Origin of the sequence: Limimaricola sp. G21655-S1, assembly GCF_027213785.1 — a bacterium.
GTDB lineage: Bacteria > Pseudomonadota > Alphaproteobacteria > Rhodobacterales > Rhodobacteraceae > Limimaricola.
On sequence record NZ_JAPWGO010000005.1, the window covers coordinates 1 to 57,020 of the forward strand.

Genomic DNA, 57,020 nt, shown 5'->3' on the forward strand with positions numbered 1-57,020 from the left:
TTCCTTCGTCGCCGCAGGCAGTTGGTCGAAATGCGGAAAGCCGAAAAGGTGCGTCGCCACAGCGCCGGCCAGCCAGCGATCCTGCGCGAGATCGAAACGATGATCGCGCTGCTCGACCGCCGCATTGTCACCATGGATCGCAAGATCGCCGCTCTGATCGAAGACAGCCCCGAACTTATCGAGCAGGCGGAGTTGCTTCGCGCCGTGCCCGGGATCGGACCGACGGTGCTGGCGACGCTTCTCGGCGAACTGCCCGAACTCGGCACGCTCTGCCGGCGTCGGATCGCCTCTCTCGCCGGGCTCGCTCCGCATGCCCGCGAGAGCGGCACATGGCGCGGCACGCGACGCATATGGGGAGGACGGCGCAAGGTCCGTGAAGCCCTCTACATCGCGGCCCTGAGCGCCTCTCGCCGCGTGCCGCCCTTGATCGCCATGCGAGATCGAATGAAGGCTGCCGGCAAAGCCCCCAAAACAGTCCTCATTGCCGTTGCCCGTCAGCTCCTCGTCATCCTCAATGCCATGATCCGGAACAAACAGCCCATTCGCCTTTGAAAAACTACACAGTTGCCCCCAGGGATAGGGCAGGTTCGATAGCAGCACGCCGGCTGTGCCAAAACGCTCGGCTTGCAGATGGTCAGTCAAGGCGACCCGAGTTCAGTCGTTCGCCTGCCACGCATGGCCTCGGTTTCGAGGGCAGGGCAGCACGCCACACAGGGGCTTCAGTTTTCTCCCACGCAAGCGGGAGCGCTACGCACAATGGCCGCACATCCTTTAATGGAACATTGCCCCCCGGGCTGTGTGTTTTCCTCATAGGAACCGCGATTAGGAGGAGCCTATGATCCCCAAGAGCGCAGTTTTTCGCACCACGGCCGTCGCCACCACTCTGGCCGGCGCGATGGTCGTGGGCGGTGTCGCTGCGGACACCCGTTGCGGGGTGTCCTACACGATCCAGCCGGACGATACGCTCTACAGCGTGGCACAACAGTGTCGTGTCGCACTGGCCACTATCATGCATTTCAATCCGAATTTGGATGTCGATGCGATCCCGGTGGGCGCGCGCATTCGGCTGGCCAAGGGGCCGGGCAGCGACGGCGAGATGCGCACTGAGGCCCCGGGCAGCGAAGCGGAGGGCAGCTACCGCGTCAAAGCGAACGACACCGCCTACTCCATCGCCGCGACGCTGGATCTGAGCCTGCAGGAACTGATGGCCGAGAACCCCGACCTCGACCCGTTGTCGTTGGCCATCGGCGAGGTGCTGAACCTGCCACGGGGCAACCGCAGCGCCACCGTGAATCTGTCGTCGCAAAGCGGACCACCGGGCAGCGAGGTTACCGTCATGGCGCGCGATTTGCGGCCTGACGACTGGGTGACCATTGGGGCCGGACGGCAGTCCAGCGAATGGCAGCGCATCCGCGAGGTGCAAGTGGCTGGGGATGGCGAGGTCCGCGCCGAGGTTGAGGTGCCCGGCTGGGCCGGTCCTGAGGACGTGCTGACCTTCGTCGTCGATACAGATCGCGGTATGACCTACAAATCCGGTGATTTCGAGGTCACGGCTCGCGGCGGTGAGGATCGCGAGGATGGCGACGACATGGCCTTGGAAGGCCACGTGAATGAGGGGGTCGAATGCTATACGCTGATCACTCCAGATGGCGACCGCTATGCGCTAGTTAGCGACGATGTCGAGTTCACCCCTGGGGAATATGTCGAGATCGAAGGCGACCAAGCCGACGTGTCCATCTGCATGCAGGGACAGGCGACGGTCGATGTCACCGAGATCCGTGAAGTGCGCGCACCGAGCGACTGATCGCCGCGTGGCATCTGCGAACAATGGGCCTTCGCGGAGGCCCGTCTTCGTTTCCGCTTTATGCGGCGGGAGGACCCCAGACAAAGAAAACAAGAAATCGTCCTTGCCCGCAAAGCAGTCAGCGGCGCCTCTATCTTTCCAACGAAAGCGATTGCACCCTCAGATTTTGGTGAACTGATGGAGCCAGAGGCGGATCGACGTGAGACCGATAAAGCCGAAAAAGCTTCCGGCGCTATTGTCATAGCGGGTTAAGACACGCTTGGCGTTCTTATGCTTATTGCAGCAGCGCTCAACCAATTTGCGTAAGCGACAAAGTTCGCGATCTTCGCCGATACGCTTCTTATGAGACTTGCGCATCGGGATCACCGACAGCGTGTTTTGTGCTTCCGTAGGCGTTCTGATACTGTCCCCGTCATAGCCGTGATCCGTTGGGAATACGCTTGGCTGGGGCAGTTGCTCGCCATAATCAGATCGAAACCGTAGTAATTGGATGTCTGGCCTCACGTTCTCTGCCCTCGGGTAAGCCATGCGCAGGGGCTAGGAAGTGGATATTGGTCGTGAAGTCATCTCTAGAACTGTCATGACTACGTGACGCCCCCCCTTTGAGCCAGAGGCTTGATAGTGGGCGCGGATGACGGTGCTGTCGATCATTTGCAATGCATCGGGCACGGTCCCGCTCTGGTTCAGATTGCCGTTTACTTCGCCATCCCTTTTGGCTTCGTCACGACTAACTGCCCCTTCGCCTACACGAGCAGACGCGACCAGGTGCCGTAGGAATGCCGGATCGGACCGCGTGGGACGCTTGCGGCGATCAGCACCAGCCCGGCCAGGATGTCGGCGCCCTTCTGCAGCCAGTTTCCGTCCATGACCAGCGCCGCGATCACCAGCGCCGCGCCGAGGCAGATGTTGAGAAACCGAACCGGCCGCGCGCTTTCGGCCATCGCGGTCACCGCCACGGTCAGGGCGAGCGCGCCGATCAGGTGATCGGTATCGGCGAGGCCCCCTTCGGTGGCGAGCGTCAGCCGCGTGAACATCAGCCACAGCCCCACCGCCGCGCTTACGGCAAGGCCCGGGGTCACGCCGATCCCGCCGCCCAGCATCTCGCCGATCACCGCGCCGGGCGGACGCTCAAAGCTTTCGACCCGCTGCCCGTCATCCGCGCCCTCATCCGTGTCACCGGTCAGGAACACTCGCAGCATTGGCCGGCCGGCGCGCTTGCGCCGGACCAGGAACTGGCAGGTCGCGATCAGCTCATCGACCGAATAGGGGATCTGGATCAGCATCGCGGCCGCGGTGATCAGGCACAGGCTGCACCAGGTGCCGAGCAGGATCGGCTGGATGATGATGAAGGTGATCGACACCACGCCGAGCGGCACGATCATGATGCCGAACACCAGCACCAGCCAGGGCATGGTACGCCAGCGGCTGGCCGATCCGATCAGGCCGATCAGGATCTCGAGCTGGTAGGTCAGCGCGCCGAGGCCCGCATCCGGCACCGGCCAGGCCCGCGAGACATCCGAAGTGATGATCTCCTCGGTGCCGTTCTTCGGATCCTCGGAGGCGCCGGCGAAGAACGGCTCCCAAACGCTGTCGACATGGCCCAGCTGATAGGCCGCAAGGTAGCGCGACACCAGGTAGCCGAAGATGGCGAGGGCGATGATCGGGATCCTCTGCGTCCAGTCCGACGGCGAGTAATCCCAGCCCTTGGGCACCGCCGGCCCGCGGCTCGCGGCGATCCGCCCGACGCCGGGCGGGGGGCGCACGCAGACCGCGAGGGCGAAGACGATCATGCCCGAGAGCGATCCGTTGAGATAGGCAGCCGCGCTTTCGCTCCAGAACAGCAGCGGCGCCGCCATCACCCACAGGCCCACCGCTGCCACCGCCCAGCGGATCAGCGCGAGGCGCCAGGAGAGCACGAGAAGGCTGCCCGCCATCACGAGAAGCCCCGAGACGATGTCGCTGATCGTCATGCCAAGCCCGCCATAGCCGACCACCAGCGGCGAGGCCGCGAGCCACGCTCCCATGCCGGCATTGAGGAAGTGGGCCCAAAGGTTGCGGGCGTGCGCGGCGCGGAACCGCGCCTCGTGACGCGCCCGGAGCTCTTCGGCGTCGTGGCCTTCCTCGGCCACGGCCTGCAGCCAGTGCGGCGGGGTCAGCCCGTTCGCCTCGTACCAGCGGGCCGGGTCGGATTTGAGGTGTTCGACCATCCTGGGCAGCGTTTCGCGCAGGGCATGGCGCGGTTTCCAGTCCAAGAGCGCCTTGGCGCGCGAGATATCGAGCTCGTAATGGTCATCGGCCATCCGCACCATGAACGGCTTGATGAAGGGCGCCTCGCCCTGGTCGATGTCGTCCGGGATGACCGGCTCGGCCTTGGTCTCGAGCCAGGCGCCCGCCGCGGCGAGTGGCTTGGGCACCGAGAGCGTGGTCCAGTCCTCTTCGCCATGGATCAGCCGGGCGAGGATGTGCTGCAACTCGTCATAGGGCACCGCCTCGGGCTCGCCGACGAGGATCACCGCATCGTCGGGCAGCTCGCCGCGCCGATTCACGGCGCGGGCGAAGGCGTCGAGCATATCCTCGCGGTGCAGGAACGACTGCCCGGTGTGCAGATCGCCCGAATAAGCGTGCGATTTCGGATCCCGCTCGTAGATCCGGCGGATCTGTTCGGCCAGTGTCGGGACCGCCGTCTTCTCGTCGTAGAGCCCGGCGAGGTGCAGCAGCAGATAGGGCATTTCGCCATGCCGCTCCCGGATCACCTCCTCGGTCCGGGCCTTGGAGATCGGATAGGCCCATTTCGGATCGATGGCAGTCGCCTCGTTGATCGGCAGGCCCGGGGCGCCGGGACGGTGCACCAGCATCGTCCCGGAGTAGATGAACCGCTCCACTTCGTAGTCCTGCAACGCGTCGAGCAGCTTTGCCGTGCCCTCGACATTGACCTCGTCGTAGAGCGGGTTGTCCTCGCCGGAGAAATCGAAATAGGCCGCAAGATGGATCACGGCCGCGAAGCGCCGCCCGTGCCGGTCGGCAATCCGGTCCAGGGCCCGCTCAATCGAGGCGCTGTCGGTGATGTCGAAGGCGAAGACGCCCGGGCCATCCTCGCGGTCGAGCCCGATCACCTCGTAGTCCACGAGACGCTCGCGCAGCGCCGATCCGATGCTGCCGGCTGCTCCGGTGATGAGTACGCGGGGCTTCTCGGTCATAAGGCCTCCCGTCGCGCAACGTGTGCTGACTCAACGCGGTTCCACCGAGGCCCGCAGCGCTGCCCCGGGGCGGGCCTTGCGTTGCGCGCCGCAGGATATCCCGGGATCACCCCGGGGAGCTCGAAGGCGTGGGCCATATCCCACCCGCTGCGCCCTCGGGAGGGTCCGCGGGGAACTTGCAGCCGCAGGGTCAGGTTGCGCCTGAAGGGAGCAATCTGCCGGAGACGTTGGTGATCGGCAATCACGCCATGCTTGCGGATATCACCTCGAGAATGGGGAGGCATTTGCCGGGAGGTGAAAACGGTCTCGTCCGATCGGTAGCCCCTCCGCCAAACAGGGTCATCTGCTGATGGGTGTTCTCGAAGGGCTGCCGCTGGCCGCGAACCTGGCCGTCTTCATCGTCGCGGCGATCATCGTCTGGATCGCGGGCACGCGGCTGTCCATCTACGCCGATGCCATCGCGCGCCGAACCGGTATTGGGCAGGCGGCCCTGGGCGTGCTCCTTCTCGGGGGCGTCACCTCATTGCCGGAGATCGCGGTGGCCGGCAGCGCCGCCATCTCCGGGGCGGGTGCGCTCGCGGTCAACAACCTCCTGGGCGGTTTCACCATGCAGGTCGCGATCCTGGCTGTCGCCGATGCCGTCTATCGCCGCGGCGCGCTGACCACCGCCGTGCCGGACCCGACGGTGATCCTGCAAGGCACCTTGGGCATCGTATTGATGGCGTTCGTGATCATCGGCATTGCCGTGGGCGACGTGCCGGTGCTCGGCGCTGGGATGTGGTCCTGGATCATCTTCGGCAGCTTTCTCTACGCCCTGCGCCTTGTGACGCAGGCCGAGGGCAATCTCGACTGGGAGGTGGTGGGCCAGCCTCCGGCGGAAGAGCTGCCGGATGTAGAGCACCCTGACATGTCGTCGCGCCGCCTCACCTTGATGACCGTCGTGGTTGCCCTGGCGATCTTCGTGGCCGGCTGGGCGCTGTCTTCCGCTTCCGAGGCGCTGGCCGAGCAGACCGGGCTGGGACAGAGCTTCTTCGGGGCGATCTTCGTCGCCATCGCGACCTCGCTTCCGGAAATCTCGACAGTGCTCGCGGCGATGCGGCTCAAGCGCTTCGTCATGGCGGTCTCGGACATCTTTGGCACCAACCTTTTCGACATCGCGCTGATCCTGCTGGTGGACCTGACCTATTTCGGCCCGCCGGTGCTGGGCGAGGCCGGCAGCTTTTCGATCGTGGCCGGGGCCCTGGGCATCCTAGTGACGGCGATCTACATGGCCGGCCTTCTCGAGCGCCGTGATCCGGCGGTGGGGGGCATCGGCCTCGACTCCATCGCGGTCGCCGTCTGCTATCTAGGTGGGGTCGCCTTGCTGTTCGGATTGCGCTGAGAACGCAGCCAGCAGTGTCCGGGGCACGGAGCCAGCGCAGCTGTCCTCCGAAAGACAAGAAAGGCGCGAAGCGATCGACTTGTCTTCACGTTTTCCCTCCGGATGATGGGCAACCTTTATGGGCCTGCACGTTTCTGATAGCCTGTCTCTATTAGTTGTTCGCTTGCTGAGCCGCCACGACGCAAGGGGCTTCCCCTGCAGGAGTTGGAGGCAGAAAGCATTGGAAGATCTCACCGGAAATCGGCTGCTCGACGGGCTTCCCCCTGCCGTTCTCGCAGCCCTCAAGCCTTCGCTCGAAGCGGTGGACCTGCCCTCCGAGTCGATGCTCGAGTGCCGCGGGCAAAGGACCACACATGTCTATTTTCCGGCCGCAGGCATCGCCTCCGTGGTGGTGAGCGGTGACGGCCTTCCCAAGGCGGAAGCGGGCATGGCCGGGCGCGAGGGAATGACCGGCACCTCGCTGATCCTGGAAGACGGTCTCAGCCTGCATGATGTCGTCGTGCAGATCTCGGGGCATGGGTGGCGCATAGACGTCGACGCGTTCCGTACTGCAATGAAGATACCGGCTTTCCGCCGGCGGCAATTGCGGTTCCTGCAAGCGCAGATGGCCCAGACCTACTCCACCACCCTGGCCTTTAGTCATGCCAAGCTCGAGATCCGTCTGGCCCGCTGGATTCTGATGTGCCGGGATCGTCTCTCGGGGCAAGCGTTCCATGTGACCCACGGCGCCATTGCGCTGATGCTTGGAGTTCGTCGGGCTGGCGTAACGGTCGCCCTGCACGAACTTGAAAGCCGCGGCTTCATTCGTTCGACCCGCTGCCTTCTTGAGGTCCGTGACCGAGTAGGTTTGGAAGCCTCGACCGAGGGGTATTACGGCGCCTCGGAAGCCGAGTACGACCGGCTCTTGGGAGCGGACACCCGCGCATGGTAAACGCGAGGTCCAGATGCATATTCCTCCAGCTAGCGGCCATCTCGCCCTATGAGCTACGCCCTCTATATCGGGTCTGACCTCTGCGCCTCGGGCCATGGCTGGCTTGCGGGCTACGGCGATGAGCCCTCCGGCCATTGGCTGGAGGTGGTGCCCTGCCGCAGCCACGCCACGGACAGCACGATCACGGTCGGCGTCACGGCCGAGGCCGCCCTGCCCGGTCAGCTGAGCACGATCCCGCAGGTGCCCCGGACGGCGCGCTACATGGGCGTGAACTACAGCCATTATCTCGGTGCGCCGCCACCACTCATCAATGGCGGCGTGAACCAGCACGGCGTCGCGGTGCGCGATGTCTGGTCTCCCTCCCGGCCTGAGCTCCTGGCGATGACCCCGCCGGATCAGAAGGGGCCGAACTACTCGGATCTCTCGAAGATCGTGCTGGAGCGCGCCCGCACCGCGCGGGAGGGCGTCGAGATCATCGGCGCGCTGATCGCCACGCATGGTCACAGCAGCTATGGCGGCAACTCGCACCTGATCGCCGATGCCTGCGAAGGCTGGGTGGTGATCGAGTTCGCCGGGGGTCTGGGGCTTTGGGTGGCCGAACGGCTCGGACCCCGGAGCATTCGCGCCCTGCGACCGGGCTGGATCGGCCACATCCCGCAGGAGGCAGGCAATGACGTGCTGTTCCCTGAGCACTTCCTCGAGACCGCTCAGAGGCTCGGGTGGCACATGGCGGGCGACGCCTTCGACGTGAACCGGGTCTTCGGCGATGGACGAGGACGGCGTCCCGGCGTGGCGTGGATCGAGGACGAGATGGCAAGGCGTGCGGCCCGCCCCGGCGGGCTGGGGCTCGAAGACATGATCTGGGCCGTGTCGACCCCGCGGCTGACCGGCGACAGCGCCGGGTATGGACAGATCGTGCCCCTCACCGCCGAGACGCCCGAGATGCTGCGCATGATGTGGCATGCCCCGGTCGGCCCCGTCACCGCGCCCCTGGTGCCGGTGTTCCTGGGCATCGAGCGCGTGCCTCTCGAATACGGCCGTCATCGTTATCTCGGTCGTGGTGAGAGCGCCCGCTTCATCGATCGCGTGCACGAGGTGACGGGGCCTGACGCCATCTCCGACATCCCGCAGGGCGCCGCCTCCACCCGCTCGGCGGTCGCGGTCTTCAAGCGGCTGATGCATCTGGCCTTCCAAGGGGGCGATGCATGGGTGACGGAGGTTTCGACGCATTGGCGGGCCGTGGAGCGCGGCCTGGCCGCGGAACTGGCGGATGTGCAGCGCAGCGCCGCAATACTCGCCGACGCCGGGGCGCCCGAACTGGCGCGGCGCCTGCTGACCGAACATGTGGAGACCCGGCTGCTGCGTGTATTGGCGGAGGCAGAAACGCTGGCCGCCGGCTACGAGGCACGGCTGCGCGCCGGGGCCGGCCTCAACATGAGTGGCGTGCCCCGCCTACCCGACCAGATCTGGTAAGCAGGCACGGTCCACGTCGTGGTTGCAGAAAGTTCTCTCCGCGAGACGCTTGTTAGTTGGCAAAATCAGCATGAGTTGGATAAGTTGGCCAACTGAAATACCCGCGGCTAGCTCTGTTACGAAACCTCCAGACGCAAACACTCCAAAGCGTCCTTGATCAAAGCCTGATCCGAGTCATGAGAGTATACGGCGTACATCGGATAGGAGAAGCGGGGCATGTTAGGCACGAGATGCAGCTTGCCCGCGTCAAGGAACCTCTGGGCCGTTCGCAGCCGGCCGTAGGCCGCGCCATTACTCGATAGGACATACTGAAGGGCCACAGGTCCGGCATCGAACTCCACTGCTGCCTTTCTGAGATCCCCAAAATGCAATCTGAAATCCTGATTAAACTGCTCTCCCCAGTCAACATATACGAAACGGGGATCTTCGACCGATTTGAGGGCAGGATCGGCCGCTACCATCACCAAAGTGTCCTCAAAGATTGCCTCGCGCTTCGTCCCAGCGAGCATAGGGGGAAGGTGCATTACCGCAAGATCCAAGGCGCCACAACTTACCTGTTCAGCGAGCAATTCAGATCGATCCCTTATTATTTGCACGGCGATTTCAGGGTGGTCTCTACGGAATCTCCAAGCCCACCGTCCTAGATAGGATTCCGGTAGATTGACCTCACCTCCCATCGTCAGTTGAGCAGAGTTGCCCGCGGGGACGCTCATGAGCCGTTTAAGGCGCTCACCGCTTTGAATGAATGCGGGAGCACCTTGCAAAAATTTCTCTCCAGCAGGTGTCAACTCTATTCGGGTTTTCCGCCTGTATAAAAGGGTCTCCCCCAACTTCTCCTCGAGAGTTTTCATACGCGCACTTACAGTAGTTTGCGCTACATTCAGACGAGAAGCAGCGTGGGAGAAGCTGCCGGTTGATACGATCTCGAGGAATGTTCGGACCAGTTCAGTATCCACAATCGCGCTCCCTTAGTCATGATGTGTGGGTTGCATCAAAGTTCTTGCTAGTTCCGCTCAGAAATACTGGTTTGCAATTCCTGGCCCCGAAAGGGTACCCCCTACTGTAGCCAAGATAGCTATATTGACGTTCTGGATCCGTCTCTTGGCAGCCAACGATGAGAGTAGACATGGGTTCCGCAGACCGGCATTTAGATGATAGCACGCTAACCCCGGTGCGATGGCAAAACGCTATGACAGAGTGCGGGTCTTGTCGCCGCATGAACATGTTTTCTGGGAGTGAAGGGGGTAATGATTCTCCAAGTAATTTTGAGGTTTCACGACGAAGATCTGGCCCTCGGCATTACCTGGAACTCTCCATCCAGATTGCTGATATTCTCGCCAGTCAAGAAGTCAATCACCGCAATATGAACGATGCAAGCAGACCTGACTGGGTCATGATATCAGTTTCCTCGGTTGCCGCGATAATTTGGCTATGGGTTGCCAAATATTTAATTATCGTCCTGCTTTGACATCGTGCCCCAGTAGTCAAGGCGTACTGGCCGTCAGATTTTTTGGAAAATAGCCATGAAAACCTTCCCTGAGAGATTGGCGGAAATATTCGTTGACTTGAGCGCAGAGGACTTCAGGCGTTTCTGGTCTTACGTAGACATGAAATCCCAAAGCAACCCACGTGATATTGAAGATCAGTGGCGTGAATACGGAAAAGAAATGAGTCGTCGTGATTGCTTGGTGGTGTCCAAAATGCGATCGGCCTTAATTTCTGGGTGTCGTGAAGCGCGCAGGACTGAACCCGCGCAGGCAAGGAAGTTGCGGTGGGAATAAGGCTTCCATGATCGATTAACATTGCTGCATGCCCAGCAAGAGACTTCACCTCAACCGCGGCGGTGAGAGCTCGGAGATGGGATAAGAATTCGCTCTTTCCTTCCTGGCAATGATGTTAAGCGACAGCGCATTGCAAGGCAAAGGTGCATCGCAGTTGATATGAAGCCATCTCGATTTATCCGCGCCATTGGGGATGCGCCACGCCCCAACATAAATAATTACTCCTAGCCCACCATTAAGTCTGCCGCAAATCTAATACCTCGCCCTTCGTAGAAGTCGTCCCACTTTTCCAGAACGATTGGCCCAGATGGCGCATGGTCCGCAGGACCTCGTTGCGCGCGACGGCGGCAAGATAGATTTCCATTCAATCACGACCATTTCGGTACGACATCGTCGTCCCCTCGATCGATGATCTCACCATGGCAGCGGTGCGTATCCTTAGCGCCGTCAACGTCGACCGTGCCAATCACTGCTTCTGAGGCGACCTGCGCCAGCAGCTCCGGTATCTTGGAGTTTCCGCCTGGCATGACCCTTTCATGTCATAGGGTGCCTCCTGTCTATAGGGTGTCCTTACCAGCCGGTGTTGCTTTGAGGGGGTCAGTTCGGCCTATCAGGCCAGCGCCAGCTTGTGATCTCGGTCAGATCGATGCCGGTCTTGCGGACATGCGCCTCATGCGCGGCCAGCCGATCGTGGCAATACCGTTCCAGCCGCCGAGCTGCCTCGTCCTTCCGGCCGCTCCAGCGAAGAGCGGCCAGCGCAAGGTGAAACCGGTCGAGTTCGTTGCGCACCAGCATGTCGAAAGGTGTCGTGGTGGTGCCGCTCTCGCGGTAGCCGTGAACATGGATGTTGGCATGGTTGCGCCGCTTGTAGGTCAGCTCGTGCACGAGGCCCGGGTAGCCGTGAAAGGCGAAGACGACCGGCCGGTCGGTGGTGAACAGCGCGTCGAAACGCTCGTCTTCTAGGCCCTGGGGGTTGCCTGGAGGTGGCTGCAACGCCATCAGGTTGACCACGTTCACCACCCGAAGTCCGAGATCGGGGAGCTGCGCGCGCAGCAGCGCAACGGCGGCGAGGGTCTCCTGCGTCGGCACGTCACCTGCACAGACCATGACCACATCTGGTTCGCCCGTGTCCGAGGCCCAGTCCCAAGCCCCGACCCCTGCCGCGCAATGCGCCTTTGCGGCCTCGGGCGACAACCACTGGCTCTCCTCGTGCTTGCCCGAAACGATGACGTTCACCCGGTCGCGGCTCTTGAAGCAATCGCGGGCTACCTGCAGCAAGGTGTTGGCGTCGGGCGGCAGCCAGATCCGCGCGACCTCGGCGCCCTTCGAGGCGACATGATCGAGAAAGCCGGGGTCCTGGTGGCTGAAGCCGTTATGATCCTGCCGCCAGACATGCGAGGTCAGCAGGTAGTTCAGCGCCGCCACCGGCGCGCGCCATTCCAGGTCGCGGCTCACCCGCAACCACTTGGCATGCTGGTTGAACATCGAGCCGGCGATATGAATGAAGGCCTCGTAGCTGTTGAACAGCCCGTGCCGGCCGGTGAGCAGGTAGCCTTCGAGCCAGCCTTGGCACAGATGCTCCGACAGCACTTCCATCACTCGGCCGTCGGCGGCGAGATCGACGTCGCCCTCCCGTATCATGCCAGTGGCCTTGCGCGCGCTCACCTCGAACACGGCGTCGAGCTTGTTGCTCTCCGTCTCATCGGGTCCGAACAGGCGGAAATTGTCGGGGTTGTCGCGCATCAGCTCGCGCAACCAGAGCCCGAGCGCGCGGTTGGCGCTGGCCTGCACGGCGCCGGGCGTCGGAACCTCGATCTCGGCCATCGACAGCTCGGGCAGATCGAGCGGGCGCAGCAGCTTGCCGCCATTGGCCGCCGGGTTTGCCCCCATGCGCCGCGTGCCCTCGGGCGAAAGTGCCCTGACCTCTGCGTTCGGCACGCCGTCAGCGAACAGCTCCTCGGGGCGGTAGCTGCGGAGCCAGGCTTCGAGTTGACGCAGATGGTCCTCGTTCTCGCGCACGCCGGGCAGCGGAACCTGGTGCGCCCGGTGTGTGCCTTCGACCGGCGCGCCATCTACCTCTTTCGGCCCGGTCCAGCCCTTGGGGCTGCGCAGCAGGATCAGCGGCCAGCGCGGCGTCGCCGCCGGGTCGGCCTCTCCCGTTCGTGCCGCGCGCTGAATGGCCGCGATCTCGTCGAACGCCGCATCCAGCGCGGCGGCCATCTCGCGATGCATCCGCGCCGGGTCGTCGCCCGAAACGAGGATCGGCGCGTAGCCATGACCACGAAACAGAGCTTCGAGGGCGTCGTCCGGCATGCGTCCCATCACCGTCGGTCCGGCGATCCGATAGCCGTTGAGATGCAGGATCGGCAGCACCGCGCCGTCGCGCGCCGCATCGACAAAGCGGATCGAGGTCCAGCTTGCCGCCAATGGCCCGGTCTCGGCTTCGCCGTCCCCGATCACGCAGGCCACGTGCAGGTCCGGGTTGTCGAAGGCCGCACCATGGGCGTGCATCAGGCTGTAGCCCAGCTCACCCCCCTCGTGGATCGAGCCCGGTGTCTCGGGCGCGGCATGGCTTGGCACCCCGCCCGGAAAGGAGAACTGCCGCACGAAGCGGCGTAGGCCCTTCTCCCCAAAGCCAGCGTCGGGGTAGATTTCTCCGTAACTGCCTTCAAGCCAGGTATTGGCCAGAACCGCCGGGCCGCCATGACCGGGTCCGGCGATGAAAATCATGTCGAGATCGCGTGATCGGATCACCCGGTTGAGATGGGCGTAGACGAAGTTCAGCCCCGGCGACGTGCCCCAGTGCCCCAGAAGCCGAGGCTTGATGTGCTCCGGGCGCAGCGGCTCGACCAGCAACGGGTTGTCGAGCAGGTAGATCTGCGCCGCCGACAGGTAGTTGGCCGCCCGCCACCAGGCATCGACACGGTCCAGCTCGTCGCTCATCTTTCGCTCCCTTCCAGATATCCATCGACGGCGCGGGCAATCTCGGCCTCCTCCTCGGCCGGCAGCACCCAGACCTCGACACGGCTGTTCGGCGTTGACACCAGCGCGCTGCTGCGGGCATTGGCGGCCGGGTCGAGCTCGAGGCCAAGCCAGCCCAACCGGCCGCAGACACGCGACCGAATCTCCGGCTGCCCCTGCCCCGCACCCCCGGTGAAGACCAGCGCCTCCAGCCCGCCGAGGCTGGAGGCCATCGCGCCGACATGGCGGGTGAGCAAGTGGCAGTAGAGGTCGATCGCCTGTGCGGCCTTCACCTCCCCCGAGGCGAAGAGGTCGCGCAGATCGGCGCTGATCCCCGAGACGCCCATCAGGCCGGATTGGCGGCAGAGCATCTCTTCCATCTCCTCGGGTGCCAGAGCGTCCCGTTTCATCAGGTAGAGCAGCGCGCCCGGATCGAGCGCGCCCGAACGCGTGCCCATCATCATCCCGTCAAGCGGCGTCAGCCCCATCGTGGTATCGACGCTCTCCCCGTCCCGCATGGCGCAAAGGCTTGCGCCGCCTGCCAGATGCACCGCGACCACGCATCTCGCCTTCGAGAGCCGCGCCATCTGCCGTGCGATCGAGGCATAGGACAACCCGTGAAAGCCGTGCCGCCGCAGCCCTTTCGCAAGGTCGTCGGGCAGTGGCAGGCGGCGCGCGACCTCCGGCATCCCGGCGTGGAAGGCATCGTCGAACACGGCGAGCTGCGGAAGGTCGGGGAACCGCTCCCGCAGCCAGACGACCGGGTCGAGATTTGCCGTCTGGTGCAGCGGCGCTAGCGGCGCGAAGCCGCGCAGTTCCACCTCCGCCTGCTTGTCGAGCGCCACCGGCGCCACGAAGCGCCCGCCACTATGCACCACCCTATGCCCCACCACGAGAGGACCGGGCAGCTCGTTCCGGACCCGTTCGGCAAGGACCAGAACGAGGGCACGGCGTTCCGGCCGCCTTGACAGAGCCAGTGAGGGTAGGTCGCGGCCATGGCTGTCACGCAGCACGACGCCTTCATCCGAGTTCTCGTCGAAGCTTCCCGTCAGGATAGGCTTCGGACCGCCCGACCGCCGGGCGAAAGCGGCAAATTTCAGGCTCGACGACCCGACGTTCAGAACAAGAATGCTTGCCGTCATCCAGGCCACCCTGCGGTTCGGAACGCGCGAGCATACCGTCTGTACCAGAGAAGAAGGCGACGTCCCGCCGCAGCACTGGCGGGGCGCCTGACGCGAAACCATGCCGCTGCCATCGGCCTCTTTCCCGGCGAGATTTGAACCCGCAGCCCCGAGAGGCGACGTAGCTGCGCATCATCTCGCGCGGGCGCCGCAGAGTGGGCAAGCGTGGCGCGGCGTTCCATGGTCGTCATTTCCTGTCCATGACGTTGCACCAACGACAACCGGCGGCAGCTGTTCCGTGATCGTGGTCGGAGCGGTGGGTCCATTCCCGCTGAACCTTCCTGATGCCAGTGAGAGAGGCAATGCGTGGAGCGGATGTCGGCCCACCGCGACGCTCTGAGCTTGATCTGGAACGTCGCGTTGCTGGTCATGGATCGTCTCTATCTCGACATTTTCCTTGTCAGCTGGTTTCGTCAGCGCCGACCTATCATTCTGGTCCCCATAGCGCAGAGACGAGTCCATCAGCGCGCTGCAGCGCTTCCAGTCTCGGGCTGGAGCCGATTTCCGGTGTGGTTTCGCGGATGACGCTGGCCGGGGCCGGGCTGCGCTCAACGTGACCAGTCTCACCCGGTTCACCGATGGGACGCTCGAGAAGCCCAACAGGCGATGATCAGGGGACCATGCGCATGAGAGACCGTTCCAGCAATGGGCAATTCACCGCGCTTGGTCAGAGTAGTCGCCGTTTGAACGTAGCCGCGCCTGATCTGCACGCGCGTCATCTCGCGCGCCCTGTTCGCTGTCCGCGGGTCGAGTGCATTTTCGAGCTTGTGGGCGGATGATGGAGATGTCGTTCTCCGAACAGCCGGCTCACATGTCGCGACGGTCGGCGCTCCATCAGCTCCGCGGCTAAGACCGATTTCTTGCCTAAAGCAACCTTCGGTATAGTTGCTGAATTACGGAGCCGTGGTGGGAGGTTCGGCGAAGGCTCGCCCTCCGTTTCGGTCTCAGCCCGCGCAAGGGCATTTCGCAGGTATCGCCATCGGGACCGGGGAGGCGAGGACATGACAGGTTTCACCAGGCGCCGCATCGTGCAATCCATGCTGTTCGGGGGCACGGCGCTGGTGCTGCCGTCCGGTCTCATCGCCGCCGAATACGGCCGCGGCGAAGGCATGCCGTGGTCGCCCTTCAAGGGCGAACCCCCCTATCACGGCACCCATGCCGACAGCTTCTTCACGCCCGCGGAACGCGAGGCCGTGGCTGCGATCTGCGCCCGCCTGATACCTAGTGACGATGACGGGCCGGGCGCGACCGAAGCCGACGTGGTCACTTTCCTCGACCGGCAGATGGCGGGGTTCTACGGACGCGGCCAGCACTGGTACATGCGGGGACCCTTCGCCGAAGGTACCGCGACGCAGGGCTACCAAAGCCGCTTCCCACCCGCCATGCTCTACCGCAACGCTCTGGCAGAGCTCGACGCTTACTGTCGTACCCGGCACGACGCGGTCTTCGCCGGTCTTACCGAAGAGCTGCAGGACGAGGTGCTGACCGGGCTGGACGAGGAGACGCTCACCTTCGAGAGCGTCTCGGCCAAGACCTTCTTCGACCTGATCCTCAAGAACACCATCGAAGGGTTTTTCGCGGATCCGATCTACGGCGGCAACCGCGACATGGTTGCCTGGCGCTACATCGGCTTTCCGGGGACCCGTTACGATTACCGCGATTTCGTGGGGCATGACGGCGCCCCGATACAGCTGGCGACGGTAAGCCTGACCGGGCGGCCGGGCTGGAGCGCACCCTGAAGGCGAGGAGCACGATGACCAGAGAATTGCCGGGCGTGGACGTGGTGCTGGTCGGCTTTGGCTGGACCGGTGCGATCTTCGCCGAGAAGCTGACCGCCGCCGGGCTGGATGTGCTGGCACTGGAGCGCGGCCCGTGGCGCGACACGGCGAAGGATTTCGCCACCACCTTTGCCCAGGACGAGCTTCGCTATTACTGGCGCCACGGCATGTTCCAGGAAACCTCGCAGTCGACCCTCACCTTTCGCAACAACAGCGCGCAGACCGCCCTGCCGATGCGGCACTGGGGTTCCTTCCTGCCCGGCAACGGCGTGGGCGGGGCCGGCGTCCACTGGAACGGCCAGACCTACCGCTTCCTGCCCTCCGATTTCGTGGCCCGCAGCCACAACGAGGAGCGTTATGGCCGGCTCCCCGAGGGGATGACGGTGCAGGATTACGGGGTGACCTACGAGGAGCTGGAGCCGCATTTCGACTATTTCGAGAAGATCTGCGGCATCTGTGGCAAGGCCGGCAACCTGGGGGGCAGCACGGTGGAGGGGGGCAACCCCTTCGAGGGCCCGCGCAGCGACGAATATCCCAACCCGCCGATGGAGATGACCTTCTCGCAGGATCGCTTTGCCGCGGCCGCGCGCGAGTTGGGGCTCAGCCCCTTTCCGGTCCCCTCGGCCAACATGTCGCGCGCCTATGTCAATCCGCTGGGCCTGCAGCTGGCACCCTGCACCTATTGCGGCTTTTGCGAGAAGTACGGCTGCGGCAACTATTCGAAATCCTCACCCCAGACCACCATCATCCCGGTCCTCATGCAGCGGGAGAACTTCACCCTGCGAACCGAGACGGAGGTGCTGTCGATCGAGACCGCGGCCGACGGCTCCCGCGCTTCGGGCGTAACCTATGTCGACACCAGCGGCGAGACGGTCTTCCAGCCTGCCGAGATCGTGGTGATGTGCGCCTATCCCCTCGAGAACACGCGGCTGATGCTGCTGTCGGGGATCGGCACGCCCTATGACCCGCGCAGCGGCGAGGGCGTGGTCGGAAAGAACTACTGCTACCAGGTGATGTCCTCGGCGACGGTGTTCTTCGAGGAGGAGTTCACCAACGGCTTCGTCGGCGCCGGTGCCCTGGGCATGACCGTCGACGACTACAACGGCGACAATTTCGACCATTCCAAGCTGGGCTTCATCGGCGGCGGCTATATCGCCTGCCATACCACCAACGCGCGTCCGATCGAGAGCCATCCCGTCCCGGAGGGCGTGCCGGGCTGGGGCAGCGAATGGAAACGCGCCATGCGCGAGAACTTCCTCAAGACGACCACGGTCGGCGTCCACGGCGCCTCCATGGCGCATCGCAGCAACTATCTCGACCTCGACCCGACCTACACCGATGCGCATGGCCGGCCGCTGCTGCGGATGACCTACGACTTCACCCTGAACGACCGGCGGCTGACCGATCACATCACGCCGATCGCTGAGGAGATCGCGCGCGGGATGGGCGGCCGGGAGGTCAAGGTCAACGCCCTGAACGGCTCGTACGATTCCACGCCCTACCAGACGACGCACAACACGGGCGGCACGATCATGGGGAGCAGCCCCGCGGACAGCGTGGTCAACCGCTACTGCCAGAGCTGGGACCTGCCGAACCTGTTCGTCGCGGGCGCCGGGCTGTTTCCACAGAACGCCGGCTACAACCCGACCGGCACGGTCGGCGCGCTGGCCTACTGGGCGGCCGAGGCCATCACGGAGCAGTACATGCGCCAGCCCGGTCCCTTGGTGCAGGCATGAGCGGCCGCCCCGCATCGCGCCTCGCGCTGGCGATCGCCGCCGGTCTCGGCGCGCTGGCGGCGGCAACGGGCCCCGCCACCGCGCAGGAGCTGGCCCATTCGCAGGTGGAGCGGGGCCGCTATCTCGCCATCGCCGGCGATTGCGAGGCCTGCCATACCGACTTCGAGAATGGCGGCGCGCCCTTTGCCGGCGGCCGGGCGCTGAGCACGCCCTTCGGCACCATCTATTCGCCCAACCTCACCCCCGATGACGAGACCGGCCTCGGCCGCTGGACACGCGAGGAGTTCCACCGGGCGCTCGACGAGGGTCGTGACGACGAGGGACGCCATCTCTACCCGGCGATGCCCTACCCGTACTACACCCTGATGACGCGGCAGGACACCGACGCCATCTTCGCCTATCTGCGGTCGCTAGAGCCGGTCGCGGCGGAGACGCCGGAGAACGATCTTCCCTTTCCCCTCAACATCCGCCGCGCCGTGGCGGGGTGGAAGCTGCTCTATTTCGAGAACGAGACATTCGACAGCGTGCCGGACCAGTCGGAGGAGTGGAATCGCGGCCGCTTCCTCGTCGACGGGCCACTGCATTGCGGCGGCTGCCATACCGGCAAGAACTGGCTCGGCGCCGATATCGACGACGAGTATCTGCGCGGCGGCCTGCTCGAGAACTGGTTCGCGCCGAACATCCGCGGCGGCGAGAATGGCGGCATCGCCCATTGGGAGGTCGAGGACATCGTCGAGTTCCTCGGCACCGGGCGCGGTCGGCACACGGTGCCGATGCAGCGCATGGGCGAGGTGGTGGCGATCTCGACCCAGAACCTGCGCGAGGAGGACCTGCGGGCGGTGGCGGTATATCTCAAGAGCCTCGACGACGCGGTCCGGGAGGAGCACGACGCGCCCGAGGCCGCGCGGCTGGAAACAGGAGCGGGGCTCTACTTCGACAATTGCGCTGCCTGTCACGCCGCGGACCGCAGCGGCGTGCCCTACTTCTTCGCGCCGCTGGACCGTTCCAACAAGGTGCTCGCCGAGAATCCCGCATCGGCCATCCGGATCATCCTCGGCGGCGCCCGAACCCAGCCGACCGAGGCGGCGCCCAGCATGCTCGCCATGCCCCCCTTTGCCTGGAAGCTGAGCGACGCGCAGATCGCCGACCTGCTGACCTATCTCCGCGGCTCCGGCGACAGGAGGGCGGCGCCGGTCTCGGCGGCCCAGGTCGCCGAGATGCGCGAGTATCTTGCCCAGGAACACTAGAAGGTACCGTCATGCGACCTCTCCTCCCGTCCACGCTGGTCCTGGTCCTCGGCTTGGCGCAGACCGCCTCGGGCGCGCCGCTCTATGTCGGACCCCAGGAGTTCGACACCTCGGATCGCGCGCTGATGGCCGAACTCGTGCAACGCTGCGCCGCCCTGCTGGAGGAGAGCACCGCGCGCGAGCGGCCGCCGGCGGAGGGCGCGGCCGAGGATCCGTCCGGTAACACGGTCTCCCCACCCGACCCGGGTGTCAGGACCTCCGCTGCCCGGGCCGTTCTCGTCATCGATGTCGACACGCTGGCCTCGGGGGATGAAGCAACTCCCCCTGCCGGCGAAGGGGTCGGGATAAGCGCCTCCCGCGATGACAGCGATAGCCAGCCGCGCCCGGACCTTTCGAGGGTTTCGTTGCTGCACTGTCAGGAGGCTGGCCTTGCGTTCTGACGCTCCCGCGTCTTCGCATTGCCGCCCACCCTATCGATGCCTTCCAGCCCGGGCCCTTGCGCGCTGGCCGCTCGCGCATGGTTTCGGGTTCGACTGCGGCCAGGGCATAACGGGAAGTGAAAATAGCCGTCGCATAGCCGCCGAGCTTAAGGATCATGAGCTGGGCATCACCTCCGATAGCTTATCGGCATGCCCGACGGTTCGTATGCAATTTGCCAAAACGAGATCCCCACTCAAGGCCGCAAGCAGGTCCGCCGGGACTGCCCCGGCGACAGACACCGCCGGCCTTTCCAAACGGGCGCGGTGCCATGGCGGCTTTCCCTGAAGAAACCCGACGAACTCGGGACGGGTTGCAATTCTGCAAACTCCGGTCCTTGCCAGCAGCCCAGGCAACGGGCCGGTCAGCCGCCCAGATGCTCTCGCAGCGTGCTTTCAGAGGCCGTGCCCAGGATGAGGGGCTTCGACCAGCCGCGCTGGGTATCGGGCGGACCGAAGCCTTCGAACGAGGTCCACCGCTCATCCTGCTGCTCCAGCACGGTGCCCCCGACCAGGGGCAGCAGCGCCAGCCCCGCGGCCACGTCCCAGATATTCGGTGCCTCGAACCGGGCGGCTTCAAGCAGCCCGGCAGCGACGAAGGCGCATTCGATCGCGGCAGAACCGGTTTTGCGGGCATCCCAGGGGCCTGTCGCGGCCGCGGGCGCCGGCAGACCGACCAGCCTGCGGCGAACCGCGCTGTTGCCGGACCGCTTCAGCGTTTCGCCCTCGAACATGAGATCTCCCCCGCTGCGACCATGATAAACGCCGGGGCGTAGCGCGTGGCCGGTCGAGCACCAGATCGCGCCCACGACTGGCACCCCGTCCCGCAGCACGCCGATCGACCCGGCGACCATTGGGAAGCCGTTAATGAAGTTGGTCGTTCCGTCCACCGGGTCGACCGCCCAGACATAGGCGCTGCCCTTCGCAGCGGGCCGGTCGTCCATTTCCTCGCCGATGATGCCATGATCCGGGAAGCGGTCCGACAGCACCGTGCGGATCATCCGCTCGACCTTCTCGTCGACCTCGGAAACGGGATCGCGCAGGCTCTCGATGCCCGCCTTCGCCTTGTAGCGAACCTCGAGCAGCCCGCCGAGCGCCAGCGCGATCTCGCTCCCCGCGAGAGTGGCGAGTTCGACCGCCGTGGCCTCGATCCCCCGAAGGTCTGCGTTGTCCTGTGTCATGTCCGACTTCCTTGGCCCGGAACGAGCAGGTGCAGGTTTGGGTCCATGCCACGCAGGACCAGCCGCCTCGGTGCCTGGTCCATGTGCTGCATCTCGTCGTCGAGCCGCAGCGGTACGGTGCCCCCGCACGCGATCCGCACTTCGCTCGCCTGTTCGACATGGCCCGGCGCGGGGCCGTCGGCGCCCTCCTCCAGCCACCTTAACAGCGGTTCCCGAAGCTCCGGGGTGACGGTGAACAGGCCGACCTGGCCGGGGCGTACCGGCTCCGGCAACAGCTGGAGCCCTGGCCCCGCTCGGCCATGGGCGAGCGCCTCGAGCATCAGCAATTCGCTCTCACGGGCATTGCCGTCGACTTCGATGAGATGCGCCTTCGGCATGGCCTGGCGCAGGGCTTGCGCGAAGCTGCGGCGCCCCTCGGCGATTTTGTCGGACCCGGTCTTGCCGGCCTCCGCCATCTCCATCGACGCGCTGAGCGCCCCCAGCCCCAATGCTTCCGTCAGCACCTGGTCCTGGCCCTTCGCCTCAACCCGCAACAAGGGAAAAGCACATTCGTCCGCCTCAGGCAGATGCGAGATCACCATGCCTGGCTCAGAGCGAATGCCATGCGCCCGGGCCACGTTATTGGCAGTACCGAGGGGCAGTACGGCAAAGCGCGCCCCGCGCGGCAGCAGCGGCGCAATCTTGGCGACCGTTCCGTCACCACCCGCAATGACGTAAAGATCGGCCGGAGCCACCAAGGCGCGCTGCGGGTCGGAACGCTTGATATCGATGATCCTGGGAGAAAGGCCAGCGTCCTGCAAGGCCGCGCCCAGACGGTCGGCCGGCCAATCGCCCTGCCCGGCGTTGGGGTTGAGCAAGACGACCGTCCGGATCGGGACGTCGCGCGCCATCATGCGGAGCGTCTCGTGTCCATACAGCCTCTCCGGACCAGTCATCGCTGTGCCTCCCGCGCCTCGGCCTCAGGCCGCGGCGGCTTCGCTGTCCATCCAGCTCTTGTGCCGCTGTTCGTCCGAAAGCCCCCGGCGGAACAGCTCTTTCTCGGATTCGGGCACAGCGGCATTGTCCACCGCATGCTGGTAGGCGCTGATGGTGTCGTTCTCGTTGGTGGCCATCGCCTTGAGGATCGCGCCATCGCCGCCGACCATATCGGCGAGCTTGACCTTCCCGGTGGTGAGGATCTCTTTCATGTCGCCCTCGCCCGGAACGGTTGCGCCATGGCGCGTCGCCAGCTCCTTCAGGTCCTGGAGGTGCCGCAGATGATCCTGTCGGAAATCCTCGACCTTGGCCCGCCGAGCCACGTCTTCCAGGCGTTTCGCCGTCTCGTCATAGGCGGCAATGGCGTCGTGCTCGAGAAGGATGAAGTTCTCGATGAGCTTGCCGAAATCGTTCGAAGTGCCGACTGTGGTAGCCATGTCCATACTCCATTGCCTGATGTGGGAATTTGCACTGCCTTGGCTTGCGTTCATTTCGAGCCACGCCTCATATTGACGCTTCGAATGGGCAAACGTTCCGTTTTGGATGCGTATTCCGACAAATTTCGTTGTGAGCGGTTCAGCTGATCATAGGCAGCAAGCATTTCCTGCGCCGCCCACGGGCTCCACCACCACGCGGCGCGGCACTATTCAAAATCTCCTGCCTGTCCTGCCTATCCCCCTTGCACACCTGCTGTCTCATGCCCTTCGAACGTCGCAGCGAGTGTCGAGAGCAGGCTTTCGGGCGTGACGGGTTTCTCGATCCGCTCCGCAGATGCGAGCTCGGGCGGAGGCGAGACCGTGCTGCCGTAACCGGAGGCGAAGATGAACGGAATGCGCCGCGCTTGCAAAGCGCGCGCCACGGGCCAAACGAGGTCGCCATCGAGGTTGATGTCCAGAACGGCCGCATCGAGGTCTTCGGAAACGGCCAGCTGCAACGCCCCGGGCAGAGTTCCGACGGGACCTTCAATGGCACAGCCGGCGGACCTGAGGATGCCCGCGACCTCTTGGGCGACGAGATGCTCGTCCTCGACCACGAGGACCTTCCGGCCCCGCAGGGCCGCCGGATCTCCGGCAGGACCTGCCCGTTTCTCACGGGGGCCAGGGGAACGACCGCCCCCCCGGACCCGAAGCTTGTCCACCGGCAGATCGAAGGTGGCGCGCAGCCCTTCGCGCGCATAGTCCACTGAGACCGCCCCTTCGAGTTCGGCGGCCAGTGCCCGCTCGATCAGAAGAGAGCCAAAGCCTTTCCGGCTGGGCCTCGTCTCGATGGGCGGACCGCCTTGCTCCTGCCACGTGATGACAAGACGCGGCGCCTCCCGGCTGTTGGCCAGATGCCACTTCACCGTCACCTGCCCCTCGTCACGAGAGAGCGCGCCATACTTGGCGGCGTTCGTGACCAGCTCGTGAAACGCCAGGTTCAGCGTCTGGGCCGCCTTGGGCGTCACCTTCAGGTCCGGCCCGCTGGCGGCGATGCGCTCGGCGCGATCGCCGCGATAGGGGGCGACGGCGCTCTCCACCAGATCGTCGAAGCGTGCGCCCTCCCATTGGCTTCGGGCCAGGAGGGCATGCGACTGGGCCAGGGCATTGATGCGGCCGACGAGCCGATCCGCCGCCTCGGGTCCGAACGACTGTCCCCGCCCGAGGCTTTGCCGGGCGATCGACTGCACGACCGCCAACACGTTCTTCACGCGGTGGTCGAGTTCCGCCATCAGCATCTTCTGGTGGTCTTCGTCCTGCTTCCGTTGCGAGACGTCCTTGAAGAGCACGGCCATGCGCCGGTCCCGCGGGGCGCCCACCGGGAAGGCGTAGACATCGAACCAGCGCCCGAGCAGGTCCGACTTCTGTTCGAACCGCATCGGTTCGCGGGTCTCGACGACCCGGCCGTAGCTCTCGAACCAATGCTCATCGAGATCCGGTGCCGCCTCGCGCAGCCACTGGCCGAGGATGGCCTTCGAAAATCCGGTATGTTTGTAGAAGGCCGGATTGGCCTCGACAACACGATAGTCGACACGTCCATCCGGCCCATCGAAGCGAAACTCGTTCACGCAGAAGCCTTCGTCGATGGCTTCGAACAGATCGCGGTAGCGCTTTTCGCTCGCCCGAAGCGCCGCCTCGGCGCGACCCCGCTCGACTGCGGCCCAGCAGCGCTCCGCGGCTTCCCGGGCAAGGGCGATGTCGCGATCGCTCCACTGCCGGGGGCTGTCCTGCACGACGCAAAGGGCGGCCCTGAGTTCGCCGTTCCTCACCAGGGGAACGTCCACCCAGGCCCTCACGCCCACGTCGCAGTAATACTGCCGTTCGGTCTCTTCTACCTCGCTTGCTGCCGCGGCGTCCTGAACGACCCATGTGCCGCCTGCGCAAAGCTGCTCGTAGGCCGAGCGGAACTGAGCAGTGGGGTAACGCCCTTCGAGGCTCGGGGCGCCGGGCACGGCATAATCCGGGGCCACCAGACCGTAATCCTCCCCCGGCGGCCATTCGACGAAATAGGCGCGGGTCGCGCCCAGTTTCTCTCCGAGCAGCCGGGTGGCGACCGCCGTGATGTCGGCGGGCTCCATGCGCGTCCGAAGGGCATCGCTGAGTTCGAGCAGGAACGCCTGCCGCATCTCGGCTTCGCGCAGCCGCTCTTCGGCAGCCCTGCGCTCCGTGACGTCGAGGAGCACGCCACGGATGCGTGCCGGGCGTCGCTCGCCGCCGAATGTCGCGAACTCGGTGCGGCCGTGCATCTGCACCCAGCGCACCGCGCCATCCGGCCGGATGATACGGTGTTCGTGAAAGATGGCGCCGTCGCCTTGGGGATCGAGCGTCTCGGACAACATTTCGGCCACTGCTGCCCTGTCCTCGGGATGGACGAAGTCCGGAACAATGCCCGCCTGCGGCGGCGGGCGATCATGCGGATAGCCGAGTATGTCGCGCAACTCCGGCGACCAGAACAGGGTGCCGGCCTGCCGGTCCTCGTCGAAGACGCCGATATGCGCGGCCGTCGAGACCTCCTTCAGCCGGGCCGTGCTCTCGCGGACATCGGTGATGTCGCGGATAGCGAGCAGAATTAGTTGCATGTGATCCAGACGCCGACCGTTCAGCATCATCACCCGCTCGCCGATGTCTTCGAAGGTATGGGTGACTTCGTAATCGTCGAAGCTGTTCTGCCGCGGCAGGATATCTTCCAGCAATCGGCGCAGCTCGGGAATGTCCCATTGGCCGTTGCCGAGGTCGTAGACGAGACGGCCGACCGTCTGCGACGGATCGACCTTGAACGCCTCGTAGAACGTCTCGCTGGCCGAGTGGACGCGTAAGTCGGGATCGAGGACCAGCAGCCCCTCGCGCACGCTGTCGATGAGGTTGTCGGCGAATTCGAGCCGTCCCGCCAGTTCGGCGCGCAGCCCTTCGCGCTCCGTTTCGTCGGACAGGGCCAGGAGGATCAGGTCAGGGTTGCCGGATCGGATGATCCGTCGGGCGCTGACCGACATGATGCGCCGACCGATCCGCTCGAAGTCGTGGTCGACCCGGTAGCCAGAAATGAAGGTCTGTTGCGGCAGTATCTCGCCCAGGAGGCGGCGTAGTTCCGGGATGTTCCACTGGCCGTTGCCCAAGTCGTAGACTAGGCGGCCGAGAGTTTCCTCGCGATCGACGCGGAACTGCCCAAGGAAGGCATCGTTGGCCGCTTCCACACGAAGATCCGCATCGAGGGCCAGAACCGGTAATGGCAGGGTCTGGAGGATCTCGTTCGCGAGATTGGCGTCTCTGTCGTGCTCCATTAGACGTCCCTGGCCGCGCTACACATCCGATAGGAATAGTCACATGGCACGACGCTATAGCACGACAAGAGGGAGCGGAACTGAGATAAGCCCTGGCCAATCGCTTCGCCCCTTTCGAGGAGGCCGATGAGATGGATTGGTAAGGCAGGGCGCTGATGATGCACCAGTCCCTACGCCCACGCACCTGTGGCGTTTCTAGCCCCCCGTGAGAACGATAGCATGGGCCTATCCTTTTGCGTCGTCCATCCGTGCGTCCTACGCGCTAGGTCTTTTCGCATGAGCGCCGTTCTGTCCGACCTGCTGGGCACAGAGGGCTGGGTCTGGCTGATGATCCCGCTGCCGTGCCTGCTTCTGATCCACTTCGGGGACCAGAATGGCAGGCCATGCGAGATGGCCGTGCGCCTGGCCGGCGGGGCCCTGGTAGCCCTCGTCATGATTGCCATGAGCCCTTGGTAATGCGCGAGGGCCTGTCGATCGTGGCCCGCGCGGAACGTCCGGTCTCAATGGTTGCGCCTTCTCCGCAACGGGCTCGCATGGTCGTTCGGAAACCTGCAGCTCACACCTTCAGCGCTGTCGCAACCTCTTCTTCTGTCACCGAGATCCATCGCGGTAGGGCAGCCTGATGGGTCCAACCCGCCGCATCAAACTGGATACCTGCGAAAGGCAGGCGAGCGGCGCTGTCAGAGCGGAGGATAGCTGAGATCGGGTCAGCCCCCTGTCTCACGGCGGCTGCTGGCGAAAGCGTTACCTTTCCCGGACGCCAGATGCCGCCTTCCGCCGGGGCGCCTGCGGAAAACGCGTAAAACAGTAGGCCTCGGAGCCGGATCCGCAATTGCCTCTTCTGCATGCGTCCGTCATGTATTTCGACGGAAGCGCCCGTCCTGATACGTTCTGTAAACCTGTTATGTGAGAAGTGACGATGCAGCACCTTGAGTCCCTGTTCGACCGCGCGCTCGATGCGGTGGTGGGAATGGACGACCAGGGGCGGATCACAGCCTGGAACGGCGCGGCCGAGGCGATCTTCGGCTGGCGCCGCGCGGAGGCCCTGGGACGGCTGATGGGCGACGTCATCGTGCCGCCCCAGCATCGAGACGCTCATGCGAAGGGGCTCGCGCGTTACAATCGCACGGGCGTCGGCCCCGTTTTGGAGACAAAGGTCCGCATCACCGCGCTGCACCGATCGGGCCGCGAGTTTCCCGTCGAGCTCTCGATCTTCCCGATGCAGGCCGACGACGGGACGCATTGCTTCTACGCCTTCATCCGCAGCCTGGCTGCCGAGGAAGCGCACCGGCGCGAACAGGAGTTGCGGGCGCGGGAGGCCGATATCCTGCTGCGGGTCGCGCAGAAGCTGCTCGAGGACATCTCGGTCGAGGCATTCACCCGGTTTTGCCTCGACGAGGTCTGCTCGGTCGCCGGACTGGACGCGGGCCACCTTTTCTTCGTTCGCGGTGCCGGTGGCCAGTCGGTCCTGCTGCCCTCAGGAATCTGGCACATCAGCGACGCGCGTTTCGGGCCGGTGGTCGAGGCCAGCCGGGCGTGCCGTTTTGCGATAGGCGAGGGTTTGCCCGGCCGGGCCTGGCAGGCCGGGGATCTCGTCGTCCAGCGAGATCTGGCAGCAGATGCGCATTTCGCGCGTCGCCGGAGCTTCTGCGAGGTCGGGCTGACACGCGGCATGGCGCTGCCGATCCGCCAGAGCGGCGAGGTCCATGCGGTGCTCGAACTCTACGGCACCGAGGCTTCGCGCTTCGATGCGGCACTGCTGCAGCTGGTGCGGACCGTGGGCACGCAGGTCGGGATCGCCATCCGCCGAAAGCAGGGTGCGGAGCAGCGCGAGATGCTGCGCCGCGAGGTGGTGCATCGCGTGAACAACAGCCTGGCCGTCGCCTCGTCGATCTTCCGCAGCTGCGCCCGCACCGCGGGAAGCATGGAGGAGTTGAGCGAGGCCTACCTGAACCGGGTGCAGGCCATCGGCCAGGCGAACCGGTTGTCGCTCGAAGACGCGCGGCAGGGCGTGCCGCTCGACAGACTGATCCGGGAGGCCGTCGGCCTCCTGCCTAATGCGAATGTCCTCCCGATCACCGTTCCCGACCTGATCATCGACAGCGACTGCGTGATGCCGCTGTCGCTCATCCTGAACGAGTTGGCGACGAACGGGCTGAAATACGGCGGGCTCGGCACGGAGGCCGATCTGGCGATCTCGGGCCGGGTCTGCGTCGACCCGGGCGATCTTTGCCTGACCTGGCAGGAGCGGCTTCATGTCCCGCACCAATCCGCGCCCACCCCATCCGAACGCGTCGGGTTTGGATCGCAGCTGTTGCGAAGCATGGTCGAAGGCCGGCTGGGCGGGGCATTCGAACGTGAGATCGATGCTGCCGGCTTCCGCTTCGAGCTCCGGGTCCCGCTGGGCCGGATATGCGAGGGAGCCATCATGTCGGGTGAAACGGCGGATCCAATCTCGTGATCGAGACCACAGGAACCGCCCACTTGCGCAGGACGCTGAGCGCCCGCGTTCGACCACTGTGGGCAGATCGTCCGAACGACGTCGAGGCCGACGCTGAGGAACGCTTTTCCGGTGCGACCGTTTTATCTGCACGGAAAGTCATTGCGCCTGACCGAGCTTCGGTCGAGCGGAGGCTCGTCATCATGAACCACGACACCCCGGATCCAAAAGCGTCGCCGCGACTGCTTGTCGTTCTTCCCTGGGCCCTGGCCATCGGCGGGCTCGTCATGCTGGTGTTTGCCCAGGCACCGCTGATCCTGATTGCCGCCATGCTGCTTCTCGTGCGGCTTGTCTGGCCCCGCTCCGGGTCCAACTGACCCACACTGCTCGCGGTATCGCAGAGAGGATCCTCCCTGCCGCGGACAAGGGGTGCGCCGTAGTCGAGTGCAGTGTCCACGATGAGCGGTGTTCGGGCAGCGACCGCGCTCGGTGTCGAATGCGACGAAGGACTGGCGGAAACTCCGGAGAGGCCATCGCCTATGCTCCGCTACCCATTCGAGCATGGGCTGGCCGCCGCTGGGGTGGAAGACCAGGGCCTCCTTGATATCCTGCCGCATCAAGCCGGCCCGTTTCTCAGGTCAGTGATGTCCGAGGACATGCTCCCTCTCTTCCCTCCATCCTGCATCGGCAGTCGCAGGAGCGGCGAAAAGGCCGCTCTCCCCTTTTTCACGGTGACCGGCAGGCGGCGATGACGGCCCTGAGAGTGAGGTTTAGGCCACCATCGCCATGCTCGGTTGCTCAAGGCACAGGTGAGGAAAGCAAAGAACCCGCCGAGAGAGCGACAGTTTGATCCGTTCTCTGCTCCCGCTGTGCGTTGATCAGGGAGCCAATCCCAACGGCGCATGGCCGCAGGAGTTCCTGTATGGCATGGTTCGTTTGCGCACGATCCCGCATCTGGCACCTGCCGTAGAGGGCTGGACAGGCTGTGCCGCGTCGCGGGGCCAGGCTCGGCATTTCCAGAATGCTGTCGCTGAAAACGCTGCCAGTTCGTAAGAAAACAAACCTGGCCTTCGGCCTGGTCCGACAGCGTAGCCTCAGATATTCCATGCGGGCCCATGAGCTATCGTCGCACTCACGTAGGTTTCCGCATGCCATTCGGCCCCGCTTCCCTTCGCTTTTGTGACAAGCGGCCAAGCCTTCAGCTTTCCGTCTAGGAGTTGGCGCAATCTTGCAATGGCCGGGTGATACCGACAGATGCGCAATCCAGAAGCATTGACGCCCGATCTTCTATCGTAAAACGTGAGGCAGCGAGTGGTCACTCGCGCATCATGGATGCCTGTCTTGGCAACCTTCCCCTTCTTGCTCGCCATCGCCGATGGCGGGCATTTTTTACAGGCGGTGGCCCCAAGGCTTCCGACCGCCCAACCGCGCCGCGACGGTCACCCGCCTCCCCTCCGCATCGGCAAAGCCGTTCAAGGCACCGGGGCGGGCGTGCCAGAGATCGATAGCACCAGCCCGGAATGCGGCAACGTCATCGGGAAACAAGGTGACGCCCGTCACCGTGACCAGTTGGCTTTCTATGTGAGCCCGCACGCCCATGTCGCCGGGCAGGACCGTTTCCAGACGACGGGCAAGCTCCGCTGGCGCGTCATCGGGGGCGCAGGCGAGGATCATGCGGTCGGAAACAGCGATCGTGTAGCTCATGCAAGGCAAGCTAAGCGCGATGCTGCACCTGCACAATGTCTGCGGCACCACTCTCAGAACGAGTCAGGCCACACGTTTCAGAGAGGGGTGAAACACCGAGCGATGGCGAACACAGACGGTCAGGCGCGGTGGTCTCGTTGACCCGCCATTGGTCAAGGCGGACCGACTAGGCTGCGGAGCGCTCCTCGGCACCGCTCAGCAGCAGCCGGATCATATCCGAGCGGGTCAGGATGCCGACGAGCTGGCCGTTCCTCTCGACTGGTATGACTTCGCTTCCCCGGGCGGCCAGTCGGTTCAACAAGACCCCGACCGCCAGATCGTGAGGCACGGCGCAATCGGCTGCGCGCATGACATCGGCAACGATGGAGGGCGCAGGGCTCTGCTGTGGCACTCCAAGGCCGCTCCCGTCGACCATCGGGGCAAGCAGATCGGACTGGAGCACCAGGCCGCACAGTTTCATGTCGCCGTCCACGACGGGAAGGCTCTTGATGGCATGATGGCAAAAAAGCCGCGCCGCCTCGGTCCACGTCGTGTCAGGCCGCACGGTGATGAGGTTCCGGGTCATGATGTCCACGCAGGTCGTGCCTGCAAAGCGATGCTGCGCCGCCTCTGCCTCCGCGGCCGCAAGCAGCCGTCCGAGGTCCGTGATGCCGACATTCGCCGATTGATTGAAGCGCTCCAGCAGTGCGCCGAGCTGTTCGGTCGAGAGCCCCAGTCGCAGGGCTGGATCCTGGACGCCATCGGTATCCGGCTGGCGGAATGGGTAAGCCCGGCCCGTCATCCGATTGTAGATGATGGCCGCGAGGACCAGCGCGGCCGTCGTCACCCCGACCGGTATCAGCGCGAAGAGCGGCCCCGCTTCCAGCGCCGGCGCTGGATCAAGCGCCATCAGCAGGGCGACGGCGCCGCCGGGGGGATGCAGGGCGCGCATGAGCGTCATCGCAACGATCGCGGCGCCCACCGCCCCGCCGGTCGCCCAGGGCGCGGGGACGAACCGGAGCACGAGCAGCGCGACAAGGGCCGAGGTCACGTTGCCAACGACCGCGGACCAGGGCTGGGCGAGCGGCGAGTTCGGCACGCAGAAGACCAGCACGGCCGTCGCGCCGAGCGGTGCCACGAGAATGAGGTGTGAACCAGTCCAGCCGCTTCCAAGGCTGACCAGCGCAGCGCAGAGGCTGATGCCGATCAAAGCCCCGAAGCCGGCCCGCAGCTGTTCGGCGCCCTGAGGCGCCGGGAGGGCGGGGTAGAGATGATGCCAGGCTCGCATTCGGGTGTCTCCGGGAGCAGCGCGCGAAGCTGAAAACTTGCGCGATCCGGTCGGGGTCTGCCTGATTCCCAAGCAGAGTTGAAACCGGCATACGGTGGCTGAAAGGAGATAAGAACACTGTGCCTACAACCCTCGGCCTCACAGGAACGGGCATGCGCTATCGTCCAAATGCGTGGAACGGCTGATTTGGCCCGTCGGGCCGTTCAAGCCCGTGTTCGACGCATGCAAGGACCCTCACGGGGGAAACGAAAGAGCGGGGCCAGCGCTCCCTTGCGATGCTATTGGCGAGATCGGCCGGCAAGCCTCTTCGACTATAGGTTGACCTGCACATATCCGAAGGTATAGGTCTGTCATGTGGGATGCCGGCTTGTTGGGGCAGAGTATCCTCTTGGCGGATCAGGAACGCTCCCCGTTGCTTTTCCGAACACCTGCTGCCCTGGCACATCCAGTGGCAGCATTTTTTTTGCGACGGACGAAATTGCCAAGGTCCCTCCGCATCCGGCCATCCCGTCATGAAGGACCCGATGTAGCGGGAGCGACCATTCTCCTTTCCGGTAGTGTGTCCCGGTCGACCTTGCCCTGCGGGCAGCGAGCCTTGGATCTGTCCGGCAATGCGCGGTTTGAAATCGAAGTCACCCTCCGCTCCTGCCCTCCAGACACACAAGAAGGAGGGACGCGATACTCCCCTCCCGGCCTGGGACCTCGCTGACGGTATCGCCGCACGTCTCCGCTCAGAGTAGATCCGTGACAGTCATGCGCCTGATGCATACCAGGGTTGTCCTGAATGCGGATTGCGGCCGGGTCATGGGTGGTTATGTCGATCCTGTCCCCGCAGTCCTCCCACTCGCGACGGGCACCTGTTTCGGTTCGAGCTCATCTCCCCTCCCAGGGCGGTCCGAACCGAAGCGCCGAGGGTCTCTCCTCCCAGGCCCGAGGAACTAGCGGCGGCGTCTTCCTCCTCCCTGACGCCGCCGTAGTTCTCTTCTGAGGCACACAAGTGGAGCGCTCCAAATCCCGCGGGCATGGCGCCAGGCCGATCCCTTGCTCCGACATGTCAACCGTCTCAAGCCCGCCGCCGGCGGACATCACGCGCGCATGGTCTTGTGGCTTGGCGAGCAAATTGCTCCGGACGATAGCGACGAACGCCTGCCTCGGTTGATCTTGGGGTGTTCCGTAATGCGCGGTGCCGATGGCTGCTGCAGGGCCGACGCGGACAGGCGCGGCCCCTGGTGATCTGCTATCAAGTCGGAGTGTGGTGCGCGCTGCGATCGAGGGCGGCTCCATTCAGTCGGGCAAGCAACTTCTTGCTCGCCCTGAACTTCGGTGCATGGGTTTCATCGACCTGAAGAGGCGCGCCGGTCCTCGGATGGCGACCCGGGCGCGGGTCGCGTCGAACGACGGAGAAAGCACCGAAGCCGCGCAGTTCCACGCGCCCGCCACGCGCCAGCGTTTCAATGATCTCTGCCAGGATTACATTCAAAATCCGCTCGACGTCACGCCTCAGCAGATGCGGATTGTCGTCGGCAATCCTTTGAACCAGTTCAGATCGAACCACTTTCATCCTCCCGCCGTCACGCGATGGCGACTGCCTACAGGAATTTCACAGCGCTGGCAGTCGCCTACTCGGGCAACCGCCGAGCCTATACCAAAGAGATGGAAAGAGCGCAGCGACGTTCATTGACCTAGGGGCAACTATCGCGGAGCGTGATCCGGCGCAGTATCCCTCGCGCATTGCCCTCGTATGGTTCTGGTAGGTTTCGAGTGCGGCCCGCCATCACACATGGCGGGCCTTTTTTCGTCTCTTGCAGAGCGTCCAGCGTGCTACCGATCGGGTGGCAGGTATCATCTGGGATCGTTGAAGTGACCTCCTTCAAGGATGGCTTCTCTTGCCAGCCCTTCGCGTCTCGTGCTGTAGCCCGCGCAGGTTGAGCGATCACGCTCACGCTCGATTCGAGCCTTTCAGACATTTGCCGTGAGCCGGTGAACGACTGCCACGAAGGCAAGGTGCCAGGGAACTCCGATCGCTGGCGCGAAGGGCCGATCGAGTTTTCGCGGTGATGAGGAGAGCGCATGAGCGATATCATCGACAAGCAAGGGCTGGGCGGATCCGACGAAGGTCAGCGGACCTCCAGCAAGATCGTGTGGGGCCTGCGGGCCCTGGGACTGATCATGGCCGCCCTGGTCTGGCTTCTGCTCGGCGGCGCCGAGGATCTGGGTAACGACGCGCGCGCGGTGGCCGCGGTCGCGACATTGATGGCGGTCTGGTGGATGACCGAAGCGGTGCCACTGCCCATCACCTCCCTCCTGCCCATCGTGCTTTTGCCCGCGCTGACCGCCACTACGGTCAGCGAAGCGACGGCTCCTTACGCCAGTTCGCTGGTGTTCCTCTTTGTCGGCGGCTTTCTGATCGCGATCGCGATGGAGAAATGGGAGTTGCACCGCCGGATTGCCCTGATGGTCCTCGACCGGGTGGGCGTGTCGCCCAAGCGGATCGTGCTGGGCATGATGATTGCCACGGGCTTTTTGTCGATGTGGGTGTCCAACACCGCGACCACGCTGATGATGCTGCCGATCGGGCTGTCCGTTCTGGCGCTGGTGGTCGAGCGCAGTGCCGGCAGCCAGTCCGCGGTCGAGATGCATGAGGGCCTGAAGAAGGGCACCATCTCCGACGTGGTCGACAACCCCGATGTGAAGATGTTCGGCGTCTGCCTGCTGCTTGCCATCGCCTGGTCGGCCTCGATGGGCGGCCTCGGCACGCTGCTGGGGTCGCCGCCCAACGCCATCGTGGCAGGCTACGCGGCAGACGAGCTGGGACGCGACATCGGCTTTCTGGAATGGATGCTGCTGGGTGTGCCGCTCGCGGCGATCTTCATCCTGATCGGCTGGTGGCTGATGGTGAACGTGCTCTACCGGTTCAAGCTGGATGCGATCCCGGGCGGCCAGGACATGATCCGAAGCCAGCTCGCGGCGCTTGGGCCGATGAGCCAGGGCGAAAAGATGGTCGCGGGCGTCTTCGGCGGGGCTGCCTTCCTGTGGATCGTCCCCGGTCTCGTGTCGGGCCTGCCGGGGCTGGCGTTCCTCGATGGGCTCAACGACACCGCCATCGCCATCGCGGCAGGGATCGCGCTGTTCCTGCTGCCGGGACGCGGCCGGAACGAGATGCTGCTCGAATGGAACGATGCCGAGGAAGGCCTGCCCTGGGGCGTGTTGCTGCTGTTCGGCGGCGGACTGAGCCTCGCCAGCTCCGTGGCCGCGTCGGGGCTCGATGACTGGTTCGGCGCGCAGGTCAGCGGGCTGGGCAGCCTGCCTGCGATCCTGCTGATGGGGTCGGTCGTCCTGATCGTTCTGTTCCTCACCGAGATCACCTCGAACACCGCGACGGCGGCGACCTTCATTCCCGTCCTTGGTGGGGTGGCGCTCGGGATCGGGGTGGCGCCGCTGAGCCTGCTGATCCCGGCCGCCTTCGCAGCAACCTGTGCCTTCATGCTGCCCGTCGGCACACCGCCCAACGCGATCGTCTTCGGCACCGGCAACGTGACCATCGGCCAGATGGTCCGAGGCGGCGTGGTGCTCAACGTGGTGGGCGTGCTGCTGATCACCGCCCTCTTCTACCTGCTGGGCGGGCTGGTGCTGGGCATCTGACGATCAGGGCGAAAGGTGCGTGATGCGCATCTTCCGGGCCCAGATGGAGACCGCATGCCATGCGGAACGCGTCACATTGAGGTGCATGCGTTCCGCCATCCGCCCCGCCGCTCGGCTCAGAAACGGCATCGAACCTGTCGCCGGTTGAAGTGGCCAGGTCGATGGCGCCTCAGGCACAGATACGCGGAACATGAACCCCATCCGGTCGAGACCGCCGGACCTTGGGATCATCATACCGGTTGCACGTCTCGTTTCTTGCACCGGTTCACCGCAGAGAAAGCTCTCGCATGCCCCTGGGGCATCTGTTTGACTAGGCTCAAGGTGAGCGGCGGCGGTTCCCGCTCCTACGAAGCGCAAGGTGATGCAGCAACTCCGCTCGATCCTTTTCCTTCTGACCGCCGTCGTGATGGGGATCACCGCGGTCGGCATGGAATTGAAGCCGGTCTTCGCGCCGGCAGCCGTGGAGCGCCATGCCGTTTCACATGCCGAGAGTCATGACGGCCCCCGATCGGACCACGAGCATCACGAGAACTCCGACGCCTGTCTCTACTGCCACCTGGCCAAAGCGGCGGACCTGCCGTCGAGACCCGGAACAATCGTGGTCCGCCGCCAGGTTCTGGAGCTGTCCACCAGCCGATACGCGGCACCTTGCAGCCTCGAAGTTCAGCGGGCGCCATGGCAGCCGCGCGCGCCCCCGCGACGGATCATCGCCTGATACCCCAACCGTCCTGTGGGACAACCCTTTCACGGCACAGCCCAACCGGCGCTGAGGCGTCCGCGCTTTTTGCGGGACGCGCGCGACATGTGCCGAAACGTGGAGATCGACCGATGTCGATAAAGACCTTTTCCCTCGCCACCGCGCTGATCGTGGCCACAGCGCAATCCGCCCTTGCCCATGCCACGCTGGAGCAAGAGAGCGTCACCCAGAACGCGACCGAAAAGCTGACGGTGCGCATCGGTCACGGCTGCGACGGCGCGCCTACGCTGCGCGTCCGTGTGCGGATCCCCGAGGGCATGATTGCGGTCAAGCCGATGCCCAAGGCGGGCTGGACGCTGGAGACGGTGGTCGAACCCTATGCGACGTCCTACGACTACTATGGAAACACCCTGACCGAAGGGGTGCAGGAGATCGTCTGGTCGGGGGAACTCGATGATGCACATTACGACGAGTTCGTATTCCGCACCCACGTCACCGAGATCGCGGAGGCCGATCAAGTGCTTTACGTCCCGGTCGTGCAGGAATGCGCTGATGCCGCCGAACGCTGGATCGAGACGCCTGGCGTTGGCCAGTCGAGCGACGATCTCGAGATGCCTGCGCCGGGGGTGATGGTCCAGCCTGCCGCAGCCAACTGATCGAGAGAGCCCCGGAGCGCCGCGCTCCGGGGCCGCCATCCCGATGCTGCACCTTGTCATCCTGCTTGTCGCCGCCCTGATGCCGCAGGTCCTGTCGGCACATGCCCAGCTGCGCGAGTCCGATCCCGTGGCTCATGCCCTGCTCGACAGCGAGCCTTCCGAGGTGGTTCTCACGTTCAGCGAGCCAGTCGCCCCGACGACGTTCCGCTGGTTCGGTCCTGACGGCGAGGTGGTTGCCGGTCGCGCCGAAGCCCGCGACCGGCAGATCGTCGTGGCGATGCCGGTGGGGCTGAGTAAAGGCACGCGGCTGCTGTCGTGGCGTGTCGTTTCCGCCGACGGCCACCCGGTCGGCGGCAGCCTCGCCTTCTCCGTCGGTGGCCGATCGGACCTGCCGGCGTTGGCCGAAGGCGGACGCGCGGACGGCATGGCGGTGGCATTGCGTGCCGCAATCTTCGTCGGGCTCGCACTTGGCGCCGGGGGGGCAGGCTTTGCCGCGCTCGTTCTCGGCGGACCGCTATCCGGGCCGGCGCGCCTCGTGCAACAGGCGGGCGCCATCGGATCTGGTCTGCTGGCTGTGCTGTCGATTGGGGTCCAAGGTCTCGACCTGTTCGATCTCCCACCGCCGGCGTTGCTGACCCGTGCGCCCTGGCAGGCCGGGTTGCAAAGCCCGCTCGCCTGGTCGTGTCTCTTCGTATTGCTGTCGGGCGCGGCGGTGCTTCTGACTGGCCGAATACGCCACAGACAAACCATGGCACAGCTCGCGGCGTTCGGCTTGGGGGCCGGCTCCATCGCCATCGCCGGACACGCCTTGACTGCCAGTCCGGCGTGGCTGGCACAAGCGCTGGTGTTCCTGCACGCGCTGGCCCTGCTGTTCTGGATCGGTGCACTGCCACCCCTTCTCGGGCTCGTGACGACACCGCGGGCGAGGTTTGTCCTTACAAGGTTCTCGACCCTGGCGATCGCCGCAGTGAGCGTGCTGGCCGTCACCGGGGCAAGTCTCGCTTGGTTGCAATCCAAGAGCTTCGCGGCACTGGTCGCGTCCGATTACGGACGTTTGCTCGGCGTGAAGCTCGGCCTGGTCGCGATGCTGCTGACGCTTGCCGCATGGAACCGACTGAGGCTGACCCCTGCTGTGGCGGCCAGCATGGAGCGGGCGGCGGACGTGCTGCGATGGTCGATCCGGGCGGAGATCTGTCTTGCGGTCCTCATCCTTGCCGCCGCCGCAGGATTCCGGCTGACGCCTCCGCCCCGAGCCGTCGAGCTCGGCGGGTCGGGTCTGGAGCTGCACATGCATCATCCAGCGGCACTTGCCGAGCTGCGCCTCGCACCGGGCCGGGTCGGTGCCAACGAGATTACGGTCGCCTTGGGCACCATGGACGGCGCACCGCTGGCAGCGCATGAAATGGAGATCCTGCTTTCTCGCGATCACGATGGGCTCGAACCAATCAGAGTGTCCGCGGAGCGTCTCGGTGACGGCAAATGGTCCGCCCCGGTGCTGTTTCTGCCGCTGGCCGGCGAATGGGAGGTGAGCTTGCGGATACGCGTCAGCGACTTCGAGCAGATCACCCTGTCGGGATCTGCGACCATCGATCATTGAGCTTGCGCTATCTCGATGCCGAGCATCCCTGCTCAACGTCAGATGATCCCAACAAGATGGTCTGATGTTGAGGAAAGGTCTGACGCGTTCGGGCTTTGGTTCATGTGCGGTCTATCGCGTTGCCTTCGTCGACGACGTCAATGCTCGATCCTCGGCAGGAACCATGCCAGAAGGCCGGCCAGCGGCAGAAAGGCGCAGATCTGGTACAGCGTCTCGACGCCATAGCTGTCGGCCAGGACCCCGAGCATCGCGGCGGCAATACCGGCCAGGCCGAAGTTCAGGCCGTAAAACAGCCCGCCGATGAGCCCGATGCGGTTCGGCAGAAGCTCCATCGCGTAGATCAGGATCGAGGCAAAGGCGCTGGCCATGATGAGATTGATCATCACCGTCAGCACACCGGTCCAGAACAGGTCGACATGGGGCAAGAGCAGGGTCAGTGGCAGCGGACCCAGGATCGAAATCCAGATGATGCGATACCGTCCGATGCGGTCTCCGACGATGCCACCGACCAGAACGCCAATGGCAGCGGCCAGTAAGAAGACGAACAGCATCATCTGGGAGGTGCGGATCGACACCTTGAACTGCTCGATGAGATAGAACGTGTAGAAGGACCGGAAGCTCTCCCCGTAGGCGTTCTTGATGAACATCAGCAGCGTCAGGACGACGAGGCCGACCGCGACGGTCGAACGCGAATGCTGGGGCGCTTCGGAGCCTTTCTTGATCTGGGCACGAAGCTGGGCGAACGCGGCGCTGATCCGGGCCTGTTGACGGCCGATCCACGTCAGCAGGATCATCGCGGTCAGAGCTGCCAAGGCGAACCAGGCAAGGCTTGGCTGGCCCCAAGGCACGACAATGAAGGCGGCCAGCACGGGGCCAAGAGCGCCACCGGTCTGCCCGCCGACCTGGAAGATGCCTTGCGCCAACCCCTGCCGGCCGCCGGCCGCATAGCGCGCGGTCCGGGTCGCCTCGGGGTGAAAGATGGAGGACCCGATGCCGATGAGGGCCACCGACATCAGGATCATCGCGTAGCTCGCCGCGAAGGCAAGGCTGATCAGTCCCGTGAGGGTGAACATCATGCCAGCGACGGGCGAATAGGGCGCCGGGCGCCGGTCCGTGACCATTCCCACGACCGGCTGAAGCAGGGCGCCGGCGACCTGAAAGGTCAGGGTGATCATCCCGATCTGGGCGAAGTCCAGCGCGTAGGAGGCTTTCAGGATCGGGTAGACGGCCGGGATCAGCGACTGCATCAAGTCGTTGAGGAGATGCGTGACCCCGAGAACTGACAGAACCGCCAGGTAGGTTCCAGAACGAGCCGCAGCTGTCATGACGTCGCCTCCATCCGAACCCTTTGAGCCGGGTGACCATATGCGCGGGACCGGCGGCCGCAAGGGGCAGGAGTTGCAACAGGCCAGGTTGGGCTCGCCTCCCAAGAGGGGCGTGTGTGTCGTTTGACGGCCGTCTTCCACGGAGAGGTGATGGGGCCACAAGCTCAGGCCGCCTCGGGCCGCCGCGCCTCAGCCCGGATGTTCAGGTAGTTGCCGCCGAGGATCAGCGTGGCGCCGATCAGCATCAGGGGCCCGATGGGTTCGTCGTAGAGCACCAGCCCGACCACCGCGATGACCGGCAGGCGAAGGAAGTCGAACGGCATCACCAGCGTTGCGGGCGCGAGGCGCAGTGCGTTGGCGATGCAGAAATGCGCGCCGAGACCGGCCGCGGCGATCACGCCGATCCAGGGCAAAGTCGACTGCGACGGGGCGGCGATGGCGCCGTCGATCCCGGCACAGGCCAAGCCGAGCACCGTCTGGCTCGCGGTCATCCACCACAGGATGCAGGCCACCGGGGCCTCCGCCGTGAGACGCCGGGTCAGCATGTAGGTCAAGGCAAAGCCCACTGCGCAGCCTGCCGCGGCCAGAAGCGCGGGGCCGAGCGGGGCGGCGCCGGGACGCGCGACCATCACGATCCCGACAAAGCCGAGGATCGCCGCGATGGCGCGCGGCCGCGTCAGCCTTTCGCCCAGAAGCAGCGGCGACAGCACCAGCACCCAGAGCGGGGCGGTGAATTCGAAGGCGAAGACCTGCGCCAAGGGCAGCGAGGCGAGCGCATAGAACCACAGGTTCTGGGCGCTGAAATGGGCGATGTTACGCGCCAGATGCAGGCCGGGGCGGCGCGGCGTCACCTCGTGCCAGCGGCGCCCAAGGCTCAGGACGAGGGCGACGATCGCCATGCCGATCAGCGACCGCCACGCCATGATCTCGAAGGTGTCGAGCTCGATCGACACGGCCCGGCCCGCAATCGCCATCGAGGTGAAGGCCGTCACGGCGCCCATCATCCACAGAGCGGCATAGAACGGCGCGGTGCCCGATGGCCGGGCGATGCTGGGGGTCATCTCCGCGTGCTCCTCAACCGCAGCGTGGGTCCTCGCGCTTCACTAGCGCAGGCCGTAGGGCTTTCCCAGCTCTGCAACCGCGTGCACTGGGGACAGGGCCGTCATCACCGTTCAGCATCGGTCACAATCAGTGAACAACGACCGCTTGCCTATCGCCGCCCCAGCAGCCACACGAAAAACAGCCCGCCCACGAAGCCGGTGACCACGCCAACCGGCAGTTCCTGCGGCGCCATCAGGATGCGGGCTACAAGATCGCCCCAGATCAGTACCATCGCGCCGAGCAGCGCCGACAGCGGCAGCACCCGGGCGTTGCCGCCGCCGACCATCATGCGCGCGAGATGGGGTACCATCAGCCCGACAAAGCCGATCACCCCGGAAAAAGCGACCATCACGCCGGTCAGTAACGCACCCACGCTGAAAACCTCGAGCCTGAACCTTGCAACCGGAATACCGAGCGTTGCGGCGGCTTCGTCACCGATCGTCATTGCGTCGAGATCCTGTGCCCTGAGCCATAGCCACGGCCCACAAAGGGCGAGCACGAGGGCGGGGAACACCAGGTGCGACCATTGCGCCAAGCCGAGACCACCCAGCATCCAGAACAGTGCGGTATGCGAAGCGCGCGGATCGCCAAGGAAAATCATTGCATTGGCTGCGGCCATCACGATAAAAGACACCGCGACGCCGGCGAGCACCAATCGCTCGGCAGAGGCCGTGTCCGCCAGTCGCGCCACGCCAAGCACCAGCGCCATTGCACCGAGCGCACCGGCAAAGGCGAAGACCGGCACCGTGGCGAGGCCGAGGATCATCCCCGTGTGAAGGAGCGCCGTGATCGCACCGAAGGCGCCGCCGGAGGAGATGCCGAGCAGATGCGGGTCGGCCAACGCGTTTCGTGTGACCGCCTGCAGGCTCGCTCCGACCAGCGCCAGTCCCGCGCCGACCAGCCCGGCAAGGATTGCGCGCGGCACTCGTAGGTCCCAGACAATGGCCTCGTGGCCGCCGGGCCAAGCCACCTCGACGCGCCCCGGCACCAACCGGTTGGCGATCACCCCCCAGACCGTGCCAGTTTCGATGGTCACCGCGCCGACGCCGACCGAAGCGGCGAAAGACAGCCCGAGGATCAGCGCGCCCAGCCCGAGCGCAGCGGGAAACAGCAGCGCCCGGCCGCGCCCCGTCGGCCGGGCCAGTGCCAAGGCTGGGGCGGTCATCGCGCCGCCTCGGCGAAGGCCCGCGCCAGAACGCCCACCGCCCCGATGTTGCGTGGCCCCGGCGTCGCGGCGACGTAGTCGAGCGTGACGAAATTCTCCTCGCGCACCGCCGTCAGGTCGGCGAAAGCCGGGTTGGACAGCAGAAAATCGCGCTTCTGCGCCGCGGTGACTTCGCCGTAGTCGACGATCAGGATCACCTCCGGATCGCGGGCGATCACCTCTTCCCAGCCGACCGTGCCCCAGCTTCTTCCGATATCTTCCATGACGTTGACGCCGCCCGCCGCCTCGATCAGCGCGGTCGGCATGGCGTAGCGCCCGGCGGTGAATGGCATGTCCTCACCACTGTCATAGACGAAGACGCGCGGGGGCTCGGCCAGAATGTGCGACTCCGGGGCAAGATCCGCCAGTTCCGACTGCCAGCCAGCAATCAACGCCTCGGCCCGCTCAGATACGCCGAAGATCGCGCCGAGATTGCGGATGTCAGTGTAGAGATCTCCGAGACTGGCCTTCGGCTTCTCCATTACATGAGCGCAACTCTCGATCAGCTCGTAGACCGCGATGCCGAACGGTGCCAGCGTGTCGGGCGTGATCTCGCCGCCGACCTGCAACCCGTAGTTCCAGCCGGCGAAGTAGAAGTCTGCCCCCGCCCCCAGCAGCACCTCGCGGCCGGGATATTGCGGCGAGAGGTCGGGGAGTCCGTCCAGCGCCGCGCGCAGCGGCGCGTCGATGCCGCGCGCGTCGGAGATACCGGTATGGCCAACCATGCGGTCGCGCAGCCCGAGTTCCAGCATCATCTCGGTCAGGTTGACGTCGTTCGACACCGCCCGTTCGGGCGGGGCCACGAAGGTAACGGCGCGGTTGCAGCTCTGCACGGTCACGGGGAAAGCCTGCACTGCAATGGGGGCGGTGAGGAAAAGCGCGAAGAAGATGAGGTGACGGGTCATGGGTTCAGGTCCTGTCGGAAGCGGGGAGTGTGTAGGTGAAGCGGCTGCGCCCGGAGGGCAGCAGGCGCTCTCGCCAAGCGGAGACGGAAAAGGCGCGGGCGACGGTCACGGCATCGAGCGCGGTCTCGGGCGGGCCAAGCGCGATCATCTCGCCACGCACCAGTACAAGCACCGCATCACAGAGATCGAAGGCAAGGTTGAGGTCGTGCAGACTGACCACCGTGGTGACGTCGAGCCCGCGCAGCATCTCCAGCACCTCGAGCTGGTGGCGGATATCGAGGTGATTGGTCGGCTCGTCGAGGATCAGCACTCGAGGCTCTTGCACCAGCGCGCGGGCCACCATCACCCGCTGCCGTTCGCCACCCGAGAGTGTGCCGAAGCGACGCCTGGCCAGCGCAGCGAGGTCAAGCCGGTGTAGCGCCGCTTCGACGATCTGCGTGTCTCGGAAGCCAGCGCTGGAAAGGCCTTGGCGATGCGGCAGTCGACCGAGGCCTGCGATCTCACTTACAGTCAGCGCAAAGTCGGTCGGTTGCTCCTGCAGTACGGCGGCGACACGGCGGGCGGCCTCGCGAGGAGGCATGCGCCACAGATCCCTGCCGTCGATCTGCACCGTGCCGGCCGTCGGCCGGTAAAATCGGTAGAGCAGCCGCAGCAGCGTCGACTTGCCCGCGCCATTGGCGCCGACAACACCCAAGGTTTTGCCGGCCGGCAGGACAAAGCTCACGTCTCTCAGGATCGCGGGGCCGCGGCGCGGCCCCCAGCCGAGATCACTGGCACAGAGGGAAGCTCCGCTCATTGCCGATGCCGAACAGCTGTCGCTAGGTCAACCCCACGGTCCGACTGGCACGCAGGCTCGTGGTCGCACCTACAGGTCGTGGCGCGGTCGTCGTCCGGCGGGCGGGTAGAGTGTGTCGTTGTCCGGTCCATGCAGCTCTCCACGCATTCGCGGGGCAAACGCAAAGGTAGACCGACGATTTTCATGCGGCCAACGCCGACGAGCCATCATGGCCTCCTGTCCGGGACACCCCGCCCGGGTTGAGTAACATCAGTGATGGCAGGTCTCCTGACTTGCGGGTCAGCGCTTATCCGAACCTTCCCGGGGCCATGGCACCCAGTGGTATCCTCGGAATCGCTCGCCGCTCACAGTTGCGGGGGCAGTTACGGAGTCGGCGCCTGCTGGCTACACCTCACCGTATTCCCTTTTCATCCCGCGTCGCCCTCAGGGGCCAACGGGAACCATCGTGGGCCGGGATGCCATGCCGCGTCCGGGAAGGGCAAGACACGATCTGCACGCAAGGGCCATTTCGCGGGCCGCTTCGAAGAAAGGGCCCATCGGCATCTGCCAACACTGTGTCAGGTTGCCGGCCAAGAGAACTGCAAGGCGGATGTCATTCAGCCCAGCAATCGCCGGATGGCCGCTTTCTGCAACAAGCGGATTGTGTGACAATCGTCATTGAAGCGGCCGGGAAGGACGCTTGGGCACAGCGCATGATCGGCCAATCACCCAGTGCAACCACGGCCTGGGCTCCTCCCATAACATGACAGTCGACCCAGCGACGAGGGGAGCGCCGTTGACGTAGTCGGTTGCCCGTCCGCCGGATCAATCGCCGAGACACAGGCGCGGCCCTTTGAGGCAAGCCCGGCGTCCATCTTCTGCCGAAGATGCCGTGATCTGGGGAGCCGTCCGACAGCACCATGCGGATCATCCGTCTGCCTTGCTGCCGACGTCCTAAATTGATTGCGCAGGCTTTCGGCACATCCCTTGTTTTCGCAATGGCGCCGGGTCGCGTGCCTGAACGACCGACGCACGACGGAGCCGTACGAGGGCCTCGAGAAACGGAGGATAAGCTTGGACAGCGGAAGTTCTGTGACCTTCCCAGCACCTGCCGCTACCCTTGTGTCGGAACAGACGAGCGCAAAAGGGAGCAATGGCCCTGCTCTGGAGCTGAGCTTTGCGCGATGGGGGGCGCGGGATGTGGAAGGGTGACGCCATCTTCGATCATGTTGACGCCTGTCGGCTCGGTCGCACTTGGGCTGTAGCATGACGCGCAACCGAGACCTCGAAGAGGGAGATCCAACCACCAGCGAAGTGCTCGCCGGCTTGGTGGAGCGGGTGACATTTCACAGCGTTGAGAGCGGGTTTTGCGTATTGCGGCTGAAGGCGCGCGGGCATCGCGATCTGGTCACCGCCATCGGTCACGCTGCCACTATCTCTGCCGGCGAATGGGTGACGGCTTCCGGGGAATGGATCAACGATCGGACGCACGGTCTGCAGTTTCGGGCGCGCTTCCTGAAAACGTCGGCGCCTTCGTCTTTGGAGGGTATCGAGAAATACCTCGGCTCCGGCATGGTCCGCGGTATCGGGCCGGTTTACGCCAAGCGCATGGTCAAGCACTTCGGCAAGGACGTGTTCGATATCATCGAAGCCGCGCCGGAGCGACTGCGTGAGGTCGCGGGGATCGGTCCGAAACGCGCCGAGAAGATCACCTCTGCCTGGGCCGATCAAAAGGTGATCCGCGAGATCATGGTTTTCCTACATCAGCACGGGGTCGGAACGGCACGTGCGGTTCGCATCTTCAAGACCTACGGCACCGACGCCGTGCAGGTGATGAGCGAGAACCCCTACCGCCTTGCACGGGACATCCGCGGCATCGGCTTTCGCACGGCGGACCTGATCGCCGAGAAACTTGGCATCGAGAAGACCGCCATGATCCGCGTGCGCGCCGGGATCTCCTACGCACTCAGCGAAGCGATGGGCAACGGGCATTGCGGGCTGCCTGTGGCGGATCTGACCGCCTTGGCCGTGAAACTGCTCGACGTCTCGGCAGACCTCGTGGAGGCGGCGATGAAGCTCGAACTGGCGGACGGCACGGTCATAAACGACAGCGTCGCGGGCGAACCCTGCACCTTTCTCAGCGGCCTTTATCACGCGGAGCAGGTGGTTGCAGATCGGATCCAACGGATCGCGGCGGGCGATGTCCCGTGGCCCGAGATCGACGCCGACAGGGCCCTGCCCTGGATCGAGAGCCAGACAGGGATTTCTCTGGCAGAGAGCCAGACGGACGCCATCCGGTTGGCTCTGCGCTCCAAAGTGCTGATCATCACGGGCGGTCCGGGTGTCGGGAAGACAACGATCGTGAACTCGATCCTGCGCATTCTGGAAGCAAAGTCCGTCGAGCTCCTGCTTTGTGCCCCGACTGGCCGCGCTGCCAAGCGCATGACCGAGGCGACCGGAAGGGAAGCCAAGACGATCCACCGTCTTCTCGAGTTCGACCCCCAAGCCTTCGGCTTCAAACGTGATCGGGAGAACCCGCTCGACTGCGATCTCTTGGTCGTGGACGAGAGCTCGATGGTCGACGTCCTGTTGATGCAGTCCTTGCTCAACGCCGTCCCCGATGGGGCCGCATTGCTGATCGTCGGCGACATCGACCAGCTGCCATCCGTCGGCCCCGGACAGGTTCTGGCCGACATCATCGAGTCAGAAGCCATCCCCGTGGTTCGGCTGACGGAAGTGTTCCGTCAGGCGGCCGAAAGCCGGATCATCACCAGCGCCCACCTGATCAACCGCGGGCGTATTCCCGACCTCACGAAGCCCGAAGCAGAAACCGACTTCTACTTCGTCCCGGCGTCGGATCCAGAGCAAGCCGTGGCCCGGGTCGTGGAGCTTGTCCGCGCGCGGATCCCGCGGCGCTTCGGCCTCAATCCCATTCGCGATGTCCAAGTTCTCTGCCCGATGAACCGTGGGGGCGTGGGTGCACGCTCGCTGAACATCGAATTGCAGGCCGCCCTCAATCCCACCGCAGGCAGCAAGATCGAGCGCTTCGGCTGGACCTTCGCCCCGGGAGACAAGGTCATGCAGATCGAGAACGACTACGACAAGGACGTCTACAATGGCGACATCGGCTATGTCGGCAGCGTCGACGTCGATGAGGGCGAGCTCGTGGCAGATTTCGATGGCCGCCCGGTCACCTACGGCTTCGGCGAACTCGACACGCTCGTGCCGGCCTACGCTGCCACGATCCACAAGAGCCAGGGATCAGAATACCCGGCAGTGGTCATCCCGGTCCTGACCCAACACTATGCCATGCTGCAGCGAAACTTGCTCTACACCGGGGTGACCCGGGGCAAGAAGCTGGTGGTTCTCGTGGGACAGCCGAAGGCTGTGGCGATGGCGGTCAAGAACACGTCCGGCCGCAGGCGATGGTCGAAGCTCGACGAGTGGTTGAGGGGGGCAGCAAGCGGCAGAACGCACGTCGCGCCCTGAGGCTGTTTCAATTCAGATGGCCATTTCTGAGAGCCGCATTGGTTTTACGGCCGCCGTCGGCACAGGAAGAAACACCATTCAGCCGAGTAGGAGGTCTGCATTTCCTTGGACGGGCTGCGCGAAGCTTGGAGTCAGATCAGCCCGGCCTCGCTGGCCTTGATCGCGGCCTGCGCGCCGGTCGCGGCGTCGAGTTTCAGGCGGGCGTTGCGCAGCCGCTGCTTGATCGCGCCTTCGCTCACCCCGAAGTCGTGGGCGATTTGCTTGAGCCGCGTGCCCTCCTTGATCGCCTTCAATACCGCGATCTCGGCCCGGGTCAGCTGCAGGTTCGATATCACGCCGCGATGCCGATGGGCAATGAAGCGGGCGAGTTGCTCGAGCTCGGCCGCGCTATAGTCGCGGTCATCGCGGTAGAAGAGGCCATAGGAGCGCAGCCCGCTGGACTCTCGGCATGCGGCAACCGCGCCATGACGCATGCCGTAGTCCGCGCTCAGCCGGGTCATCCCGGCTGGATCGTTCCGGGACAAGTCGCTCCAGCGGATCGCGCCGCTGTGGTCGAGCGACCAGCGCAACGCGGGATCGGCAAGAAAGAACCGCTCGCGCGCATAGAGCTCCACCCACGAAGCAGGCAACTCGTTTTCCTCGGCAGCAGGGAAGGCGAAGAGAATGCGCAGGCCGAGATAATACCCCGCCGGGGCCAAGACCTGCAGCGCGTTGGCAGAGAGATCGGACACGCTCACGACTACCTTTCGGTTACCTGACATCGGGATGAACTCCCGTTTAGGAAGATTGCCTTAACAGATTGAACCAACGCGGTTGAGTAGAAATTTTCAAGCTAACGGAGGTTCATACGAGGAGCGGAATGAAGATAGAGCAGATCGTCATCGAAGGGCTGGCGCGTCTTGGCGATCTGGCGCCTGCGGGTTTCGCGATCGCGTTGCACGTCCGGTTCCAGGCCCCCAGCTACATGTTCGAGAGCTATCCCCCCTCCTGGCTCGAGACCTATGCACGCGAAGGCTTCCTGCTGCAGGATCCGACCGTTCGGTCGGCCATGCGGCATCCCGGCACGACGCGATGGTCCGAACTCGCGGCCTTCGACGAAGCGGACGTCCTAGGGCGGGCCCGCGCGCATGGGCTGGTCTATGGCATCAGCCATTCCATCCACGACCACCCCTCCCTCAGCATGGGGGGTATGGCCCGGTCGGACCGGGAGTTCACGAAGCATGAAATCCGCGAAGCCTGCGCGATCCTGCAGCGCCTGCACGATGTCACACATCGTCGCGAGACGCTGGGCACCGATGTCAGCGCAACTCTCCACGAGATGGCCATCGTCATGACCGAGAGGCCTGAGTAAGCCGGGTCTCGGTTGTGCGATCTCCCCACTCGCAACCTTGCCCGCTCGTACCTCCTAACCGTAGCACGGTCTTCGCCGTCTCCCTTGATCTTGATCAATGAAATCGATCAGGCACGCCGCGTCGTAGGGCAAGCTGGAGGGGGCCTCTCAGGACAAAGGTCCAGAAGGGAACGGACCGATGAACTCGACGTCGTAGTCCCGGCAGGCGGTCATGATCGTCTCGTCATCGATGGGGGCGTCGGGGTCGTCGGTCTCGCCGGGTGCCTTGGAGATGGCCCGGTAGAACTCCCCATGCCGAGGTGTTGTGAAGAGGAGGTAGTGCGCTGTGTCGCTTTCGACCCGGAAGCCGTGGACCGCGCCGGGAGCGAAATGGGCGAAGGCCCCTGCAGCGGCCATCCGGCAAGGCGAACGTTCGAGGAAGACAGCCAGCACTCCCTCGATCACATAGAGGGACTCGACGTCGGCGGGATGCCGGTGCAGCGGCACAGTCTCGCCGCAGCGCGCGGTTTCGTCGATCAAGGCAAAGGCGCCGCCCGTCGTGCCGCCGGTGGCGAGGAAATGGGTGCGTGTTCTGCCGGAGTGCCGCAGTTCGGCTCGACCAGGCTTGAGGAAGTAGGCGCCGAGGGCTTGGTCCTGATCCACCATCATGGCCATGCATGTCGCTCCTTGAATGACCCTTCTGGATGACGGACGACCACCCTGCATCGGGTTTCGATCAGAAGGAAATCATAGCACGAGCGGGATGGAGACAATGCTCCGGATGCGACACCTTGCTGTCGGGTGAATGCAGCGAATGGCAGGTCCATGCTGCCCCAGCTCCTGCCGCCTGCCCAAGCCGAGATCCAAAAAGAGATACAAGGCTCCCTCCTTCACTACAGATAGGTGGCGAGGGAGTGGGCGGATGCGCGGCATGCTCGGTGTCACATCGTTTGCTCAAGTCCCACACCTAAGACACTTTACGCCACCTTACTCTTGCATTACGTAAGTTACGCACCCTTTACATAGGCATGCGTAATGACATCTCCCCTACATGTGCCCCGCGTCGAGGATGCCGCCCGCATTGCCTCACTGCTGACCCCTGATCCGCTTACCGGCTCGCTGGCCGGTTTGTTTCTCGCAGCGCCGCGGCGAACGGGGAAGACTACCTTCTTGAGATCGGATCTAATCCCGCATCTCGACAGCAAGGGCTATGCCGTCATCTATGTCGACCTGTGGTCCGATCGGTCCGCCGATCCGGCCGACCTCATCATCTCTCGGATCAGGGTCGCGCTGGAGCAGCATGACCGCCTGATCTCGCGCATGAGAAGGAAGAGCCCCGTCAACCGGGTCGGCGTGCTGGGCTTCTCTGTCGGGCTGAAGGAGAGTGGCCCTTGGTCGGGCACGATCGCCGAGGCCCTCGAAGATCTGATCAAAGCGACGGACAAGGACCTGGTCGTCATCATCGACGAGGCGCAGCAGGCGGTCGAAACCGATGCCGGGCTCAACGCCATGTTCGCATTGAAGGCCGCACGGGACGCAATCAACCAAGCACCGGGCGATCGGCACCTTTACCTCCTGATGACCGGTTCGCACCGCGACAAGCTGTCGACCCTCGTACAGAACCGGCAGGCCCCGTTCTTCGGCGGCATCGTGAGACCCTTTCCGCCGCTTGGATCCTCCTACATTGCCAGCATGGTCGCGCGCGTGAACGAGTCCCTTGCCGACAGCGCGAAGCTCGCTCCAGAAGATCTCGAAGCGGCTTTCGAGGTCGTCGGGCGGCGACCGGAACTGCTGACCGACTGCCTGCGCGACTTGATCTTCGCGCCGGAGGGCGCCGGCCCGGAAGCACTGAGACGCATCGCATCCGAACGCAAGGTGCAGGCCGAGATCGACACGCTTTCCGAGATCGCCTCCATGACCCCTCTTCAGCAGGGGATCCTGCGGATCATGGCGAAGAAGGGACTGGCATTCCAGCCGTTCTCGGAGGAAACGCGCGAAGCCCTGAAGGATGTCCATCGCGGTCGAATGCCTGCCGTGACGACGGTCCAGACGGCCCTGTTGGCGCTGCGGGAGAAGGGCTTCGTCTGGCGTCGGGAGTATGGCCAGTACATTCTCGACAATGCGGACATCGCGGTCGCCCTGGCTCGATCGGACGCTGATTGAGCCCAGACCGTAGCTTGAGACAATCGAGCGGGTTTGGCGCGCCCTAAAATACGAGTGCGACTACCTGCACGCCTGGGAGACCGGCTCGGAGGCACGGGCGGAGCTCAGGAACTGGATCGATTTCAACGAGGCCCGGCGAGGGAAGCCCCAGCGCCGGGTCATTCCACATCGGCTCCACCGGACTCTGATGAACTTCGTCGCGCTGCCGCCGATCTCGTGGACACGATGATTAGGTCGCGACCGCGGGACAGAGCCGCGTCCCTAGCGGACGTCCCTTGGGCATGCTGTGAACTGATGCACTGTCGGTCCAGGGGTTAGGTTTAACGGCTTGAACGCCAGGCCCTGGCGCACAAGCCGCTACCAGCGCACCAGACTTCCCGATGGACCATCGGGCAAAGCGTCACCCTTCGATAACGAAGGCTGGCGGGTCAACTCCCTCCGCGAAGGCCATCCTTCGGGCGGTAGAGAACCCGTCTCAGGCGCCCGACCATGCCTGCGTCGCTCTCGCGCTCTTCGGCCAGCATACGTTCCCTCGCCTCGTAGATCTCGACCTCTCGTCGAAGATCGGCCACCGCGGCTTCCGCAATCGCGAGCTTGGCTTTCAGGTCGTCGATGTCGTGGCGGTTCTCCGGTGCCGCCGCCGGACTCCAATGGATCATCTCGGTCTCCAGCCGCCTCTCGGGCGGTTGCCGAGCGCTGGGTCATTCCGATGCCCGGCATCGAAAAACCAACCGCCGAGAGCGCGTTTCGATCCCGCCTGCCTGCTGAAATTCAGGTGGTCGCGCATCAGCCTCGGCGATGCAGAATGCGTTTGAGCCGCGCCACGCGCCCGGCTTTGCCGTCCCGCGCTTTCGCTTCGACCTCCGCCGCCCTCCGCGCCTCGAAGATCTTGGTTTTGCGATACACATCCGCCGGGGCGGCCTCGTCGATGCGAAGCCTTCCTGTGAGCATCGGCGATGTCGTTCCGGTTCTCGACCACCGGGGCCGACCCGGTTCGCTATGCCCTCCCCCCTTCAAATACCGGGCCTGTCGACAGCCACAAGCGCAGTGCAGAGCGCCAGCAAAGCCGCTCCCCAGGCACCCCCAGATCGATATCTGACTCCGATCTGCGAGCGCCTCAACGCCACGCCCCGGAAATGCCGGGGCTGCCGAACATCGGCCAAAGTCTTCCAGGGAACCTGATGGAGGCGATGCAGTCAGGCGCATAGGATGTGCCGTGGAAATTGCGCTTCGGCGCGAACTTGCAGAGCCGGGCGAGGTCTTGGCGCCGCGTGAAGCCTCCTCCCCGACATCCCGTTCTCCTTTCAAAGCTGACATGGCGCACCATCTTGAGAAACCAGCCACCAAGGAAGTCGGGAACGAATTATGCCGAGCAACCGCGACGAGAAGATCCGCCAGCGCGCCTACGAGCTCTGGGAGCGCGACGGCGCCCAACATGGCCGCGATCAGGATTACTGGCACGAAGCTGTCGAACAGATCGACGCTGAGGAGCGTGCGGAGAAGACCCCAAAGAGCGCCCCTGCCCGCAAGCGCAAAGCGGCCAAGGCGCAGGCCGTCGAGAGCGACAAGTCCGACCGAGGATCCGCGCATGCCGACGACGCGTCGGCTGGCGTGGCACCGAAGAAACGCGGGCGCCCTCGCAAAACCGACGCGGGAGGGAGCATGACCGCTCCGGCCAGGCGCCCAACTCAGGCATCGAAGGCAGGCAAGGAATAGCCCCTCAAGCCGTGCTCCAGCTGAAGCATCCCGCGGGCACGCCAGAGCCGCTGACCAGCATCGCACCGCGCCGGTAGAACCCCCAGCGGTTCTCCGGCGCGACGTCGAGGATCACCACGCCCATCGCCGAATCGGCCCAGACCAGTTGTGCCCCCAACTCGTCGATCGCCTTGCGCACGGAAAGCGCCTCTACGCCGGGTCGAAACACGACGGCCGTCAGCGGCTGGTCCGGCGGCGGCCGCATCGACCAGACGCCGGCGCCGGCCGTCATCACGGTCAGGGCGAGCATGGCCGCCACCGAGCGTCCACTGCCCGGGCCGCCCCGCTTCATCACGGCCCAGCCCGCCGCCATGGGCACCAGACCGAAGACGAAGAACCATATCAGGTCCCAGAGCATGGGGTTCGGGCTGTCGAGCTTGATGCGATGGATTCCCAGCACCCAGTGCGACAGCACGCTGTCGAGCACATGCCAGCCACCGAAGCCGATGAGCATCGCGCCGATCAGCTGGGCGCCGGGAACGCCGCTTCCACACCGGTGGGCACGCCAGAGGCCCCAGAGAGCCACGGCGGCGAGCACATACATCAGGACGTGGAAATAGCCATCCCAGAGGATCTGCAGGCGCATGTCGTCGATGCCCGGCACGAGGCTTAGCAGGTGATGCCATTGCAGGATCTGGTGCAACAGGATGCCATCGAAGAAGCCTCCCAAAGCCAGCCCGAGCAGACTTCCGTATCCGATCCAGTGCTTCGATGACATGCGCGGCCTCCCTCCTCTTATGGCGGGATAACCGGGCCTCACAGGGCCAGTTCCGTGCGTGGCGAGATCGCCACATATAAGGCGATACTGCGGCGGCGCCCCATTCTGGCCCTATTCCGGCGCTTGGAACGAGGGTGTTCGCACCGAGGTTTCCGTCCAATGATCGCACCCGTTTCCGGTCGCCAGAGCTTCTACATGCAGTTGATCGAGCTTCGCCAACTGTTGAACCAGGAGCGGGTCGAACGACTGCGCGAAGAACGGCTTGAGCAGCTGCGCGCCGACGCGACACGGCGGCTCAAGGCAGAGGAGGCAGGGTCGCAGGGAACGAAGCGGAAAGTGGTGGCACCTGACGCGGTGCATGGCACCGAGTGGGCATGGGGCGGCCCCCAAATTCTCTCCAGCCTGGGCCGGGTCGAGGCAGCATCGCGTGCGACCGCCGCGCAAGTCTACGCGCGTAATGCCCGGCAGGCCGCGCACTGAGCTGTCGACGGCGGGATAAAAACCGGTCACGCGGCGACGTGCTAGGTAACGATAGCCGCTCGGCTACTCTCGCGCCTATGTCCGGGCGGTGCGGGCGGACCGGAAATCCGCCTTGGTCGCAACCGTCGACGGGCTTGTCGGAGCGCTCGATCTCGACCGGACCGGGCGGGTGAAGCTGCACCAGGCCGCCGACTTGGGGGTGGGTTTCAAACTCGACCTGCCCGACGATTTCTGAGACGCTTCGAGCATGCCCACGTTGATCCACACCGGCTGCGACAGCGAGAAGGAGGCGCGCAAGATCGCGCGGGCGCTCCTCGAACGCCGGCTCGCCGCCGCCGTCCATATCCGTAGGATCGACACGCTCTACCGCTGGGAGGGCGAGATCCATAACCATCTCGAATGGCGGCTGGACATCAAGACGGTCGAGGCACGCTGGAACGAGGTGGTCGCGGCCATCACCGAGCTGCACAGCTACGAAGAGCCCGCGATCTTCTCGACCCGCATCCACCGCATCACGACCGGCGCGCTCGACTGGCTCGAGGAGAACTGCACCGAGTGATCGTGGGGTCTCGGCTCACCGCGTCCTCTCGGCCTCTTCCAGCATCTGGTAGGCCTCGTCCTTCTCGCCGGTCCCTACTATCTTGAAGGGGCGCTCGATCATGCGGTTGTAGGTCTGGAAGAAGACCTCGGCATCCCAGACCCAACCGTTGTGCAGATCGCCCAGCGTCCCGATATGGCGGTAGGCGCGCGACATGTTCGCGACCGCGACGATCCGGTCGTTCCGGACCATCTCGCCATCTTCGTCGTTCTCCATCTTCAGCACGCCGATCAGCCGCGTCTGGATGAGCGCGCCGGCGGGCGTCGAGCCGGTGGTGATCAAGATCACATCCAGGCAATCGCCATCGGCTACCTCGGTCCCCGGGATGAAACCGAAGCTGAAGGGGAAGGCTTGGCCCTCAGGCATTTCGATCGAGATGCTGAACAGACCGCTTTGGTCGAGATCGTATTTGTGGCGGCTATCCTTCGGCGTCTCGACGAAGACGTTGACAGCACCGTTCTCAGCGCGTGGCGTGGCCTTCTTCAGAGCCTCGTTGAACATGGGTGATCTCCTCTTTGTGGCCTGGATCGGTTGCGCAACGAGGGCAGCCTTGCCCACCTCCGCCGGCAGGTGGGGAGCGTCATCTGCCGCTATGGCCATTGGTAGAGTTCCTCAACCCCGTCTCTAGCGGACGCCGCGGCAAAGACCACGGCGTCGCGTCACAGCCCTCTCAGTTCCCGCTGGACGAGCTGTCGCTCTCCGACGCGTTGCTGTCGCTCGATCCGCTGTCGCTCGAATTGTCGGCCGAACTATCGTCGCTGCTCCCCGAGGCCTCGGAGTCCCCGGTCGCCGCTTTGCGGCACTCGATGTACTCGTCCTGGCTGACCATGCCGTCATCGTCGAGGTCCATCTCGGCGAACTCGGTCCGGCTCTGCTCCTCCTGGTCGCCATCAGTGGCGGGGCTGTAGTCCGAGGTGCAGAAGGAGTTGTCTGTGTAGACGTTGGTCGTGACGTCGCTCTGGGCCAAGGCCATGCCCGAGCCGAGAACCACGAAAGCCGCACTACTCAGCAGATGCTTCATCTTGGATCTCCCTTTCTCCCGATAGGCGGCCGCCCCCATGGCGGACCTACCTCTCCAGCCTTGAAAACCACGAGCGCGAAGGGGTGGTTCCGATCCCGTCGGTGGAGGGGCCGGCCAGCCCCCTCGCCCGTAGCGCTCATCAGCCTCAGCTTGGGCTTGGCTGCGCCCCTCGGGGGGAACCCCCAAGCTGCGGATCTCTTGGCTTCTCGAAGCGCACAGTCAGGAGACCGGTGAATGCAGCAGCTCTACCTGACGATGGCCCTCGCGGCCTTTACGGTGGTGGGGCTGGGCCTGACCTCCGGTCTCTTGCAGAAGCTGCCGCTGTCCCGGCCCCTGCTGGCGCTCGCGATCGGGGTGGCTGCGGGCCCTGTGGGGCTCGGGTGGATGCGACCCGAGGACTGGGGCGATCCGCACCTGATCCTCAAGGAAGCGGCCCGGGTGACGCTGGCCATCTCGGTCATGGGTGTGGCGCTGCGCATTCCGGCGCAGGACCTGTCACGCCTGCGGCGACCGCTGCTGCTGCTCCTCGGACCGGGCCTACTCCTGATGTGGGCCGTCTCCAGCGGGCTGGCCTGGCTCGCCTTCGGGCTGGCGCCGCTGATGGCCCTCGCGGTGGGCGCGGCAATCACCCCGACCGATCCCGTGGTCGCGGCCTCGATCGTGACGGGCAAGGTCGCCAAGAGCTCGTTGCCGCGCGATACGAGAACCATCCTGTCGACGGAATCTGGAGCCAATGACGGGCTCGCCTACCTGCTCGTGCTCCTGCCGCTGCTGCTTCTGACGGAAGGTACCGAGGCGGGGCTGGGCCGCTTCCTGTCCCACACCATTCCGGTGGGGGTTCTTCTGGCCGTGGCCATCGGTGCTGCGCTCGGCGGCGTGACCGCCATCATCCTGCGGGTCGGTGACCGCCGGGGCTGGGTGGCGGAAAGTTCGATCCTCGGGATGACGGTGGCGCTGTCGCTGCTGGCGGTAAGCGCCGCGCATGCGGTGGGTTCGGACGGGATCCTCGCCTCCTTCGCCGCCGGCATCGCCTTCAACGCGCTGGTGGACCGCAAGGCCGAAATGGAGGACGAGAACGTCCAGGAGGCGGTGTCCAAGCTGTTCACCCTGCCGGTGTTCGTACTGACCGGCGCGCTCCTGCCGTGGAGCGCCTGGGGGGCGCAGGGCTGGACGCTCGGACTGTTCGCGCTGGCTGTTCTCGCGCTTCGCCGCCCCCTGACCCTTCTGGTGCTGGCGCCCTTCATGAGGGTGAAGCGACGCGATGCCGTCTTCTTCGGCTGGTTCGGCCCCGTGGGCGTGGCGGCCATCTACTACGCGCTGCACGCACAGGAGATGCTGCATGACCCGCGGACATGGACCATCACCAGCGCCGCCGTCACCGCCTCGGTCTTGTTGCACGGCGTGACGGCCAGCCCCGGGGTGTTTCTCTATGCGCGCGTGGCGAATGAAAAGGGCAAGTCCAGAGGTGGGTAAGCAGGGGGGCATTGCCGGCGGGAACCCGGCCTAGGCCCGATCACCAGCCCTCCGGGGCCGCCTTTCCAGTCCTGTCAACGGTCATCGCTTGTGAAAGCGGCTCAAACAGCAAAAAGACTGCGCTCCCCTGATGCGCAACAGGGGAACACAGCCTTGATCGACCGGACGAAAGGTCTGTAGGGGCAACCAAGGGCATGGAGGAGGGTTCCAAACTTTCGGGGATTCCCTTCTTCCTTCACCTCGAAACATGCAAAAGACCACGCCGTGTCCCGCAAGGGAGGCGCGGTCTTCGCAAGACATCAGAAAGTATCAGCCCGGATCAACCTTCGATCCATCCGGGCTCTGCAGCGGCTCAGTTGCCGCTGCTGCCATTCTGCTCGTTCGACGAGCCATTGCTGTTGGAGCTGTCGGAGCCGCTCGTGCTGGCGCCATCGCTGGACTGGCTCTCATTGGTGCTGTTCGAGTTCGCGCCATTGCTGGACTGACCGCTGTCGCTGCTCTCGCCGGAATTGGCAGCGGCGTCAGACCCATTGTTCTGCCCCGAGCCGGATTGCGGGGTCACGGCATTGCCGCTGGCATCGTAGAAGACGATGTCGGCGCTCTGCTGCAGTTGGGTCTGGAGGTCGGCATAGGCCTGCTGGCGCAGCTGCTGTTCGATCTGCGGGCGCACCTTCTCGAGCGGCGGTAGCTCTTGGGTGTTGGTGGCCTGCAGCGCATCATAGGCGCCCTGGACAGCCTCGTCGGTGATGTCGTCCTCGAACTCCTGCTCGAGCCAGACCTGGATCATCGCGTCATCCTCGGCGTCGATGGTCGACTGCGCGACC

General features: G+C 64.7%; 49 protein-coding genes, 2 pseudogenes and 1 riboswitch (1 of these 52 running past the window's edge). Of the genes and pseudogenes, 26 read left to right on the top strand and 25 right to left on the bottom strand.

Annotated features, from left to right (window positions below; genetic code table 11):
* A partial coding sequence (locus O4G76_RS06785) for a transposase (RefSeq protein WP_269396608.1) occupies positions 1-552 on the top strand: 552 nt, incomplete at its 5' end.
* Between the two features lie 283 nt (positions 553-835).
* Positions 836-1,804 (top strand): LysM peptidoglycan-binding domain-containing protein, encoded by a 969-nt coding sequence (locus tag O4G76_RS06790; RefSeq protein WP_269396609.1) that lies wholly within the window; start codon positions 836-838, stop codon positions 1,802-1,804.
* 159 nt (positions 1,805-1,963) lie between these two features.
* On the opposite strand, the gene O4G76_RS06795 is transcribed toward O4G76_RS06790, so the two are convergent.
* Entirely contained in the window at positions 1,964-2,308 is a 345-nt protein-coding gene (locus O4G76_RS06795; RefSeq protein WP_373568014.1) for a hypothetical protein, read from the bottom strand.
* Positions 2,309-2,547: 239 nt separating this feature from the next.
* A complete protein-coding gene (locus tag O4G76_RS06800) occupies positions 2,548-5,001 on the bottom strand; it encodes a vitamin K epoxide reductase family protein (RefSeq protein WP_269396610.1) in 2,454 nt (817 codons plus the stop codon).
* Between the two features lie 349 nt (positions 5,002-5,350).
* Here O4G76_RS06800 and O4G76_RS06805 point away from each other — a divergent pair, with 349 nt between their 5' ends.
* The 3 genes from O4G76_RS06805 (at position 5,351) to O4G76_RS06815 (ending at position 8,786) form a co-directional block, all read left to right on the top strand.
* Positions 5,351-6,382, top strand: a complete 1,032-nt coding sequence (locus O4G76_RS06805) for a sodium:calcium antiporter (protein ID WP_269396611.1) — start codon at positions 5,351-5,353, stop codon at positions 6,380-6,382.
* A 220-nt stretch (positions 6,383-6,602) separates the two neighbouring features.
* A complete protein-coding gene (locus O4G76_RS06810) occupies positions 6,603-7,313 on the top strand; it encodes a Crp/Fnr family transcriptional regulator (protein WP_269396612.1) in 711 nt (236 codons plus the stop codon).
* Positions 7,314-7,361: 48 nt separating this feature from the next.
* On the top strand, positions 7,362-8,786 hold the full coding sequence (locus tag O4G76_RS06815; RefSeq protein ID WP_269396613.1) for a C69 family dipeptidase: 1,425 nt from the start codon (positions 7,362-7,364) through the stop codon (positions 8,784-8,786).
* A gap of 116 nt (positions 8,787-8,902) precedes the next feature.
* Here the strand turns inward: O4G76_RS06815 and O4G76_RS06820 are convergent, their stop codons facing one another.
* The 3 genes from O4G76_RS06820 to O4G76_RS06830 form a co-directional block, all read right to left on the bottom strand.
* On the bottom strand, positions 8,903-9,742 hold the full coding sequence (locus tag O4G76_RS06820; protein WP_269396614.1) for a LysR family transcriptional regulator: 840 nt from the start codon (positions 9,740-9,742) through the stop codon (positions 8,903-8,905).
* Positions 9,743-11,164: 1,422 nt separating this feature from the next.
* Positions 11,165-13,510, bottom strand: coding sequence for a phosphoketolase (locus tag O4G76_RS06825; RefSeq protein ID WP_269396615.1), 2,346 nt, complete (start codon positions 13,508-13,510; stop codon positions 11,165-11,167).
* Complete coding sequence (locus O4G76_RS06830; protein ID WP_269396616.1) at positions 13,507-14,670, bottom strand: acetate/propionate family kinase; 1,164 nt, start codon at positions 14,668-14,670, stop codon at positions 13,507-13,509. The genes O4G76_RS06825 and O4G76_RS06830 overlap by 4 nt, the downstream gene beginning before the upstream one ends.
* Positions 14,671-15,710: 1,040 nt before the next feature.
* Between O4G76_RS06830 and O4G76_RS06835 the strand changes: the two genes are divergently transcribed.
* From O4G76_RS06835 to O4G76_RS06850, 4 genes are read left to right on the top strand one after another with little or no spacing between them, the layout of a single operon-like run.
* Complete coding sequence (locus tag O4G76_RS06835; RefSeq protein ID WP_269396617.1) at positions 15,711-16,448, top strand: gluconate 2-dehydrogenase subunit 3 family protein; 738 nt, start codon at positions 15,711-15,713, stop codon at positions 16,446-16,448.
* 14 nt (positions 16,449-16,462) lie between these two features.
* Positions 16,463-18,223 carry a GMC family oxidoreductase gene (locus O4G76_RS06840; RefSeq protein WP_269396618.1) on the top strand — a complete coding sequence of 587 codons (1,761 nt, stop codon included), beginning with the start codon at positions 16,463-16,465 and terminating at the stop codon, positions 18,221-18,223.
* Entirely contained in the window at positions 18,220-19,470 is a 1,251-nt protein-coding gene (locus tag O4G76_RS06845) for a cytochrome c (protein WP_269396619.1), read from the top strand. The genes O4G76_RS06840 and O4G76_RS06845 overlap by 4 nt, the downstream gene beginning before the upstream one ends.
* A gap of 53 nt (positions 19,471-19,523) precedes the next feature.
* Positions 19,524-19,910 (top strand): hypothetical protein, encoded by a 387-nt coding sequence (locus tag O4G76_RS06850; RefSeq protein WP_269396620.1) that lies wholly within the window; start codon positions 19,524-19,526, stop codon positions 19,908-19,910.
* Positions 19,911-20,311: 401 nt separating this feature from the next.
* Here O4G76_RS06850 and O4G76_RS06855 read toward each other — a convergent pair whose 3' ends face one another.
* The 4 genes from O4G76_RS06855 to O4G76_RS06870 all read right to left on the bottom strand — a co-directional run bounded on the left by O4G76_RS06855 (position 20,312) and on the right by O4G76_RS06870 (position 25,856).
* The gene (locus tag O4G76_RS06855; protein ID WP_269396621.1) at positions 20,312-21,127 is read right to left on the bottom strand and encodes an inositol monophosphatase family protein; all 816 of its coding nucleotides are present in this window, start codon (positions 21,125-21,127) and stop codon (positions 20,312-20,314) included.
* Positions 21,124-22,020, bottom strand: coding sequence for a diacylglycerol kinase family protein (locus O4G76_RS06860; protein WP_269396622.1), 897 nt, complete (start codon positions 22,018-22,020; stop codon positions 21,124-21,126). Before O4G76_RS06860 ends, O4G76_RS06855 begins: the two co-directional genes overlap by 4 nt.
* Before the next feature lie 66 nt (positions 22,021-22,086).
* Positions 22,087-22,539: a ferritin-like domain-containing protein gene (locus O4G76_RS06865; protein WP_269396623.1), complete on the bottom strand. Its 453-nt coding sequence runs from the start codon at positions 22,537-22,539 to the stop codon at positions 22,087-22,089.
* Between the two features lie 233 nt (positions 22,540-22,772).
* Positions 22,773-25,856: a PAS domain-containing protein gene (locus tag O4G76_RS06870; RefSeq protein ID WP_269396624.1), complete on the bottom strand. Its 3,084-nt coding sequence runs from the start codon at positions 25,854-25,856 to the stop codon at positions 22,773-22,775.
* A 276-nt stretch (positions 25,857-26,132) separates the two neighbouring features.
* Between O4G76_RS06870 and O4G76_RS06875 the strand changes: the two genes are divergently transcribed.
* From O4G76_RS06875 to O4G76_RS06885, 3 genes are all read left to right on the top strand, one after another.
* A complete protein-coding gene (locus O4G76_RS06875; protein ID WP_269396625.1) occupies positions 26,133-26,312 on the top strand; it encodes a hypothetical protein in 180 nt (59 codons plus the stop codon).
* A 463-nt stretch (positions 26,313-26,775) separates the two neighbouring features.
* Positions 26,776-28,317: a sensor histidine kinase gene (locus O4G76_RS06880; protein ID WP_269396626.1), complete on the top strand. Its 1,542-nt coding sequence runs from the start codon at positions 26,776-26,778 to the stop codon at positions 28,315-28,317.
* The gene (locus O4G76_RS06885) at positions 28,314-28,673 is read left to right on the top strand and encodes a hypothetical protein (protein ID WP_269396627.1); all 360 of its coding nucleotides are present in this window, start codon (positions 28,314-28,316) and stop codon (positions 28,671-28,673) included. Before O4G76_RS06880 ends, O4G76_RS06885 begins: the two co-directional genes overlap by 4 nt.
* Before the next feature lie 1,012 nt (positions 28,674-29,685).
* Here the strand turns inward: O4G76_RS06885 and O4G76_RS06890 are convergent.
* The 3 genes from O4G76_RS06890 to O4G76_RS06900 all read right to left on the bottom strand — a co-directional run bounded on the left by O4G76_RS06890 (position 29,686) and on the right by O4G76_RS06900 (position 32,822).
* Complete coding sequence (locus O4G76_RS06890) at positions 29,686-30,000, bottom strand: hypothetical protein (RefSeq protein WP_269396628.1); 315 nt, start codon at positions 29,998-30,000, stop codon at positions 29,686-29,688.
* 166 nt (positions 30,001-30,166) lie between these two features.
* The gene (locus O4G76_RS06895) at positions 30,167-31,267 is read right to left on the bottom strand and encodes an HPP family protein (RefSeq protein ID WP_269396629.1); all 1,101 of its coding nucleotides are present in this window, start codon (positions 31,265-31,267) and stop codon (positions 30,167-30,169) included.
* 1,240 nt (positions 31,268-32,507) lie between these two features.
* Positions 32,508-32,822, bottom strand: a complete 315-nt coding sequence (locus tag O4G76_RS06900; RefSeq protein WP_269396787.1) for an HU family DNA-binding protein — start codon at positions 32,820-32,822, stop codon at positions 32,508-32,510.
* A gap of 515 nt (positions 32,823-33,337) precedes the next feature.
* Between O4G76_RS06900 and O4G76_RS06905 the strand changes: the two genes are divergently transcribed.
* The 4 genes from O4G76_RS06905 (at position 33,338) to O4G76_RS06920 (ending at position 37,859) form a co-directional block, all read left to right on the top strand.
* Positions 33,338-34,909 (top strand): SLC13 family permease, encoded by a 1,572-nt coding sequence (locus tag O4G76_RS06905; protein ID WP_269396630.1) that lies wholly within the window; start codon positions 33,338-33,340, stop codon positions 34,907-34,909.
* 361 nt (positions 34,910-35,270) lie between these two features.
* Complete coding sequence (locus tag O4G76_RS06910; RefSeq protein ID WP_269396631.1) at positions 35,271-35,624, top strand: DUF2946 family protein; 354 nt, start codon at positions 35,271-35,273, stop codon at positions 35,622-35,624.
* 113 nt (positions 35,625-35,737) lie between these two features.
* Complete coding sequence (locus O4G76_RS06915) at positions 35,738-36,262, top strand: YcnI family protein (RefSeq protein WP_269396632.1); 525 nt, start codon at positions 35,738-35,740, stop codon at positions 36,260-36,262.
* A 43-nt stretch (positions 36,263-36,305) separates the two neighbouring features.
* Entirely contained in the window at positions 36,306-37,859 is a 1,554-nt protein-coding gene (locus O4G76_RS06920; protein WP_269396633.1) for a CopD family protein, read from the top strand.
* A 137-nt stretch (positions 37,860-37,996) separates the two neighbouring features.
* Here the strand turns inward: O4G76_RS06920 and O4G76_RS06925 are convergent, their stop codons facing one another.
* The 5 genes from O4G76_RS06925 to O4G76_RS06945 form a co-directional block, all read right to left on the bottom strand.
* On the bottom strand, positions 37,997-39,184 hold the full coding sequence (locus tag O4G76_RS06925; RefSeq protein ID WP_269396634.1) for an MFS transporter: 1,188 nt from the start codon (positions 39,182-39,184) through the stop codon (positions 37,997-37,999).
* 164 nt (positions 39,185-39,348) lie between these two features.
* Entirely contained in the window at positions 39,349-40,245 is an 897-nt protein-coding gene (locus O4G76_RS06930) for a DMT family transporter (RefSeq protein WP_269396635.1), read from the bottom strand.
* A gap of 149 nt (positions 40,246-40,394) precedes the next feature.
* The gene (locus O4G76_RS06935) at positions 40,395-41,450 is read right to left on the bottom strand and encodes an iron ABC transporter permease (RefSeq protein WP_269396636.1); all 1,056 of its coding nucleotides are present in this window, start codon (positions 41,448-41,450) and stop codon (positions 40,395-40,397) included.
* Positions 41,447-42,394: an ABC transporter substrate-binding protein gene (locus tag O4G76_RS06940; protein ID WP_269396637.1), complete on the bottom strand. Its 948-nt coding sequence runs from the start codon at positions 42,392-42,394 to the stop codon at positions 41,447-41,449. Before O4G76_RS06940 ends, O4G76_RS06935 begins: the two co-directional genes overlap by 4 nt.
* Positions 42,395-42,398: 4 nt before the next feature.
* Positions 42,399-43,190: an ABC transporter ATP-binding protein gene (locus O4G76_RS06945; RefSeq protein WP_269396638.1), complete on the bottom strand. Its 792-nt coding sequence runs from the start codon at positions 43,188-43,190 to the stop codon at positions 42,399-42,401.
* Positions 43,191-43,429: 239 nt separating this feature from the next.
* Positions 43,430-43,650, bottom strand: a riboswitch (cobalamin riboswitch).
* A 785-nt stretch (positions 43,651-44,435) separates the two neighbouring features.
* On the opposite strand from O4G76_RS06945, the gene O4G76_RS06950 reads away from it, so the two are divergent.
* Complete coding sequence (locus tag O4G76_RS06950; protein ID WP_269396639.1) at positions 44,436-46,658, top strand: ATP-dependent RecD-like DNA helicase; 2,223 nt, start codon at positions 44,436-44,438, stop codon at positions 46,656-46,658.
* Positions 46,659-46,789: 131 nt separating this feature from the next.
* On the opposite strand, the gene O4G76_RS06955 is transcribed toward O4G76_RS06950, so the two are convergent.
* Positions 46,790-47,395, bottom strand: coding sequence for an autoinducer binding domain-containing protein (locus O4G76_RS06955; RefSeq protein WP_269396640.1), 606 nt, complete (start codon positions 47,393-47,395; stop codon positions 46,790-46,792).
* Between the two features lie 122 nt (positions 47,396-47,517).
* Between O4G76_RS06955 and O4G76_RS06960 the strand changes: the two genes are divergently transcribed.
* Positions 47,518-48,009: an autoinducer binding domain-containing protein gene (locus tag O4G76_RS06960; protein WP_269396641.1), complete on the top strand. Its 492-nt coding sequence runs from the start codon at positions 47,518-47,520 to the stop codon at positions 48,007-48,009.
* 147 nt (positions 48,010-48,156) lie between these two features.
* Here O4G76_RS06960 and O4G76_RS06965 read toward each other — a convergent pair whose 3' ends face one another.
* Complete coding sequence (locus O4G76_RS06965; protein ID WP_269396642.1) at positions 48,157-48,663, bottom strand: cupin domain-containing protein; 507 nt, start codon at positions 48,661-48,663, stop codon at positions 48,157-48,159.
* A 378-nt stretch (positions 48,664-49,041) separates the two neighbouring features.
* Here O4G76_RS06965 and O4G76_RS06970 point away from each other — a divergent pair, with 378 nt between their 5' ends.
* The gene (locus tag O4G76_RS06970; protein ID WP_269396643.1) at positions 49,042-50,151 is read left to right on the top strand and encodes an ATP-binding protein; all 1,110 of its coding nucleotides are present in this window, start codon (positions 49,042-49,044) and stop codon (positions 50,149-50,151) included.
* A gap of 22 nt (positions 50,152-50,173) precedes the next feature.
* Positions 50,174-50,290: pseudogene (locus tag O4G76_RS22005) on the top strand (IS3 family transposase); the annotation flags it as partial.
* A gap of 289 nt (positions 50,291-50,579) precedes the next feature.
* Here the strand turns inward: O4G76_RS22005 and O4G76_RS06975 are convergent.
* Both O4G76_RS06975 and O4G76_RS06980 read right to left on the bottom strand, forming a co-directional pair.
* Positions 50,580-50,810 (bottom strand): hypothetical protein, encoded by a 231-nt coding sequence (locus O4G76_RS06975; RefSeq protein WP_085896302.1) that lies wholly within the window; start codon positions 50,808-50,810, stop codon positions 50,580-50,582.
* A gap of 127 nt (positions 50,811-50,937) precedes the next feature.
* Positions 50,938-51,102, bottom strand: a complete 165-nt coding sequence (locus tag O4G76_RS06980; protein ID WP_269396644.1) for a hypothetical protein — start codon at positions 51,100-51,102, stop codon at positions 50,938-50,940.
* Positions 51,103-51,213: 111 nt separating this feature from the next.
* On the opposite strand from O4G76_RS06980, the pseudogene O4G76_RS06985 reads away from it, so the two are divergent.
* Positions 51,214-51,333: pseudogene (locus tag O4G76_RS06985) on the top strand (IS30 family transposase); the annotation flags it as partial.
* Between the two features lie 183 nt (positions 51,334-51,516).
* Positions 51,517-51,867, top strand: a complete 351-nt coding sequence (locus O4G76_RS06990; protein ID WP_269396645.1) for a DUF2934 domain-containing protein — start codon at positions 51,517-51,519, stop codon at positions 51,865-51,867.
* Between the two features lie 4 nt (positions 51,868-51,871).
* Here O4G76_RS06990 and O4G76_RS06995 read toward each other — a convergent pair whose 3' ends face one another.
* Complete coding sequence (locus O4G76_RS06995; RefSeq protein ID WP_269396646.1) at positions 51,872-52,624, bottom strand: DUF2243 domain-containing protein; 753 nt, start codon at positions 52,622-52,624, stop codon at positions 51,872-51,874.
* 159 nt (positions 52,625-52,783) lie between these two features.
* Here O4G76_RS06995 and O4G76_RS07000 point away from each other — a divergent pair, with 159 nt between their 5' ends.
* From O4G76_RS07000 to cutA, 3 genes are all read left to right on the top strand, one after another.
* On the top strand, positions 52,784-53,104 hold the full coding sequence (locus O4G76_RS07000) for a hypothetical protein (RefSeq protein ID WP_269396647.1): 321 nt from the start codon (positions 52,784-52,786) through the stop codon (positions 53,102-53,104).
* Positions 53,105-53,216: 112 nt separating this feature from the next.
* On the top strand, positions 53,217-53,339 hold the full coding sequence (locus tag O4G76_RS07005; protein WP_269396648.1) for a hypothetical protein: 123 nt from the start codon (positions 53,217-53,219) through the stop codon (positions 53,337-53,339).
* Between the two features lie 12 nt (positions 53,340-53,351).
* Positions 53,352-53,663 (top strand): divalent-cation tolerance protein CutA, encoded by a 312-nt coding sequence (gene cutA, locus O4G76_RS07010; protein WP_269396649.1) that lies wholly within the window; start codon positions 53,352-53,354, stop codon positions 53,661-53,663.
* Between the two features lie 15 nt (positions 53,664-53,678).
* Here cutA and O4G76_RS07015 read toward each other — a convergent pair whose 3' ends face one another.
* Together O4G76_RS07015 and O4G76_RS07020 are read right to left on the bottom strand one after the other, a co-directional pair.
* Positions 53,679-54,203 carry an inorganic diphosphatase gene (locus O4G76_RS07015; RefSeq protein ID WP_269396650.1) on the bottom strand — a complete coding sequence of 175 codons (525 nt, stop codon included), beginning with the start codon at positions 54,201-54,203 and terminating at the stop codon, positions 53,679-53,681.
* A gap of 169 nt (positions 54,204-54,372) precedes the next feature.
* Complete coding sequence (locus O4G76_RS07020; RefSeq protein WP_269396651.1) at positions 54,373-54,723, bottom strand: hypothetical protein; 351 nt, start codon at positions 54,721-54,723, stop codon at positions 54,373-54,375.
* Positions 54,724-54,957: 234 nt separating this feature from the next.
* On the opposite strand from O4G76_RS07020, the gene O4G76_RS07025 reads away from it, so the two are divergent.
* The gene (locus O4G76_RS07025; RefSeq protein ID WP_269396652.1) at positions 54,958-56,196 is read left to right on the top strand and encodes a cation:proton antiporter; all 1,239 of its coding nucleotides are present in this window, start codon (positions 54,958-54,960) and stop codon (positions 56,194-56,196) included.
* A 352-nt stretch (positions 56,197-56,548) separates the two neighbouring features.
* Here O4G76_RS07025 and O4G76_RS07030 read toward each other — a convergent pair whose 3' ends face one another.
* A protein-coding gene (locus tag O4G76_RS07030) for a SurA N-terminal domain-containing protein (RefSeq protein WP_269396653.1) crosses the window boundary here: on the bottom strand, positions 56,549-57,020 show its 3' portion. It continues 356 nt past the right edge of the window; only the last 472 of its 828 coding nucleotides appear in the window; the start codon falls outside the window, past its right edge — the gene reads right to left on this strand; its stop codon occupies positions 56,549-56,551.

What these genes read in the sequence shown, in the direction of transcription:
- O4G76_RS06840 (WP_269396618.1), top strand. Translation starts at nt 16,463, where the DNA reads ATGACCAGAGAATTGCCGGGCGTGGACGTGGTGCTGGTCGGCTTTGGC.
- O4G76_RS06860 (WP_269396622.1), bottom strand. Translation starts at nt 22,020, where the DNA reads ATGATGGCGCGCGACGTCCCGATCCGGACGGTCGTCTTGCTCAACCCC.
- O4G76_RS06790 (WP_269396609.1), top strand. Translation starts at nt 836, where the DNA reads ATGATCCCCAAGAGCGCAGTTTTTCGCACCACGGCCGTCGCCACCACT.
- O4G76_RS06960 (WP_269396641.1), top strand. Translation starts at nt 47,518, where the DNA reads ATGAAGATAGAGCAGATCGTCATCGAAGGGCTGGCGCGTCTTGGCGAT.
- O4G76_RS06990 (WP_269396645.1), top strand. Translation starts at nt 51,517, where the DNA reads ATGCCGAGCAACCGCGACGAGAAGATCCGCCAGCGCGCCTACGAGCTC.
- O4G76_RS06805 (WP_269396611.1), top strand. Translation starts at nt 5,351, where the DNA reads ATGGGTGTTCTCGAAGGGCTGCCGCTGGCCGCGAACCTGGCCGTCTTC.
- O4G76_RS07000 (WP_269396647.1), top strand. Translation starts at nt 52,784, where the DNA reads ATGATCGCACCCGTTTCCGGTCGCCAGAGCTTCTACATGCAGTTGATC.
- O4G76_RS06855 (WP_269396621.1), bottom strand. Translation starts at nt 21,127, where the DNA reads ATGACACAGGACAACGCAGACCTTCGGGGGATCGAGGCCACGGCGGTC.
- O4G76_RS06935 (WP_269396636.1), bottom strand. Translation starts at nt 41,450, where the DNA reads ATGACCGCCCCAGCCTTGGCACTGGCCCGGCCGACGGGGCGCGGCCGG.
- O4G76_RS06865 (WP_269396623.1), bottom strand. Translation starts at nt 22,539, where the DNA reads ATGGCTACCACAGTCGGCACTTCGAACGATTTCGGCAAGCTCATCGAG.
- O4G76_RS07025 (WP_269396652.1), top strand. Translation starts at nt 54,958, where the DNA reads ATGCAGCAGCTCTACCTGACGATGGCCCTCGCGGCCTTTACGGTGGTG.
- O4G76_RS07020 (WP_269396651.1), bottom strand. Translation starts at nt 54,723, where the DNA reads ATGAAGCATCTGCTGAGTAGTGCGGCTTTCGTGGTTCTCGGCTCGGGC.
- O4G76_RS06875 (WP_269396625.1), top strand. Translation starts at nt 26,133, where the DNA reads ATGAGCGCCGTTCTGTCCGACCTGCTGGGCACAGAGGGCTGGGTCTGG.
- O4G76_RS06995 (WP_269396646.1), bottom strand. Translation starts at nt 52,624, where the DNA reads ATGTCATCGAAGCACTGGATCGGATACGGAAGTCTGCTCGGGCTGGCT.
- cutA (WP_269396649.1), top strand. Translation starts at nt 53,352, where the DNA reads ATGCCCACGTTGATCCACACCGGCTGCGACAGCGAGAAGGAGGCGCGC.
- O4G76_RS06945 (WP_269396638.1), bottom strand. Translation starts at nt 43,190, where the DNA reads ATGAGCGGAGCTTCCCTCTGTGCCAGTGATCTCGGCTGGGGGCCGCGC.
- O4G76_RS06925 (WP_269396634.1), bottom strand. Translation starts at nt 39,184, where the DNA reads ATGACAGCTGCGGCTCGTTCTGGAACCTACCTGGCGGTTCTGTCAGTT.
- O4G76_RS06950 (WP_269396639.1), top strand. Translation starts at nt 44,436, where the DNA reads ATGACGCGCAACCGAGACCTCGAAGAGGGAGATCCAACCACCAGCGAA.
- O4G76_RS06940 (WP_269396637.1), bottom strand. Translation starts at nt 42,394, where the DNA reads ATGACCCGTCACCTCATCTTCTTCGCGCTTTTCCTCACCGCCCCCATT.
- O4G76_RS06800 (WP_269396610.1), bottom strand. Translation starts at nt 5,001, where the DNA reads ATGACCGAGAAGCCCCGCGTACTCATCACCGGAGCAGCCGGCAGCATC.
- O4G76_RS06930 (WP_269396635.1), bottom strand. Translation starts at nt 40,245, where the DNA reads ATGACCCCCAGCATCGCCCGGCCATCGGGCACCGCGCCGTTCTATGCC.
- O4G76_RS06880 (WP_269396626.1), top strand. Translation starts at nt 26,776, where the DNA reads ATGCAGCACCTTGAGTCCCTGTTCGACCGCGCGCTCGATGCGGTGGTG.
- O4G76_RS06830 (WP_269396616.1), bottom strand. Translation starts at nt 14,670, where the DNA reads ATGACGGCAAGCATTCTTGTTCTGAACGTCGGGTCGTCGAGCCTGAAA.
- O4G76_RS07015 (WP_269396650.1), bottom strand. Translation starts at nt 54,203, where the DNA reads ATGTTCAACGAGGCTCTGAAGAAGGCCACGCCACGCGCTGAGAACGGT.
- O4G76_RS06965 (WP_269396642.1), bottom strand. Translation starts at nt 48,663, where the DNA reads ATGGCCATGATGGTGGATCAGGACCAAGCCCTCGGCGCCTACTTCCTC.
- O4G76_RS06910 (WP_269396631.1), top strand. Translation starts at nt 35,271, where the DNA reads ATGCAGCAACTCCGCTCGATCCTTTTCCTTCTGACCGCCGTCGTGATG.
- O4G76_RS06870 (WP_269396624.1), bottom strand. Translation starts at nt 25,856, where the DNA reads ATGGAGCACGACAGAGACGCCAATCTCGCGAACGAGATCCTCCAGACC.
- O4G76_RS06845 (WP_269396619.1), top strand. Translation starts at nt 18,220, where the DNA reads ATGAGCGGCCGCCCCGCATCGCGCCTCGCGCTGGCGATCGCCGCCGGT.
- O4G76_RS06980 (WP_269396644.1), bottom strand. Translation starts at nt 51,102, where the DNA reads ATGCTCACAGGAAGGCTTCGCATCGACGAGGCCGCCCCGGCGGATGTG.
- O4G76_RS06915 (WP_269396632.1), top strand. Translation starts at nt 35,738, where the DNA reads ATGTCGATAAAGACCTTTTCCCTCGCCACCGCGCTGATCGTGGCCACA.
- O4G76_RS06975 (WP_085896302.1), bottom strand. Translation starts at nt 50,810, where the DNA reads ATGATCCATTGGAGTCCGGCGGCGGCACCGGAGAACCGCCACGACATC.
- O4G76_RS06815 (WP_269396613.1), top strand. Translation starts at nt 7,362, where the DNA reads ATGAGCTACGCCCTCTATATCGGGTCTGACCTCTGCGCCTCGGGCCAT.
- O4G76_RS06920 (WP_269396633.1), top strand. Translation starts at nt 36,306, where the DNA reads ATGCTGCACCTTGTCATCCTGCTTGTCGCCGCCCTGATGCCGCAGGTC.
- O4G76_RS06905 (WP_269396630.1), top strand. Translation starts at nt 33,338, where the DNA reads ATGAGCGATATCATCGACAAGCAAGGGCTGGGCGGATCCGACGAAGGT.
- O4G76_RS06825 (WP_269396615.1), bottom strand. Translation starts at nt 13,510, where the DNA reads ATGAGCGACGAGCTGGACCGTGTCGATGCCTGGTGGCGGGCGGCCAAC.
- O4G76_RS06835 (WP_269396617.1), top strand. Translation starts at nt 15,711, where the DNA reads ATGACAGGTTTCACCAGGCGCCGCATCGTGCAATCCATGCTGTTCGGG.
- O4G76_RS06895 (WP_269396629.1), bottom strand. Translation starts at nt 31,267, where the DNA reads ATGCGAGCCTGGCATCATCTCTACCCCGCCCTCCCGGCGCCTCAGGGC.
- O4G76_RS06890 (WP_269396628.1), bottom strand. Translation starts at nt 30,000, where the DNA reads ATGAGCTACACGATCGCTGTTTCCGACCGCATGATCCTCGCCTGCGCC.